The sequence below is a fragment of the Pseudomonas sp. PS01301 genome, from assembly GCF_029960215.1.
Lineage (GTDB): Bacteria > Pseudomonadota > Gammaproteobacteria > Pseudomonadales > Pseudomonadaceae > Aquipseudomonas > Aquipseudomonas coleopterorum.
The window spans coordinates 1-57,671 of sequence record NZ_JASCPM010000027.1 but is presented as its reverse complement, the minus strand read 5'-3'; the positions used below and the strand labels follow the sequence as shown (position 1 = coordinate 57,671).

Here is a 57,671-nt window from a genome sequence, read left to right as displayed (position 1 = left end):
TGCGCCGGGCACCTGGCGCCCAGCGCAGGGACCGAAGCGTTTCTGCTGATCCGGCCCGAAGCCGCGCGCCTCACCGACCCCGCCGCAGGCCTGCTGCAAGGCACCGTGGATGAATGCGTGTTCCTGGGCAGTGACACCCGCGCCTTGGTCCGACTGCCCTCGGGCAACCGCTTCAGCGTGCGCTGTTCGCGCGACCTCAGCCCCCGCATCGGCGACCCGGTGGGCATCGCCTGGGACCCGACCCGGGCTACCCTGCTGCCTGCGCAGGCCGTGTCATGAGCTGGCGCAAGGGCCTGATTCCGGCCATCCCCGCCCTGCTGTTCCTGGCGCTGTTCTTTCTGTTGCCGGTTGCGGAAATGCTCATGGGCAGTTTTCAGAACGCCAGCGGCGAGCTGAGCCTGGGCAACTTCGAACGAATCGCATCGACCCCAGTGTATGCACGCGTTTTAGGTATCACCTTCTGGATCTCGGCGCTGACGGCATTGTTGTCGGTACTGCTGGCCTACCCGGTGGCGTACCTGCTGACCCGCCTCTCGCCCATGGGCCGCGAGCGCTGGTTGCTGTGGATCATGCTGCCGTTCTGGACCAGCTACCTGGTCAAGACCTACGCATGGATGCTGCTGCTGTCGCGCAAAGGACTGCTGACCACTCTGGCCGCCGATGTGCTGGACAATCCATCCGGATTGGTCCCGGCACTTTCCGGGGTGCTGATCGGCATGGTGCATTCGATGCTGCCGCTGGCCGTGATCACCCTGCTGCCGATCATGCGCAGCATCGATCAACGCCTCGCACCCGCCGCGCAAACCTTGGGCGCCAGCGGGTCGATGAGTTTCTTCAGTATTTTCCTGCCGCTGTCGGCGCCGGGCATTGCCGCCGCCGGGCTGTTGGTGTTCATCACCAGCCTGGGCTTCTTCATCGTGCCTGCGCTGCTGGGTTCGCCACGGGAAATGATGGTGGCGCAACTGGTGATTTCCTCGGTGCTCGACCTGTTCGACATGAACTTTGCCGGCGCCCTCTCGGTGGTGCTGCTGGCCTGCTCGCTGGTGGTGTTCGTGATCTACGATCGCATCGCCGGGCTGTCGTCGCTGGGCGGCGAGGCGCCCAAGGAGCGCCAGTCCGGACGCGGCCTGCAGATGCTGATCTGGCTCGGGCATCTGTTTTCGGGCAAGGGCAACGCTCCCCGGCGCAGTGGCGACGGTGTGCTGCTCACGGGCTACAGCGTGTTGTTGGTCATGCTGTTGATCCTGCCAGTGCTGGTGGTCGTCCCGCTGGCCTTCACCAGCAGCCCGTTCATTGCCTTTCCACCCAAGCTGTTCAGCCTGAAGTGGTTCGAAGAATTCTTCACGTCCGCGGTATGGCAGGCGGCGCTGTTGCGTTCGCTGTGCGTCGGTGTGGCCACGGCCTTGTTGGCCCTGGTGCTGGGCTTTGGCGCGACCCTGGCACTGACACGGGTCAGCGCAGGTTGGCGCAAGGGCCTGTTCGCCCTGTTCATCGCACCACTTATCGTGCCGCGCATCGTCATCGCCCTCGGCCTGCTCTACCTGTTTTCCCGACTGGGACTGGCGGGCAAGGACATCGGCCTGGTACTGGGCCATACCGTGCTGGCCCTGCCCTATGTGGTGGTGACCCTGTCCGCGGCCTTCAAGCAATACGACTGGCGTCTGGACGATGCTGCGCGGATCCTCGGTGCCGGCGCATTCACTCGCCTGCGCACGGTGACCCTGCCGCTGATGTCGGCGAGCCTGGTCTCGGCCTTCCTGCTGGCCTTCATCACTTCGTTCGACGACCTGACCATCGCCATCTTCGTCAGTGGCGGCATCAATACCACCTTGCCCAAGCAGATGTGGGACAGCATCCAACTGGCGCTGACGCCGACCCTGGCTGCGGTTTCCACCACCTTGCTGGTGTTCATCGTGCTGTTTGCCGTGATCGCCCAGTGGGTCTCGCGGCGCTCCAACTCCAAACGTCAAGGGCTCTGAACGATGCATCCATACACTCGATTCTTCCCGCATCGCATCAGTCAGGATCAACTGACCACCGCACCGCTTATCCATACTGGCCTGGTGATCGATGACGACGCTGTACGCGTCACGTTCGAAGGTCGTTCCCTGACTACACGGGAATTGCGCCAGCGGGTCGCCGCGCTGCAACAGGTACTGGCCGAACGTGGCCTGCGGGCCGGACACCGGGTCGCGGTCATGCTGGGCAACAGCGACGACCAGATCGTATTGATCTATGCACTGATCCTCAGCGGCCTGGTGTGGATTCCCATCAACACCAAGCTGCGCGGGCCGGGCCTGGACTACCCGTTCGAACATGCCCGCCCGGACCTCGTGGTGGGCGACGCCGAGTTCGCCGAGCGCCTGGCGAGCAGTGCCGCAGGCCACCTTGACTGTGTCGACATCAACACGCTGCACGAACAGGCGCTGGCCTGCCCGGCCGCGACCCTGCGCCTGGAAGACAGTGCGACCGATGCCACGCTCTGTGTGATCTACACCTCTGGCACCACCGGGGCGCCCAAGGGCGTGGTGTTCACTCACCGCATGTTGCGCATTGCCAGTGAGGCGGTATTGCAGGTCGCCGACGTCAAGGCCGGCGATCGTCTGCTGTTGTGGGAACCGCTGTGCCACATCGGCGGTGCGCAGATGCTGCTGATGCCCTTTCTGGCCGAGGTCAGCCTGAACGTGGTGCAGCGGTTTTCCGCGAGCAAGTTCTGGGCGCAGTGCGTGCAAGTGCAGGCCACGCAATTGCATTATCTGGGCGGGATCATCGATATCCTCATGCAGCAGCCCGAAGAGCAGTGGCCTGCCCACCATGCTCTACGCACCTTGTGGGGCGCAGGTGTCAGCCTGGCCAACTGGGCGGCGATCGAGCAGCGTTTCGGCTGCCCGCTGCGCGAATGCTATGGCATGACCGAATGTTCCAGCTTCGCCACCTTGAACCGCACCGGCAAGCCCGGCTCGATCGGCCGCGCCTTGCCATGGCTGAGCCTGGAACTGCTGGACCCCTACGGCAAGCCCGTCGAAGTCGGGCAATTGGGGGAAATCGTACTTGCCAGCGAGGTCGACGGCGTCTTTCTGCCCGGCTACCTCGACAACCCGGAAGCGACGGCCAGCGCCTTGCGCGACGGCCGCCTGTTCACCGGAGACATGGCTCGCATGGATGCCGAGGGCGACCTGTTCTTCGTCGGCCGTCGCACCGACAGCATGCGCGTGCGGGGCGAGAACGTGTCCGCCTGGGAGGTGGAGCGGGTGTTCAGTGGGCATCCAGCGGTGCAGGCCTGCGCCGCGATCGGGGTCGAGTCGACGGTCGGCGAGCAGGAAATCCTGCTGTACGTGCAACTGCAGACCGATACCCCCCCGGACTGGCCAGCCATGCTCGAATGGGCCGCTCGCCGGTGCGCCTCCTATCAATTGCCACGCTACTACCAGCAAGTGGAGGGGTTCGAGTTGACCCCCAGCGAACGCATCAAGAAACACCTGCTGCCCAAGGACGCCAGCCTGGCCTGGGACAGCCGCAGTTGAATGCAGGACCAGGCCCGAACTGCGCAGTAACGTTCTAGTGAATAGCGATAGAAAGTGCCAGGCATCTGCCGGATAATCGGTTTTTTTCACCACTGTGTTGCGTTCATGGCCCGTACCCCGAAGACCCCACCTGCCGATCCCACGGCCTCCTCGCTCTACGTGCAGTCCGTCGACAAGGCCATGAAAGTGCTCATGGCCTTCGACGGCAGCCAGCGCCAGTTGTCGCTGTCAGACATCGCCGCACTGACCGGCATGGACCTCAGCGCTGCCCAGCGCTTCACCCACACCCTGGCGACCCTGGGCTATCTGAACAAGGACAGCAGCAAGAAGTACGAGCTGTCGCCGCGGCTGCTGGACTTCACCTATCACTACCTGACGTCCAGCGAACTGGTGACCCGCGCCGCACCCTATCTGCAACAGTTGAGCGCGGACACTGAAGAGGCGACCAACCTGACGGTGCTCGACGGCACCGACATCGTCTACGTGCAACGCATCGTCAGCCGGCATGTGTTCAACGCCAGCGTCATCATCGGCACTCGTCTGCCGGCCTGGTGCACGGCGCCCGGTCAGGCGTTGCTGGCGACCTACAGTGACGATGAAGTGAACGACATCTTCGACCGCAGCCAGTTCGTCCAGCACACGCCGGCCACCATCACCGATCGCGGGCAGATCTGGGCCAGCATCGAGCAGATCCGCCAGCGTCGCTATGCGCACACCGAAGACCAGTTCTTCTACGGCGATGTTTCCACCGCGGCGGCCATCGTCGATGGCAACGGCCGCGGTATCGGCGCTGTGAACCTGGCGGTCTCTCGCTCGCGCTGGGTCCCGGAGCGCGATACCAAGCGCTATGCCGATCTGGTGATCAGCGCGGCATCGTCGATTTCGGTCAAGCGCAAGGTGTGAGTCAGATGCTTCTGTAGGAGCGGTCATCGGCCGCGAACGACGAGCGCAGCAATAACTGCCGTCATCGCTCTGCAACATGACTGACTTAATCTGCGAGGCTTCCCGACCCGGTAATTCGCCATGCACCGTCTGTTTTTCATGCTGTGCATCCTGAGCCTGTGCAGCGGCGCCCTCGCCGGCCCGGACACATTGCGCATCCAGGGCTCCAATACCCTCGGTGCGGCGCTGCTCCCAGCCCTGGTGCGCGGCCTGCTCGAAGCCCGCGGCCTGCAGGATATCCAGACGTTCACCCCGGCTCCAGGCGAGCAACTCATCACCGCGCACGAGCCGAACGGTTCACCGCTGCGCTTTGCCATCGCCGCCCACGGTTCCAGCACCGGCTTCGACGGCCTGCTGAGCGGCCAGGCAGACCTGGCCGCTTCATCCAGACCGATCAGTGACCTGGAGCGTGCCAGACTGGCGCCTCTGGGTGACCTGACCAGTTTCGCCGCCGAACACGTGATCGCCATCGATGGCGTGGCGGTCATCGTTCATCCGGACAACCCCCTTCGACAACTGACAACGCAGCAGCTTGCCCAGGTGTTCAGTGGCGAGATCGACGACTGGCGCGTGCTCGGTGGCCGTGGACCGATCCATGTACTGGCCCGGGACGATCGCTCGGGTACGTGGGAGACTTTCCGCGACCAGGTGTTGAGCCCTTATGGCAGCCGACTGAGCAGCCACGCGCTGAGGCTGGAATCCAGCGAGCAATTGTCGGATAGGGTCAGTGCCGATCGCCAAGCCATCGGTTTCATCGGCCTGGCCTCGGTGCGCAAGGCCCGAGCCCTGGCGATCGTCGATGGTGCCAGCCAGCCCATGGCGCCTACGGTCAGCTTGATCGCAACCCAGGACTATCCGCTGAGCCGACGGCTCTACCTGTACAGCGCGCCTACACGCCCTTCGCCCTGGGCCGACGCGCTGATCGCCTTCGCCCAGAGCGAAGTGGGCCAGGGCATCGTCGCCAGCCAGGGCTTCGTGGCGCAAACGGTAAAGGCCATGAGCGTCCCGACTTCGCCCGACATGCCCCTGCTCTACCGGCAACTGGCCCGTGACGGCCTGCGCCTGTCGGTCAGCTTTCGCTTCGCCGAGGGCAGCGCCACGCTGGATAACAAGGCGTTGGCCGATGTGGTTCGGGTGCAGGACTACCTTGGCCGTCATGGTTTGCTGCAGAAAAAAACCACGCTGGTGGGTTTTGGCGATGCGAAGGACGATCCCGCCCGCGCCGTGTTGCTGTCTCGGCTCAGAGCCATGGCCGTGCGCCGGGAGCTGGTCAAGGCCGGCGTGGTGCTGCGCGACATCCAGGGCCTTGGTGCGCAACTGCCGGTGGCGACCAATGAGGTCGATGAGGGGCGAATCAAGAATCGTCGGGTGGAAGTGTGGATCAACCCATAGCCGTCGGGGTGTCACCTGTGCGGCACCCGGACACAAAGTGTTACCGGTCCTGCCGATGGGGAACGCGAAGCGGGTAACATGGGAACAAATCTGCGTCACTCTGTCGCACTACGTTTGCGCAGAAACCCTAAGCCATTGATTATAAAGAGGTTGCAAAAGTTGGCACGCACCCTGCTATAGCTTACGTACAACAATAACAACAACGCGACAAACCAATAACAACAAGACGAAACGACTCTGACATAACAAGAACAAACGCGACAGAGACGTAGCTAACAGATTTTTTTGGAGAAGATGGGCTTTTCAGGGGCTTGCCCCGCAGCCAGGTAGAGAACAATAAAACTACGTTCAGTAGCTACCCACTGGTTGGATCGATGATGAAAGCAGATCAGCGCTCAAAAAAATACGTTTGCTCTTGATCCCGCATGGGGATCGCACAACACGCGGTACGGGTCACGACCGACAACTACAACAACAGGTCGCCCCTCAATAATAAAAACAGAGCATGCAGAAAAACCTTGAGGGGAGCCTAGGCTCCCCTCAGTGCTTTCCGGGTTTTGCTTTCCAGGCGCCGATGCGAGGTCCGCATCGGCGCCAGCAACCGATCAGATCGGCGAAGCACTCACCACACGCAGGGCCAGGCCCTCATACGGGTCCAGAGTGATGGTGAATTCACCGTCTTCGGTCAGATCGCCCTCGACCCGCTCGTTGATGATGTCCACCACCGGACCTGCCGCGATGCCTGGCAGATGCAGGGTCTCCACGATCGGCTCATTGCTGAAGTTCAGCGCAGTGATCTGCGTGCCTTTGCCCGCTGGCAGTTCATGGACCATCAGCAACAGCCCGGGATGCTGCACGTCCGGGATCAGAATCTGCTTGCTGGCCGCAATGTCGTAGGCACGCCGCACCGCCAGAATCTTCTTCAGCTGCGAAGCGAAGCTGTCTGGACGCTGCAGTTGATCGACCAGGTTGCCGTACAGGGTCTTGGGACGCGGCATGTTCCCGGCGGAGAACTCTGCGGTTGGATCAAGGCCCACCAGGTCGTATGCGCCACGGTGGATCCAGCGCGTGTCACCGTCTTCCATCAGATGCGCCACTTCTTCGGCCGGCAGAGTCAGTGCGCCGACCAGGTCCCAGCCCGACAGCGCGAACACGCCAGGCTGCATGGCGTTGTACATCACCAGCAGCAAGTGAATGTGCTGGATCTGCTTGATGTCCTGCTCGGTGATCGCTTCCAGATCACGAATGCCCAGCGCCGCCGTGATGATGCTGGCGGTGGTGCAGGAAACCCCGTTGGTCACGAACTTCAGGTTGTAGGGCGCGTGCTCACCGGCCAGGCGCTCGTACATCTCTTCGCGAATGTGCTCGCGCAGAATGTTGCCGGGGAAGGTCTGGCCTTGGTACAGGTAGGTATCGTGAGCGTGCAGGGTCCAGAAGTGCACCAGCTCCAGGGTCAACTCGTCGTGATTCTGCAAGGCGTGAATCAGCGAAGCCGGGTCGATGCCGAAAGCATGCACTTGCCGCAGCATCAGCCGCAGGAACTCGGTGTTGCCCAGCAGCAGCGCATGTTGATAGGCCGGACGAGTGATGAAGTCGTAGGACAGGTCCGCGCCGCCGTGGGACATGGAGGCGATATCGTCGATGGTCAGGTTCAGCTCCTGGAAGCTGAAACCGCCGGCCTTGCGAATGGCACCGCCGAGCAATTGGTTGCCGTTGACCGACAGCGGATGGCTTTCGGACCAGGCCGGGCCTTCGGCACGCCGCTCGACTCCCAGGAAACCGTTGGCGTCCAGGCGCAGGATGCGCGCGCCCATCACGTCGATGGAATGCAGGGCATCGCCAATGATCATCTGCTGCGCGGCGAAGGTCGGGTCCAGCCAGTTGAGTGAAGGCTGACCTTCCTTGAAGTAGTGCAGGTACACCCAACGCCGCGGCTTGCCGTCCACGCCGACCACCACCGGGGTGGCGCTCCAGTCGGTTTCCTTGACGCCCGGCTCGAAGAAGATCACCCGCTGCAACTGGCCAACGATGTAGTGCTTGTCCTTGAGGATGTCGCAGACTTCCGGGGTCAGGTTGACCGCATCGCGACCGGCCGGCACTTCAGGCAACAGGCCCCAGTCCTCCTCCTTGATCTCGACCATGTGGTAGAGGCCTGGATAGTCCGCATGGGCCATTTCGGCCAGACGGAAATCCGCGCCTTTACCGGTGTGCGAGGGGATCGCATCGTCGATGACCACGGCGTTGTGCGCGGCGGCCATGCGGCTGAGCTGGATCATGTCGGCTTCGGTGCCCAGTTCAGGGTCGATGTCGAAGCTCATGCGGTCGAAGTTGCCGTCCACGCTGGGCGTGCGTTCACGTCCGCGCAGGCCACCGGAGAGCTTCAACGGGCCGTTGTGAATGCCCCGAATGCCAATCTCGGACAGCGCATGCCACAAGGTTTCGTCACCCAGGGCCTGCAACACCGAGCCCTCTTCGCGGGTGACGATGGAAGCTGGGTAGGCAGTGAACCACACCGAAGCAATGGCGGAGGCGTCCCGAGGTCTGGCCTGGGCGTAGGGTCGCTGCCACAGCCGTGCCTGTCCGGCGTACAGCTTGGCGCGCTGTTTGGCCGTGTGCAGCATGGACTGGTCGACCAGCCATTGGATGTAGTCCTTGTCCGGCGTCGTCATCGTTACTTGCCCTCGAAAAGTGTCCTACATTGAGAGTACGACGGAAGGTTATCGTTGCATCCGTCGCGGATTTCCCTGAAGGCGCCCGCTGACCTGATCCGACATTCGGTATAAAGCATTGTGCCATCAGGCCGATACAGCATTGGCAGGGGATTCTCCCTGCGCGGGCGATCAACAGGAGAGACCCATGATTACCTTTCTGCTGGGCTGGTGCGCACTGTCCGTTCTTGCGGCTATCGTCTTTGTCGGACTGATACGCGCGGACAAGCGACGCGAAGTACAGGCCATGGAAAAAGCGCGTACATCGTACGATCGCGTTTTCTTTCAGACACGCCTGTTGGGGTGAGCTAGCCGGATTTCGACCGTAGCGATGCGGCTGGAAAAAGAGGCGGTTGCCGCTCGAGCGAGCGGCGGCGGGATACAGGGCAAGCCGAGCGCCAGCTGCCGGCCTGCCCTGAAGCATCAGACCTTGACGATCCAACCCTCGGGTGCTTCCACGTCGCCGGCCTGAATACCGGTCAATTCCTTGTACAGGCGCTGGGTGAACGGCCCCACTTCTTCCTGGCTGTAGAACACGTGCAGCTTGTCCTTGTATTCGATACCCCCGATCGGGGTGATCACCGCCGCGGTGCCGCAAGCACCGGCTTCCTTGAACTGGTCGAGCTGATCGATCAGAACGTCACCTTCGATGACTTTCAGACCCAGGCGCGATTGCGCCAGTTCGATCAGCGACAGACGGGTGATGCCGGGCAATACCGACGGCGATTTCGGGGTCACGAACTCGTCGTTCTGGGTAATCGCGAAGAAGTTGGCCGAGCCCACCTCCTCGATCTTGGTGTGGGTCTGTGGATCCAGGTAGATGCAGTCGGCGAAGTTGGCCTTCTTGGCGTTGGAGCCTGGCATCAGGCTGGCAGCGTAGTTGCCACCGACCTTGGCGGCACCGGTGCCGTTGGGCGCAGCGCGATCGTAGCCGGAGATGACGAAATCGTGCGGTTTCATGCCGCCCTTGAAGTAAGGGCCGACCGGAATGCAGAAGATCGAGAAGATGAACTCGGGTGCGGTGCGCACGCCGATGTTGTCACCCACGCCGATCACGAAAGGACGCAGGTACAGGGCGCCGCCGGAACCATAGGGCGGAATGAAGCGCTCGTTGGCCGCGACCACTTTGCGGCAGGCTTCGATGAACACCTCGGTGGGGACTTGCGGCATCAACAGGCGACCACAGCTGCGCTGCATGCGCAGAGCGTTCTGGTCGGGGCGGAACAGGTTGATCGAACCATCCTTGCAACGGTAGGCCTTGAGGCCCTCGAAGCACTGCTGCCCATAGTGAAGTGCGGTAGAGCCTTCGCTGATGTGCAGCACATTGTCTTCGGTCAGGTTGCCCTGATCCCATTCACCGTCGCGCCAGTGCGACAGGTAGCGCAGATCGGTCTTGATGTAGTCGAAACCCAGTTTGTCCCAGTTGATGCTTTCGTGACCCATGACACCCTCTACCCTTTGGCGATCGCCTGAACAGCACAGGCTTTTACGAATGGACACAACAATACTGCATTTGCCTGCCCCGCGCAGCCTGGCTAGCGGAAATCTCGGCCGCGGATATCCAGCCCGTGGAGCATGGTGCTGACATCGGCCATGTGCCCGGCAATGACATGGCGCACGCCGTCCTTGTGCTCGAAGCGACCCTTGACCTGCATCATCTGCGACCCCACCAGCACGCGCCGCTGACGCTCGGCCAGGTCACGCCAGACCACCACGTTGATCATGCCGAACTCGTCTTCCAGGGTGACGAAGGTCACCCCGGTGGCGGTCGACGGTCGCTGGCGGCCCGTGACCAACCCCGCCACGGTGACCGGACGACCGTGGGCCAGGCTCTGCAGATCCTGGGAGCTGCGGCAGCGTAACGCCTGCAGGCGCTCGCGGAGCATGGCCAGCGGGTGAGGCCCCAGGGTGGTGCCGAGGCTGGCGTAGTCGGCATACAGGTCCTCGCCGACACTGGGTACCGGCAAGGCCACGCTCGCCTCGCGAGCAGTCGGTACATCGGCAAACAGGGGCAACTGCTGCTCGACACTGGCCACGTCCCAGCGCGCCTGGTGGCGGTGACCCACCAGGCCAAGCAAGGCGTTGGCGTCGGCCAGCTGTTCCAGCGCGCGGTTGTCCAGCCCACAGCGGCGGGCCAGATCGGTCACGTCCAGAAACGGCCCGGCCAGGCGAGCCTGCTGCACCGCACGCCCGGCCTCTTCGCGCAGCCCCTTGACCATGCGCAACCCCAGGCGCACAGCGGGTTGCCCGGTGGTGCGGGATTCGAGGCTGCAGTCCCAGTCGCTGTGGCAGACATCCACGGCCAGGATCTGCAGATGATGGCGACGTGCATCCTGCAGGATCTGGTCGGGACTGTAGAAGCCCATGGGCCAGCTGTTGATCAAGGCGCAGGCAAAGGCCGCAGGTTCATGGCACTTGAGCCAGCAACTGGCATAGGTCAACAGGGCGAAGCTGGCGGCATGGGATTCGGGAAAGCCGTAGCTGCCAAAGCCCTTGATCTGCTCGAAGATGCGTTCGGCGAACTCGCGGGTGTAACCGTTTTTCAGCATGCCTTCGGTGAGCCTGATCTGGTGGGGTTCCAACCCGCCATGGCGCTTCCAGGCGGCCATGGAGCGCCGCAGTTGGTCGGCCTCGCCGGGGGTGTAGCCAGCGGCGACGATGGCCAGTTCCATCACCTGTTCCTGGAACAGGGGCACGCCCAATGTCCGCTCGAAAACCTTTTTGAGGGCTTCAGAGGGGTAACTGACCTTCTCCTGACCATTGCGCCGACGCAGGTACGGGTGAACCATGTCGCCAACGATGGGGCCCGGTCGGACGATGGCCACTTCGATGACCAGATCGTAGAACGTGCGAGGTTGCAGGCGCGGAAGCATCGCCATCTGAGCTCGGGATTCGATCTGGAAGACACCGATGGTGTCGGCCCGGCTGATCATCGCGTAGGTCTGCGGGCACTCCTTGGGCAAGGTCGAAAGGGTCAGATCAAGGCCCCGGTAGCCGCGCACCAGGTCGAAACAGCGACGAATCGCGCTGAGCATGCCCAGCGCCAGAATGTCGACCTTCAACAGGCCCACGGCATCCAGGTCATCCTTGTCCCACTGGATCACCGTACGCTCCGCCATGGCGGCGTTCTCGACCGGTACCAGGGTGTGCAAAGGATGCTCGGAAATCACGAAGCCGCCGGGATGCTGGGACAGGTGACGAGGGAAACCGATCAGTTGCTCGGTCAGTGCCATGACGCGCTTGAGCACCGGGCTTTCGATGTCGAATCCGGCCTCGACCAATCGCTCGACCGGGGGCAGGTGGTCGCTCCAGCGGCCGAAGCAATCGGCCAATGCGGTGATCTGGTCCGGTGGCAGGCCCAGCGCCCGGGCAACGTCGCGTACCGCGCCGGGGCCCCGGTAGCTGCTGGCGACGGCGGTCAGCGCGGCGCGGTCGCGACCGTAGCGACGAAAAACGTACTGCAGGACTTCCTCGCGCCGCTCGTGCTCGAAATCGACGTCGATGTCCGGCGGCTCGTTGCGTTCCTTGGAGATGAAGCGCTCGAACAGCATGTGCGTGTCGCGCGGGTCCAGCTCGGTGATGCCCAGGGCGAAACAGACCACCGAGTTGGCCGCCGAACCGCGCCCTTGGCAAAGGATGTGCTGCTCGCGAGCAAACCGCACGATGTCATGGACAGTCAGAAAGTAGCTTTCATAGCCCAGCTCGATGATCAGTTGCAGTTCCTTGTCGAGCAAGGCCTGAACCTCGGCGGTCACCCCCGATGGCCAACGCCAGCGCGCACCCTCGGCGCTCAGATGGCGCAGCCAGGAGCCTGCGTCATGGCCCTGGGGCACCAACTCATGGGGATACTGATAGCGCAGCTGGCCCAGGTCGAAATGGCAGCGCCGGGCTATGTGCAGGGTTTCCTCGAGGAGCGCGGCCGGATAGAGGTCGATCAGTTGCGGCAACCCGCGCAGATGCCGCTCGCCGTTGGCGAACAACACATGCCCGGCCTCGGCCACGGGTACGTGATGGCGGATCGCGGTCATCGTGTCCTGCAAGGCGCGCCGCCCACGGGCGTGCATGTGCACGTCGCCGCAGGCCACCGCTGGCAGGCCCAGCGTCGCTGCCAGATGGAGCAAGCCGCGCAGGCGTCGCTGATCATCCGCGCCGCAGTGCAATTGCACGGCCAGCCACAGGCGGCCGGCAAAACGTCCTTTGAGCCAATGACCGTGGGCCAGTTCATGAGGCTCATCGGCTATCCACAACGCCAGCAGTCCTTCGCGTTCGATCTCGTCGAGGTCCTCGCGCAGCAGACGATACCGGCCTTTGTCGGCACGTCGGCGGGCCAGGGTAATCAAGCGACACAGGGCTTGATAACCGCCCAGATCCTGCGCCAGCAACACCAGCTTGGGCCCGTTTTCGATGCGCATCTCACTGCCCACGATCAGCGTCATCCCGTGAGCCTGGGCCGCTTGCCAGGCACGCACGATACCGGCCAGGGTGCACTCGTCGGTGATCGCCAATGCTTCATAACCCAAGGCCGCCGCCTTGGCGAACAGCTCCTGGGCGCTGGAAGCGCCGCGCTGGAAGCTGAAGTTGGAGAGGCAGTGCAACTCGGCATAGCCCTGGCTCATGCGAACCAGCCTTGCAACAGCAACGCCGTGTCATCGCCCACCGAGCGGTAGGCCCAACCGCGCCGGCCTGTCGAGGTTTCGACCAGATAGTAATCACGGCGCACATCGCCACCGTCCCACCAGCCCGATTCGATGCGCTCAGGCCCGGCCAGCACGCGCAAGCCATGGGCGGGCAAGGGTTCGGCCTGCTCCAGCAACCATCCCGGTCGCTGTGCGCCGAGATCCAGGGTAGCCGGCATCCACGGGCCGTCGTTGCGCCAGGCCCGCTCCGGGCGATGGTCGGCATGGGCGCGCAGATCCTGCAGGGCATCGTCGCCCAGGCGTGCGCGCAAGCGTTCGCGCAACTGCTCCCAAGGCTGGGTCTGTTGCGGCCGCTGATCGAACAACTCCTTGCAGGCGGGCACGAAGCGCGGCAGGTCGAGCGCGCTCAAACGTACGACCTGCACGGGCCGTGGCACCTGCAGATGCTCGAAGCGACCGCGGGCCAGCTCGAACAGCAGGGCCGCGTCCCGCTCGGCCGCGAGCAGGCCCACCTCGACCCGCGTGTCTTCGCCGTCAGCATGCTTGAGGTGCAGGGTAAAACGCTGCACCCCCACGTCCCGCCCCGCCAGGTACACCGCCAGGTCGTTGATCAGGCGTCGCAGGGGAAACAGCAGGGCCTGGTTCGACTCCACATCGAAATTGAGCTCGATGCGTTGGTCGAATACGTCCGCAGGAATGAAGAATTCCAGCGCCAGGGGGCGATGCCCCAGAAGTGTGTCGAGATGGCTGAGCACCTGGGCTGGGAAGCGCCTGGCCAGTTGTGCCCTGGGCAAGGACAAGACCTCACCCAGGTGACGCATGCCCATGCGCTTGAGCGCCGTGGCGTCATCGGCAGCCAGCCCCACCCGTTCCACCGGCAGGCGCTGAAGGGCATCGACCAGGGCATCCGGGTCTTCGACGCCGAAACCGTCATAAGCATTGGCCAGCATCCGCGCCGCAGCCGGATTGGGTGCCAAGGTAATTCGATGGCGGAAACCCAGTGCGTTCAGTTCATCGCGCAAGCGCGCTTCGAATTGCGGCCATGGCCCGAACAGGCCCATGGTCGATTGCACCTCCAGTAGCAACACACGTGGATAGTGCACGCTGACCTGGGAGCTGAACCGATAGGCCCACGCCGCCAGAAAGCCTTGCCAGTGCTCGATCTGCGCCGGATCGTAGGGCGCGGTGGCAAAATCGCGGCTGAGCATGTAGGCGGCGGTGAGCGACTGCCCCGGTTTGAGACCCAAGGCCCGCGCCGCCGGGTTCACCGCCTGCAGCACTCGCCGCTGCACCGGGCCGGTGACCAGGACTAGCGGCTGCTGCGGATCGTCGCGCTGGCGCAGCACGGCATCGAGGGCCAGTTGCGGCAGCAGAATGCAGGCCCACAGCATGGCAATCTCAAGCGTAACTGACGAAGGTGACGGGCATCGCAGGGGGTATCCCGCCGCGACATTTGAGAATCTGCACTTGCCCGGCAGGCCCCTGCAGCGACAGCCGCAGGGCAGCAGGCGACGGGTTGTGCGCCGCCTGCTGCCCGCGCAAGGCGAAGGCCAGGGTTTCGCCGGTTTCGGCGGCTACCTGCAGGCGTCGCAAGGCCTTGTCGTCGGGGTTCTGCGGCCAGCAGAGCACGGCTGCGCAACTGCCGGAACGCAAACACTGCTCGGCAGCCCACAAGGCATCCCGGCCTTGCGCTTGCAGCACGCTCAGGTGTTGCAGGCGCACACCGGCCGCCATCCAGGCATGGGGGTAGGGAATGAACGGGGGTGCTATCAACACGATTCGTTCACCGGCCTGGCTCAAACGCGCCAAGGTCGGCCAGAGCAACTGCAATTCGCCACAGCCGTTGGCGGCCAGCAGGATTTCACTGAGCGCTGCCGGTGGCCAACCCCCGCTGGGCAGCACGGCGTCGAGGGCGGCATGCCCGGTCGGCTGCGCGCCGCTGGGGCTGGACTCCTGGCGACCGCGCCAGACGCGACGTTGGTCGATCAGCCCTTCCAGGCTGACCACGGCGCCCATCACTGCCCTGCCCTCAGGGTCAGGCAGCGTGGGAAAAAAACTTCGGTGAGTGGGAGTGATCTGTTCATGGGTGCATTTTTACTACTGTATGCATGAACAGTAAAGCGTCTATTTTCACTTCATGCCATCGGGGGGGCGAACGGTCCCGATCACTCCGGCGTGGGCACCAGCAATTTGCGCAATGGAAAGCGCGAAGCGCCGCTCCAGCCCAGGAATTCCTGTTCGACCATGGGCCGTGCGAAATAGAAGCCCTGGGCCTCATCGCAGCCCAAGGCGCGGATCACCTGCATGCACTTGAAGGTTTCGACGCCTTCGGCAACCGTTCGGTAGCCCAGTTTGCGGGCCAGTTCCAGCACCGCCTGGACGATCAACTGATGCCGCGGGCTGTGTTCCAGGCCAGTGATCATCGACTTGTCCAGCTTCACCACGTTGGCCGGGATCTCGTGCAGGTAGGAAAAATTGCTGTAGCCGGTGCCGAAATCATCGATCGCCACATCCACCCCCAGGTCACGAATGGCCGCCAGCTGGCTGAGCACTTGTGGATTGGAGCGCAACCACTCCCCTTCGGTGATCTCCACTTCCAGGCGTTCTGGGTCGATACCATGGGTACGGCAGGCATTGCTGATGACCTGAGGGATGTCGTGGCCGTCGAAATCCAGCGCCGAGAGGTTCACCGAAAGCCGGGTCAGAAGCGTGGCCGGCCATTGGGCGAGCTTGGCCAATGCCGCGTCGATCACCCAGCGCGTTACGCTGTGGATCAGCGCGTTTCTTTCCAGCACCGGAATGAATTCGTCGGGCAAGACCAGGCCCAGGCGTGGGTGCTCCCAGCGCAGCAAGGCTTCGGCGCTGACCTGGTCACCCTCGCGCAGCGCGAAGCGTGGCTGGAACACCAGGCGCAGCTGGCCCTCACGCATGGCCTGGGTAACGTCGGAAGCCAACTTGAAAGACCGGCGGTAAGCGTTGTCCCGCACCGGGTCGTACCATGCCCACGGCTGGCCTGCGAGCAGGGCCAGTTCAGCGGCGTACATGGCCTTGCGCAGGGCATCGCGGACCGCTTCGAAGTTGATCACGAAGGGCGCAACACCCGCGCGGACGCTGGGACGAACCGGCATGCCTTCGATCTGGGTGGTGCAGCGCAGGGCGTGTACCAGAATGTCGAGGTAGCCGCTGACATCGCCTTGCTGCGCATTCAGTACGAAGGCAAAGCGCTTGCGGCCGATGTGATACACCCTCCCCTGGCCTGCCCGCAGACGCACCAGACGGCGTGCAATGCAGCACAGCAGGTTCTCGAACGGGACCATGCCCAAGGCCAGGGTCATGTCGTGGGCCCAGGCGGTGTCCATGGCATCGATCAGCACCAGGTAGCGCGACTCATCCGGGTGCTGGAGCAACAGGTGCCCCAGGTCAGTCAGGAACTGCCGGCGATCAGGCAACGAGGTAAGCCGATCGCTCGAGACGAACGCCTGAGCAGCGGCATGGACACTATCCGACATCACACTTTCCCGCGAATGACAGGCTCGAGCTTCCTGCGAGAGACTGGCCAGTTGTTCAGAGGGTATTTACTGAGGGAGTAGCCATCAAAGAGCGGCTCTTTAGGTGGTGGCAAAATAACATCGCACTAAATAATTGCCAAGCCCCATCCGCCCAGTAGCACGCGGTTGACATAGGAATGCCGGACGAGGCTGCTACACTGCGGCAAACCCTGGGATGGAATGGACGATTCATGCTTGAAGCCTTGCTGTTCGACCTCGATGGCACTCTGACCGAAACCGACGCCTTGCACCTGCTCGCCGTCCAGCAATTGCTGGGCGAGGAAGGCCGCGACTTCACCCATGAAGAGTTCCAGTTGCACGCCAGTGGCCGGGCCAACGCCGACATGTGCCAGTACCTGTTTCCGGATCGCTCGGTGGCCGAGCATGAAGCCTTTGCCGATCGCAAGGAAGCACGCTTTCGCGACCTCGCCCCGCAATTGACGCCTATCGCCGGGCTGCTGCGCCTGCTCGACCATGCCGAGCGCGAAGGCTTGGGCATGGTCGTGGTGACCAACGCTCCGCGCGCCAATGCCGAGCACATGCTCGACGCCCTGGGCCTGGCCGAGCGCCTGCCGCAGGTGGTGGTCGCCGAAGAGCTGGAGCGCGCCAAACCCGATCCACTGCCCTACCTGACCGGTTTGCAACGTTTGGGTGCCCGGGCCGATGCTGGCATCGCTTTCGAGGACTCGGTGCCAGGCGTGACGGCCGCAGTCGCGGCCGGTCTGTTCACCGTCGCGCTGTCGACCAGCCAATCCCCGCAGACCCTCAGATCCGCCGGCGCCAATCTGGTGATCGAATCCTACGAGGATGAAAACCTCTGGATTCATATCGACAAAATGCGCCAAGGCCAATAACCAGCTGCGCCCCGCCTGTAGCAGCGGCGCAAGCCGCGTCGGCGATCTATGCGGTATTCCCGATACAACCCGGTCATGTCCATCCACCGCGCCGAACCATTCGCGGGTAGAACCCGCTCCCACAGGATCCCCTGTAGCAGCGGCGCGAGCCGCGTCGGCGATCTATGCGGTATTCCTGATACAACCCAGTCATGTCCATATACCGCGCCGAACCATTCGCGGGTAGAACCCGCTCCCACAGGATCCCCTGTAGCAGCGGCGCAAGCCGCGTCGGCGGTCTATGCGGTATTCCTGATACAACCCGGTCATGTCCATGTACCGCGCCGAACCATTCGCGGGTAGAACCCGCTCCCACAGGGGGTGCTGCTACGCGGGATCGTGGAGCAGGAAATTGCCGGGGCGTTGGGGGGTGTCATTGTCGATCTCGGGTACCAGCGCTTCATCCTTCAGGTGTACACCCGACAGCTGCCGCTTGTGCGCTTCGCGCATCAGGTACTGCAGCTTGTGCGCGGCCGTGGCGTAGCTCAGCCCTTGCAGGCGCACATTGGAAATGCAATTGCGCGCAGCATCGTTCAACCCCACCCGCGGTGCATAGGTGAAATACAGCCCCAGGCTGTCGGGCGAGCTCAGGCCGGGCCGTTCGCCAATCAGCAGCACCACCATGCGCGCGCCCAACGCCTGAGCGACTTCATCGGCCACCGCCACCCGGCCCTGCTCCACCAGGCAGATCGGCGCCAGGCTCCAGCCCTCGTCAGCGGCAATCTGCTCGATGCGCTCGAGCATGGGCAGCGCATGCCGATGCACCGCCAACGCGGAGAGACCATCGGCGATCACCAGCGCCAGGTCGAAACCGGTCGCATGCTTGTTGGCATAAGTACGCAAGGTCTGCAGCGACGCATCGTCCAGGCGCCGCCCCAGATCCGGACGTTGCAGATAGACATGCCGATCACCCGCCGCGCTGTGCAGGCTCAGGCTCTCGGGACGGGCCTGTACCAGCGCAGCCTGGTCGAACGGCAGGTGAACCGCATCGCGGGCTTGCGCATGGGCGTACTGAAAGTCCAATTGGGCACTGCTGGGCAAACTGGTGCCGGCTCGTCCCAAGGCAATGCGCGCCGGTGTCAGTGCACGCAACGCATGCCAGGGATCACCTTGTGTCAGCGTCTTATCGTTCATGAGTTACTTTCCACCCCATCGCTATGACCAGACGAAACCGGCGCTTCAACCCAGCCGCCCCAGTGCTTTGCCGAACAACGGTGGCACGCCGCTGCCCAGACGCAGCTGGCCATCCTTCTGCTGCAGAATGTCCATGCGCGCCAGCCATTCCTCGAATTCGGGCGCCGGGCGCAGGCCCAGGGTCTTGCGCGCGTACAAGGCGTCGTGAAAGGACGTGGTCTGGTAGTTCAGCATGACGTCATCGGAGCCCGGAATGCCCATGATGAAATTGATCCCCGCAACACCCAGCAGGGTCAGCAACATGTCCATGTCATCCTGATCGGCCTCGGCATGATTGGTGTAGCAGATGTCGCAGCCCATCGGCACACCCATCAGCTTGCCGCAGAAATGATCCTCGAGACCGGCGCGGATGATCTGCTTGCCGTTGTACAAATACTCCGGCCCGATGAACCCCACCACCGTATTGACCAGAAAAGGGTCGAACCGACGCGCCACGGCATAGGCCCGCGCTTCACAGGTCTGCTGGTCCACGCCATGGTGGGCATTGGCCGACAATGCACTGCCCTGGCCTGTCTCGAAGTACATCAGGTTGTTACCGACTGTCCCGCGGCGCAAGCTGAGACCCGCTTCGTAGCCTTCCTGCAACACCGCCAGGCTGACGCCGAAACTGCTGTTCGCCGCCTGCGTACCGGCGATGGACTGGAACACCAGGTCCAGAGGCACGCCACGTTCGATCGCCGCGATCGAGGACGTGACATGGGTCAGTACGCACGACTGGGTCGGGATTCCGTAGTGCTCGATAACGCCATCGAGCATCTTCAACAGCTCGCTGATGGCGCTCAAGCTGTCGCTGGCCGGATTGATGCCGATCATGGCATCGCCGTTGCCGTACAGCAGGCCATCCAGCACGCTGGCGGCAATGCCAGCCGGATCGTCGGTGGGGTGGTTGGGCTGCAACCGTGTCGACATGCGCCCACGCAGCCCGACCGTGTTGCGAAAGCGCGTGACCACGCGGATCTTCTGCGCCACCAGGACCAGGTCCTGCACGCGCATGATCTTCGAGACCGCCGCGGCCATCTCCGGCGTGATGCCTGGCGCCAACGCACGCAGGCTGGTTTCGCTGGCCGCATCGCCCAGCAGCCAATCGCGGAAGCCGCCCACGGTCAAATGGCTGACCGCAGCGAAAGCCTGCGCATCATGGGTGTCGACGATCAGCCGAGTGACTTCGTCTTCTTCATAAGGTATCAGCGCCTCGTCCAGAAAGCGTTTGAGCGGCACCTCGGCCAGCGCCATCTGCGCCGCCGCCCGCTCGGCATCGCTGCCGGCGGCGATCTCGGCCAGGTAATCGCCGGAGCGTGCCGGACTGGCCTTGGCCATCAACTGCCGGAGGCTGTCGAAACGCCAGGTCTGCCCGCCGATGCTGTGCACGAAACTCATGCTGCCCTCCTCACTCGCTGGCCAGTACGGGATGACGATCGCCGCGGCTGCGCACGAAGACGCAGAACAGCGAGCCAAGGGCCATCAGGCCGATGAAGATCCCGCAGATCATGGCATTGAACCACACCATCGCCACCAGACACACCAGCGCCAGCAGCAGAGCAATGGCCGGCACCAGCGGATAGCCGGGGGCGCGGAAGGAACGCTCCAGCTGGGGCTCGCTGCGACGCAGTTTGAACAGGCTGAGCATGCTCATGATGTACATGACGATGGCGCCGAACACGGCCATGGTGATCATCGCTGCGGTCAGCGTCAGGCCTTGGAGATTGACCAAGCCATCGCTGAAGATCGCCGCGATGCCCACTACGCCACCGGCGAGGATGGCGCGATGCGGCGTCTGGAAACGCGACAGCTTGGCCAGGCTTGCGGGCAAAAAGCCGGCCCGTGCCAGCGCGAAGAACTGCCGCGAATAGCCCAGGATGATGCCGTGGAAACTGGCGACCAGTCCGAACAGGCCGATCCACACCAGCATGTGCATCCAGTTGGAGTTCTCGCCCACTACCCCTTTCATGGCCTGCGGCAGCGGGTCGTTGATGTTGGCCAGAGCGCGCCAGTCACCCACGCCACCGGCGAAGATCATCACGCTGATGGCCAGGGTCACCAGGGTCAGGATGCCGGCGATGTAGGCCCGGGGAATGGTGCGCTTGGGATCCTTGGCCTCCTCGGCGGCCATGGCCGCACCTTCGATGGCCAGGAAGAACCAGATGGCGAAGGGAATCGCCGCAAACATGCCGCTCAAGGCACCCAGGCTGAACGTGTCCGCCCCGGCCCACCCGCCCAGGGCGAAATTGCTGAAACTAAACGCTGGCGCCACCACGCCCATGAACACCAACAGTTCGAACACGGCGAGGATGGTCACCACCAGCTCGAATGTCGCGGCGATGCTCACGCCGACGATGTTCAGGCTCATGAACACACAATAGGCCCCCACTGCCGCCCACTTGGGGTCGAGCCCTGGAAACTGCACATTGAGGTAGGCGCCGATGGCCATGGCGATGGCAGGCGGGGCGAACACGAATTCGATCAGCGTGGCCAGCCCGGCGATCATTCCACCGGTGGGACCGAACGCACGCAGGCTATAGGCAAAGGGCCCGCCCGCGTTGGGGATGGCGGTGGTCAGTTCGGTGAAGCTGAAAATGAAGCAGGTGTACATCACGGCGACCATCAGCGTCGTGCAGAGGAAACCCAAGGTGCCGGCACTGCCCCAGCCATAGCTCCAGCCAAAGTACTCACCGGAGATCACCAGGCCAACGGCGATGCCCCACAGGTGCAGGGTGCCCAGCGTGGGTTTGAGTTGCGAAACGGTCATGGGTGTGCCCTCGAAGGTGGAGATGAGCAAAGGAGCGTTCCTGCAGGTAACCATAGGCGCCCAATGGCGATCTGGCGCCGTGAATATGAAAGCTGCCTTGCCATCGACTTCATCGATAGCGCGCCAAGTTGAAGCACACCTTTTTGTCCGATGCCTCAATCGCGGGCACTCAATGGCAGCACTTTTTCACGGCATGTGGCTGAACACACAGGAACGCCGTTTCCTTGAACCCTGTGTTTGAACGATTCTCGGAAACAGTTCTTTGAAACATCTGCACACATCAAGCCAGCTCATGGCAGAGGTGTGTTCAACGCTGCCCCGCATTGCGCGTGAGCGGCGAACCGATAGCCACGATGATGGTCGCAGACAGGGAGCGACGTGCTCGGCCGGCGAGTTGCAGAACCATGTTTCGCTTATTGCGCAGTTGTTTGACCGTAGCGTTGCTGGCCAGCGTGGTGGGCTGTTCGCTGTTGCCCCAGCGTGATCCGGTGTCGATCAGCGTGGTGGGTATCGAGCCTTTGCCGGCGCAGGAGCTGGAACTGCGCTTCGCCATCAAGCTGCGACTGCAGAACCCCAACGAAACGCCGATCGAGTACGACGGCGTGGCAGTGAATCTGGACGTCAACGGCCGTCCGCTGGCCAGCGGCGTCAGCAGTCAGCACGGCCGTATCGAGCGGTATTCGGAGGACGTGCTGGTGGTGCCGGTCAGCGTGTCCGCACTGACCGCATTGCGCCAGGCGGTGGGCCTGAACCCGGCGCAGAGCTTGAACGGCTTGCCCTACCGCCTGCACGGCAAGCTTGCCGGGGGGCTGTTCGGGACGGTGCGCTTCAGCGACAGCGGTACCTTGAGTCTACCGTCCGCAACGGGCTACTGAGTGCGGATGCGGTCGCGGACCGAGCAATCCTTGGGATGCACCACGCTGGGTGAATCAGCGTGCCGCCGCCATCAGCTTGTTCACTTCGGCGCGGACCATGTTGGCGTATTCGGGGGGGGACATGCCGTCCAGCTCGCCCCGCACCCATTCGGCCCAGCGCCCTTTGCGCTTGGCCTTTTCGCCGATGAGACGCGCGGCCTCGGCTTTGGCCTTGCCTAGGTTGGCTTGCCACAGCTCATAGAGACGGGCTTTTTCATCCTCGATCATGGCGCGCTCGGCCAGCGAGCGATTGGCGAGATTGAAGCTCATTGCAGGTACCTGTCAGCAGAAAAAACAGGCGACATCTTACACGCCTATACATGAAAATCTGTAGGAACAGACGCCGTGCCCAAGCCCTTCATGCAACTTTCCAGGGCGCTGGGACTCCATCTTGCACTGCCTTAATAAACACTAGGAGTTAGTGAAATGGCCCGTAAATCAGGTGCTCAATCGGCCGAGGATCAAATCAAGGATCAAGTCTTCAGCGAACTGTTGGCGCTGATCGAAGAGTCAGAAAAAATGCTTAGGGACAGCGCCTCTCTGGGAAGCAACGAGGCCGACACCGTGCGCGCGCAGGTCAACTCCAAACTCGAACATGTGTCCTATTCCCTTGCCGGGCTGCGTGAACGCGCCAAACCGGTGGTCGAGGCCACGCAGACCTACATCGGTGGCCATCCGTGGCAGACCGTGGCCGCATCGGCGACCTGTGGCTTGCTGCTCGGCCTGTTGCTGGGCCGTCGTAACTGATTCACCTCCGCTCCGGGCCGCCGATCGCTGCGGCCCTCTTGTGCCCTGGCTTCACTCCCCCGCCAACGCCCGCAGTCTTTCCAGTTCTTGCACCGGCATCGAAATACCTTGTGTGTGCGATAACGCCCGCTGACGATAGCGTCTGTCACCCGACAACCGTGTCTGCCCTGCCTCGTGCATGCGCTCGACCAGCTCGCGGCTACGCACGGCAAAATCCCGACCAGCGCTCTTGCTGGGGTCGATGACAATGATCAGTTGCCCGGTCCAGGGCGTTTGTGCGCCGGGGTGTCGCTTCCAGTCGAACTCGAAGGAAAAATTCCCGCCAGTGAGCGCTGCCGCCAGCAGCTCGACCATCATCGACAAGGCCGAGCCCTTGTGTCCGCCAAACGGCAGCAGCGCGCCACCCTCGAGGATCGCCGCCGGATCGGTCGTGGGCTGCCCGTGCTTGTCGACACCGGTACCCACGGGCACCGAATGGCCGGCCCGCGCCGCGATCTGCACGTCCCCGTGGGCCAGCGCACTGGTGGCCATGTCGAAGACCAGGGGGTCCTTGCCCGCACAAGGCGCCGCGAACGCTATGGGATTGGTGCCGAACAACGGCTTGTTACCGCCGTGGGGGACGACGCAGGTCATGCTGTTGACCACGCTCAGAGCGACCAGGCCTTCGGCGGCGAAGGGTTCGACATCCGGCCAGAGCGCAGCGAAGTGGTGCGAGTTGCGGATGGCCAGGACAGCGATGCCCGCCTCGCGCGCCTTGGTCACCAATAGCCCTCGCGCAGCGGCCAACGCCGGCTGCGCAAAGCCCCCAGCGGCATCCACCGCGACATAACCGCTTGCCACATCCTCGACCACCGGGCGCGCCTTGCCGTCCACCCAGCCGCTGGCCAAGGTAGAGAGGTAACCGGGTATGCGGAATGTGCCATGACTGTGGGCACCGTCGCGTTGGGCGGTTGCACAGTTGCGGGCGAGAATGTCGGCGACCTCGACCGAGGTGCCATGACGCAGGAAGATCTGACGCAGCAGCTGCGTCAGATCGGAGAAGGACAACGATTGCGAGGCGTCGCTAGCAGGCATCATGAGCTTCCTGGCGTGAACGGAACAGAGTCCTAGTACGCCATACCCACCTGCTTCAGGACAAGCCCGCTCGAATCAGTCCTTCTGGTCGCGCAGCACGTTGCCCGATACGCCGTCGATGCGGAACTCGTAAGTCACGCCATCAGCTTTGAGACCTTCGCCTTCCCAGTAGCCATCATTGTCGGCTTCGATCTTGGTGACCTGGGTATAGCCTTTGGACTTTGCGGTTTCGATGGCTTTCTCGATGGTGATCCAACCCGCACCCGGCTTGTCGGCCAGCGCCAGGCCGGCAGTCATCAAGGCGGAAGTTGCAACTACGGCAGTCAAAGTCTTCTTGAACATGGGGCACTCCATAACAGTGATTGGTGTGTGCTGCACTGTATTGGAGCGTCACGCTGAAAAATTAGTTCACGGCCGCTTGACCTTGCGACGCATCACGCCGTTGATCACAACCACGAGCACGGCAATGCCCATGGCAATGTATTGAAAGACTTTTTCAGTGATCACCCCCTGGGTCTGCAGGTAGGACAGGCCGAGCATTGCCAGCAGCACCAGCAGGGCAATCAGCAAGGAATACTTGATACGTTGAGCTTGGGTCATCTAAAGGTCCTGACAGGGGTGTTGGCCGACCTGGGTATCCGGCCTCACACCTTTGCGTGGATTGCACATGAACCGAAGTCAGCTCTGTGCGTGGAAAATCGCATTTTACAACGCCTGGACGCAACAGGGGATGGCGTTCAAGAACCGGATCACGGGCCATGGCGATGCGGCCTCGTAGTCAACGTTTCCGACGTAGCTGTCGGAACCTACCTACACCCAGAGACCCCTTGACTCCTAGAGCCCCAAAGGCGCCTGGACAAGAATGGCTGCCGGCCGGATGGGCCATTTGCTGCCACAAGGAAGTCACCATGAACACCCAACAGCTTCAGCAGATCGACGTCGAGCAACTCCCCCACTCATTACAGGTACTGATCGACTGCATCGGCGTCGAGCAAGCTTATCGACTGACGCAACTGTATGGCGGGCGCCCGCGCTACATTCCCAAGCACCCGCAACGCACCAGCCTGAGCGAACAGCTCGAAGCCGAAACGGTGGCCGCGTTGATCCAGCGCTTCGCCGGCATGGCGTTGGAAATCCCCAAGTCCGATCATTTTCTGCGGCAGTGGCGCAACCAGCAGATTCACCACGAAACGCTCAACGGCACCTCACGCAGTGTGCTGGCGCATAAATATGGCCTGAGCCAGCGCCAGATCGGCAACATTCGCCGCACCCTTGGCTAGTCGAGTATTCCCCAGGCCGATTCACGGGCCTGGGTTCACCCCTCAGAAATCGCGCTTGTAGAACAGATCCAGTGAGCTGGCCACGCCACTGGCCACTTCCAGATACAGACGTTTGCTGAGCAAATAGCGCAAGGCAATGGTATTGGCTGGCTCGAATACCCCCACGCCATAGCGCAGACTGAGTTTCTCCGACAGATTACCGCTGGCGACCACACTGGTTGCATCGCCACTGCCTTGGGTGTCGAGCTGGAAGTCCTCGATACCCAGATCGGTCGCCAGTTTGCTGGTCACCCCCGAACTGCCCATCAGGCCCAAGCCGAGCGCCGCCTGGGCGAGCATGTTGTTGTCCTCGCCGCTGTTGCCCAACGGGCGACCCAGCACCAGGTACGACAGCGCTTGCTCCTGGCTCATGGTCGGCTCCGAAAACACCTCGCTGGTAGGCTGCTCGGCGTTGCCGGTCAGGCGGATGCCGGCAATCACATCGCCGGTGGTACGGATCGCTTCGATGTCCAGGTACGGCTGGCTGATGGGCCCGGCAAACAACAGTCGTGCGCGACGTATGGTGAGGCGCTGGCCATAGGCGTTGTAGCGACCGTCGTTGAGCGCCAGTTCACCCCGAGTGTCGAGGTTGTCGCCGATGTGCACGTGACCGGCCAGATTGGCACTCAGGCCGAAGCCGTTGAAGGTGAGTTTTTCCTGGCCCACTTCCACATCGATATCGATCGCCATGGGCAAGGGTGCCTTGCCCTGCTCGGTCTGATTGCCGACGATCACCACGTCCTCGGAGAGTTTGACGGTGGACGGTGGCAGCTGGCGGACGACGATGGCCCCTTTGGGAATGAACACCTTGCCGGCCACGGCGAGCCTTTCGCCATTCATCTGGATACTCAGATCCGGTGCCGCTTCGAGCGTCGCATAGGGTTCGACGTTGATCGGCAGGCGCGTGCCCTTGAGCTGCACGTCAACGTCCAGAGCGTTGGCCCAGGCGACCGTACCGCCCAACGTTCCCTGACCCGTCTTGCCGCTTTTCCAACTGCCCTGCAGGCGCACGCTTTCACCTGCGATCAATGCCTGCAGTTGCAAGTCCTCGAGGGTGGTGGGCAGTTCCGGGCCGGCGATCTGACCGCCGCTGAGGGTGACATTGCCGTTCACTTGGGGCGCCACCAGGGAACCGGAGATCTGCCCGCTGCCATCGAGTTGGCCCTTGAGGGTTTCCACCATGGGCACGAATGGCCGGGCGATGGAAAGGTCGAGCCCGGACAGGCGGAAGCTGCCGCTGATCGGCTTGCTCTGCGCAATGGGATCGATCTGGGTGATGACCTGCAATTGTCCCAGGCGATCGCCCCGGAAGTTGAGTTCGGTATCGATCCGCTTGGGGTTCAAGCGACTGGTCAGGCGCAGTGTCTGGTAAGGAAAATCGACCCATTGGTCCTTGTTGCGCACGCGCAGGGTGCCGTTGCCAGCGTCGATCATGACCTCACCGGCCGGGCCGCTGGCAGGGACGTCAACCGCGACATCGGCGTTGAGCATGCCCTTCCAGGCGAAATCCTTCGGCAGCCACTGGGCCAGGCTGTCCAGCGGAAACTGCTTGAGGTGGTAACGCAGTCGCGGCTGCGGCGCCAGACGCTGGTCGTCGCCGCACAGGCTGGCAGATCCCGAGCGCCAGCAGTGGGCGCCGAAATTGACCTGGCCACCGGCCAGGTATTCAAGACGTGCCGGCGCCTGCAGACGCCAATCCTGGCCACCGGCCTGGACCGAACCGCTGGCCAGCCGCCCGCGCCAACTGCTTTGCGCGGTGAAGCCCTTATCGAGCGTGCCGTCCAGCGCGGTGGCCAAAGCCAGTTGCGGCCCCATGAGCGCCAATTGCAGCTGCTGCCGTTTGATATCGCCCGAGGCCTTACCGGTCAGGGTGCCCAGGTCGGTGTCACCGGCGCGGATACCGGCGGCGGTCAAATCAAGGGTGCCACGCTGGGCTTTGTCGAGGACGGCGTCCAGTGTCAGGTTCTGCAGACGGTTGCTGTCCAGTGCCAACTGACGCCCCTGCAGCGAGAGCTTGCCCTGGGGCGCCTGCAAGGTACCGGCCGCGTCGAGCTGGCCCTTGAGTTGCCCTTGCAGCCCGGGCCACAACTGGCCCAGACGGGCCAGATCGATGTTGAGTCGCGCCTGAATCTGCTGCTGCAGACTGCCTTGACCCTGGATAAGGTTGTCGCCCAGACGTACGTCGAGATTGCCCAGCGTCCAGCGCTCCCCGGCGCCCTGCGCCTTGGCCTGGAGCACCGCAGGCTGCCCGCGCAGGCGTCCCTTGAGGTCCAGGTCGGCATCCAGCTTGAGCTGTTCATTCTTGAATTCGCCGGTGCTGCGCAGCGGACCGGCGAGGCTGCCTGGCATCTGCGCGACCCAGTAGGCAGGATCGATGGCGCTCAGGTCCAGAGCCGTGTCCCAGGCAACGCCATCGGCGAACTTGACGTTCAGGTGCCCTGCTGCCTTGCCCTGCCCCGCGACCAGTTCCAGTTGCGGCAGGAACACTTGCTGCAGATCGCCGCTGAACGGCGTCACCAGGGTAAACGCACCGGCTGGGCCATCGAAGGCACCGTTGAGGTTGCCCAGGTACTTGCCGTCTCGATAGTCGATCTCGCCTTTGAAACGCCGGACTTTCACGTCCGGCTCGGCAATGACGGGGTACAGGCGGTGCCACGGGAAGTCCTGCCAATCGATAGTGGCCTTGGCCGCCAGACCTTCGTGCCAATCCACGCTGCCAGCCAGCCGCACCTGTTCCTGTGCCGTGGAGGAAATATCCAGGGTCTGAACCACTGCACCCTTGGCGTCGACCCGCGCGCCCAGCACCAACGTCATTGGTGATTGTTCCGCTGGCAGACTGGCGTGGCCATCGATGGCATAGCCAGCCTGCAGGTCGCCTTTGGCGAGCAGTTCCAGTTGATTGAATGCCAAGGTGTCGGGCAGCCCGGCGCTGGGTTTGAACGCCTCGCTGACAATGCGCAGCTGGGCCGGCAAGTGTTCGGCCAGCGGCTTCAGGGTGCCCGTTATGGCGGCCGGCAGGTAGCCGGAGCTTTGCCCGTTCAGGGTCAGCGTGTCGAGCAGATCACCTGTGGCGTTCAGGGTGACTTGCCAAGGCTTGTCGTCAACCTTGGGCAACTGTATTTGGGCATTGAGGTTCAGCGGCCATTGGCCGCCGGGGCGCAGGGTGCCGTCCAGATCCAGCACCAGGTCATCGCGTTGCAGGTGCCCGCGATCGATCTTCAGGCCATCGGCGGTCCAGTGTGCCGCCAGCTCGAAACCACTGAGCTGCTGCACGCCATCGAGTTGCAGGCTGCCGATACGCACATCGCCCAATTCTATGGCGACGGGCAACTGCAGGTTAGGCAGTGTGATGGGCCCGTCGCTGGCCGGTTCCTGGCTGGCAGGCAGTTGCACAAGAATGGCGTCGGTGTGCAGGGTGTCGATGCACAGCGTCATACGCCACAGGCAACTGGGTGACCAGGCCAGCTCGGGCGCCCGCACTTCGACACGGGTCGCGCCTTGCTGCCATATCAGCGAGTCTGCCTGCCAGTGGCTGCCCAATGTGCCCTTGAAGTTTTCCAGGGTCAGTCCGGGCACACGGGCCAGCGCCCAACGGCTGCCGGCCTGGGTTCCCAGCACTAGCGAAAGGGTCACCAGAACGATCAGCAACAGGCCAACGAGCGCAGCCAGGGTGATCAGCGCACCGCGTTTCACCGCCGGCCTCACAGTTCCGGCCCCATGGAAAAGTGCAGCCGCACGCCGCCATCGTCATCCATCGCGTGAGCTAGGTCGAGCCGGATCGGACCCACCGGCGACACCCAGCGCACGCCGACGCCGATGCCTGTCTTGAGGTCGGCGAATTTCAGGTCGTTGAACGAGTTGCCCTTGTCGATGAAGGTTGCCACGCGCCACTTTTCGGCAATCGAATATTGGTACTCGACACTGCCGGCGACCATGTAGCGTCCGCCGATGCGATCGCCATCGGAGTTCTCCGGCGACAGGGTCTGGTAGTCGTAGCCACGCACGCTCTGGTCGCCACCGGCGAAGAAACGCAACGAAGGCGGAACGGATTTGTAACCGTTGGTGGCATTGCCGCCCAACTGCACCCGGCCAAGCAAGCGGTGATTCTGTGCCACAGTGGTCAAGCCCTTGAGCATTACGTTGCCATGCAACAGGTTGGTGTCCGACAGCACCCCTTCCTTGGCCACCTGGGCATCGAACTGCACGCGGTAGCCGTTATGGGGGTCGACCTTGTTGTCGCTCTTGAGGTAGGTGTAGCTGATGCCGGGCATCAGCAAGGTACTCAGGCCGGTGTCGTCGCCGAGCCGGTATTCTTCGCGTTGCCACTTCAACGAGATGACCCGCTGCCAGCCGCTCGGCAGTTTGCTGTGCCATTCCGGGCCGAACGTGAGCAGTTTGCTCAGGCTGTCGGTGTCGGCCAGCTCTTCGTATTGATAACCGCCCGCCCATCGCAGCTTGTCGGTCAGAGGGGGATCCAGGGGAATGTCGTACCAAAGCCCAACGTTCTGCCGAGGCGCCGAAAGTTCCAGTTCCGCACCATAGCTGTGGCCTTGGGGATTGACCCAATGGCGGGTCCAGTTGGCTTTGCCGCGCGGGCCGACGTCGGTCGAATACCCCAGACCCAAGCCCATGGTCCGAGGCTTGCGGGTCGTCAGCTGGACATCGACGGGAATCACTCGCTCGCTGGCGGCAGTGGGCGCAGCATCGACCCGCACGCCTTCGAAGTAGCCACTCGATTGCAAGGCTTGATTGAGTTCGGCGATCAGTTCGGAATCGTAGGCCGTGTCTTCCTTGAACGGCACCATGCGTTGCAGGAGTTCTTCGTCGAACGGCGTGTCGCCCTGGAAGCTGACTTTACCCAGCTTGAAACGCGGGCCGCTGTTGTAGACCAACTCGACATCCGCGACGCCGGCCCGTGGGTCGACCGCCAGACGCTGCTTGCTGAAAGTGCCGCTGAAGAACCCATAGCGCGAGGCCTGGTTCTGGATCAGCTGCTTGGCATTTTCGTACTGACCGTGGTTGAGCACGGCACCCGGCGCCAGCTCGCTGCTGCGCGGGACGCGAAAGGCCTTCAAGTCGGCCGCCGGGCCTTCGACGCGCACCGTGACGTTGCGCAGATGCACAGGCTCACCCGGTTCGATGCGCAGCAGCAGGCGCGGGCTCTCGCCCGACTGCACTTCGCTGGTCACGCGTGCCTGATAATAGCCCAGTGCCTGGGCCGCCTTTTGCGCCTGCTCCTCGGCTCCCCGACTGAAGCGCAGCAGCGCCTCACCGTCACGATCACCCAAGCTGCCGATGTAGCCTTCGACGTTGCTCTTGAGTGCCGGGTTGGCAGGGTTGACGCGTACGTCGAGTACGCTTTGGGCCTGGGCCGCCATGCTTGCGACCAGCAGCGCCAGGCTGCCGGCCAATCGTCCTGAATAATTCATAGGCGAATGCTATCACGACCCGTACGTCGACTTGGACCCTGCCAGGCGTTGCCAAGGACTCTGGATCAGCCCTGTGCGTAACCGACTGTTTCAGGACTGGGGTGGAAGAACACATGCTCGACCACGGGCCCCAGGTTCACTTCCCCAATCTGGGTATAGCCCTGGCGCTGGAAGAACGCCAGGTAGCGCGGGTTGCCGGTATCCAGTACTACGCCTTCGGACGTCGGGTCCTGGGCGCACCAGTTATGCACCGCCGTCAGCAGTTGCTCCCCGAGTTCAGGGCCCTGGAAGTCCGGGTGCAGTCCCATCAGCGGCAGCACATGGACGGCATCCGAGGGGATGCATTCCTGGACGGCGTGATGGTATTCGAGATAGCGGCGCGTGCCTTCCACGCCCGTGCCCAGCATCATTCGCCACTGCCAGGCCCAGCTTTCGGTGATGCCCAGGCGACGCTGTGGTGGCGCTACCAGCGCAACACCCGCCAGGCGGTCGTCGAAGAACAAGCCCAAGGCCGGCAGGTCCTGGAGAAAATGCTGATTGACCAATTGCCGCACGGTGGAACGCACACGCCGTTCGAAGCCTGGGCGATCGGCTTCGAACAGGTAGGCGAAGGTCGGGTCGACGAGATAGGTCTGGTACAGCAGCGCACGGGTTTCACGGGCATAACCACCATCGAGCTGACGTACTTCTGCAGCGGTGGTCGAAGTCTGGGGCATCGGGTCTGTCCTTGAGGAGTGCAACGAGTAGTCAATGGACGGTCCGCGACCCCAGGGGTTCCGTACCCTGGCCAGGCAAATCGTGCGCCGATGCCGGACGCCGTACTGGTGAGCTGCGCCGCAGTCCGTTAGCATCGCCGATTTGCCAGGATTCGCGACCATGAAAATCGTCTCGTTCAACATCAACGGCTTGCGTGCCCGCCCCCATCAGCTGGCCGCCTTGATCGACAAGCACCAGCCGGATGTGATCGGTCTGCAGGAAACCAAGGTGTCGGATGAACAGTTCCCCCAGGCCGAGATCGAGGCGCTGGGGTATCACGTGCACTTCCACGGGCAGAAAGGCCATTACGGGGTGGCACTTCTGTCGCGCGCCGCGCCGTTGAGTATCGACAAAGGATTTGCCAGCGACGAGGAGGACGCACAGCGCCGCTTCATCCGCGGTACCTTCGCCGATGCCCAAGGCCAGGTCGTGACGATCATGAACGGTTATTTTCCACAGGGTGAAAGTCGCGACCACCCCACCAAATTCCCTGCCAAGCGCCGTTTCTACAGCGACCTGCAAACCCTGCTAGATACAGGGTTCAGTAACGATCAAGCGCTGGTGGTGATGGGGGACGTGAACATCTCTCCACAGGATTGCGATATCGGTATCGGGGCGGACAACGCCAAGCGCTGGCTGAAGACCGGCAAGTGCAGTTTCCTGCCCGAAGAGCGCGAATGGATCCAGCGATTGCAACAGTGGGGGCTGGTGGACAGTTTCCGTCATTTGCATCCTGAAGTGGCGGACCGGTTCAGCTGGTTCGACTACCGCAGCCGCGGCTTCGAGGACGAGCCCAAGCGGGGGTTGCGGATCGACGTGATCCTGGCGTCCCACGGGTTGCTGCCCAGGGTTCGGGCAGCGGGTATCGATTACGATTTGCGGGCGATGGAAAAACCGTCCGACCACGCGCCAATATGGTTGGAGCTGGGGCCTTTGTGACCATCCTGTAGGGATCGGCGGTGCGGCAGGACGCGGCTTGCGCCGCTGCTACAGGGGTTGTGGGGTGTTTTTCGGGTTGCGATGGTGCAGCCTGGGCCGGGCGCGGAGATTTTCTGTAGCAGCGGCGCGAGCCGCGTCGGCGGTGCGTGAGGTTGGCCTGCAGCATCGCCGTACGGCTTTTGCGGCGGGCTTATTGCGCCTGAGCCTGCTGATCGAGCTGGGCGCGCAATTCCGGCGCCAGGTTGAGGGCAGCGGCCAATTGGTCGAGCCACGCGCGCTCGCCGGCATCCTGCTGGCCCATCAACATCACACTGGCCAGGTACATCTCCGCCGCCATTGCCGGGCCATCAGCCGCGCTGGCCAACTCCTGTGCGTCCAGCGGCCGTGCCAGCTCCGCATCCAGCCACTGTTGCAACTGCGCATCCTCGGCATGCTCGGTCAACTCGGCGCGGATCGCCGCTTCCTCCTGCGCATCCACCCGGCCATCGGCCTTGGCGGCGGCAATCAGAGCACGCAGGATCGCATGACTATGCCCTTCCGCTTCCGGCTCGGACAACTGATCGACGGTGCGCAACGCCTGCTGTGGGGCATTGGCCTGTTGTTGCTGCCAGGCCTGATAGGCCTTGAAGGCCATCATCCCCAACGATGCGAGCGCGGCGTACTTGCCGGAACCGGATCGATTCCCGCCACGCCCGCCCAGCAGGCCGCCCAGCAATCCACCCAGACCGCCGAGGCCACCGGCACCTGATGCACCCCGGCCACCGCCGAGCAAACTTCCCAGCAGATCCCCAAGACCACCCTGCCCGCTCGGGGCGCCAGGCCGGTTGTTCGAGGATTGGCTGCCGCGACCGCGCAGCAGTTGTTCAAGAAGGTCACTGGTGTTCATGGCAAAGCTCTCTATGTAGTGATATGGAGTGCAACACCATAGATCATCGAGCGGCCTGGCAGGTTCAGCACAAACTGTAGGCGTAACCCTCAGAACCAGCGGTCGTTACGCTTGCGGCCACGGGTCATCATCGGCAGGATCAGGCCGGCCAGCAAACCGGCACCAGCGATACTGCCGCCGTAGACCATGTAGCTCATCATCACGTGCTTGTTTTCGTCGCCCAGCTTCGCCTGGGTGCTGCGCAGCTCGGACTGGGCATCGCTGAGCTCGGCATTGAGTGCCTTGCTGCGCGCTTCCAGCTCGTCGATCAGCGCCTTGCGCGCGTCCAGGGTTTCCTGCATGCCCTGTACGCGGTTCTTCCAGCTGTCGTCGATGGTTTGCAGCTTGCCGCTCAGATCGGCGACCTGCTGGGTCAACAAGGGAACGTGCTCGGCGGGACCTGGCGTCTGTTGCAGGTCACTGCTGGGGATCCAGACACTGGAACCACCTTCACCGCGCACTTGGCTGTAGTCACCCTGGGTAGACAGCAACTCGACCTTCTGGCCGGACTTCAAACTGCCGACGATGCGATAGCCGTCGGTAGGACCACTGCGAACGAAGGTGCTCAGGTTGTCACTGACCCAGCGGCTGTTGCCAGGAGCCTCGTCGCCATGCGCCGGGCCGACAGTGAAGAGCAGGCCAGTGAATACGCCGGTGGCCACCAGGCGGGTGCGGCTGAATACGGTAGAGAAACGTTGAAATGAGGGCATGGCGATCTTCACATGAATAAGAAAAAAGGCCCCGATGAACGGACCATTCGATAGCGGGACAACAATGTCCCAAGAGGCTGGGCCTGCACCGGAGGGCCTGTCGCTACTACCGCTACGGGTGGCTACTACTTGCGAAGGGAAGCGATGAAAAGCTCCCAAAGGGCCTATTGCCCGGCATGCCGTCGGTTCAAGCCGCCAGCTGAAAGACCACGAAATCGTGTCAAGGTTCACAAAAAAAGAGTGACTGGCCGCACGCTATGGGTGAGTGGAAGCTAGGCATCGCCCAGCTTCACACTGAAAAGACAGCCGTGGGGTTCACGGCTGCTCAGGCTGACGCTCCAGCCCTGGTTGACGCAGATGCGCTGCACCAGCGACAAGCCCAGCCCCAGGCCTTCGCCCCGCTGCTCGTCACCTCGAACAAAGGGCTGAAACATCGCGTTGCGTTTTTCCTCGGGAATGCCGATGCCGCTGTCTTCGACATGGAAGCCGGTTTGCGTCAGGGTCAGGCGCACGAAGCCGGTGTCGGTGTAGTGCCAGGCATTGCGCAGCAGGTTGCCCATCACCGAGTGCAGGAAGGCCTGGTTGTAGACTTCGCTCGAATGGTTATCCACGACATAGATGAATTCCAGACCCTTGGCTTCGATCTGCCGTCCCCAGATCTCCACCAGTTCATCGGCAGTACGTCTGAGCGTCGCGGTGGGGTTGCCATGACTGGCCGCCTCGCGATCCCGAGCGAGCAGCAGGAAGGTCTCGACCAACTGGCTCATGCCATCCGTGGCCCGGGCGATGCGGGTCACCTGCCGTTGCGAGCGCTCATCCAGCTCACTGCCGAGCAGCAGATCGCAGGAGCTCGCCAGGATCATCAACGGCGTACGCAGCTCGTGACTGACATCGCTGGTGAACATCTGCTCGCGGTTGAGTGCGGCGCGCAATTTGCTCAGGGTTTCATCGAACGAGCGCGCCAGTTCGCCGACCTCGTCGTCGGTGTAGTCCGGCGACAACGGCGGCGCCAGGCCGAGCATCTTGTCGCGGTGACGCACCTGCCGCGCCAGACGCACCACCGGCGCCATCACGCGGCGTGCCAGCAACCCGCCCAGCAGGATCGCCAGGGCGATGCTCAACAGAAAGCCGGCGCCCACCACGATGAACAGCACATGGGCGCGCTGCTCCATGCCCTCCTGATCGCGCAACAGGACATATTGGCGCCCGTCGACCTGGGCAACCATGGCGTAGTAGGTGCGTGGACCGAGGGTGAGCTCCTGGAACCCGACCGGCAGGGTCTTGAGTTCATCGGGCATGCTCAGGTCGCCGTCGCCGCCATCGATGTAGAAAAGCTCGTCTTTCTCGGGGCGATGACGCCAGTCGTCCGCATTGTCCACCAGCAACAGGCGGTGCATGTTGCCGCTCAGGCTCATGGTCGTCAGCTTGCGCTCCACCAGATGCACGGTGGCCACGATACCCACCGCGAACACCCCAGCGACGAACGCGCTCATCAGGGCAAACACGATGACGATGCGGCGACTCAGACTCTGCTTGAACTCCATACTGCTCCAGTGGGTGCTTGCACGGGACGGCCCGACCGTGCCCGGGCCGAGCATGATTATAGGAGCGCTCGGAACAATCAACCCTTGCCGTGACTTTCTCGAGGTGAGGGGTCGCTATCAGGGATTTCCCATTCCACAGCAGCGTGACCGGGAGGTCATAATTAAAATATGTAGTGCTGCTATAAAAGCACTACATATCCATTGACGCGCCTCTCCCGGCCTTGCATGATGAGGCCGTCTCCCTGATCGGGAACAGAGCGGAGCCCGAATGGGCCCTGCTCGATGAGCCATCGAGCCACTCCGATGACCTCCGCGTACCAGGCGGGCCGCTGGAACCTGAATCGCATGAGTTTAATGTAGTCAGGATCGTCGGCACTACACATCGAGCTCGAGCCAGTACTGACCTAGACGGACAACACCTGAAGCGTATCGGCGGACGCGTGTTGAAGACGACAACCTGACAGATCACACAGAGCTCAAGGAGCGTAATCATGAACCTGAATCAGCAACCTACCGTTGACCAACTTGCCCGTATCCTGGCAGCCGGCCGTGACACGCTGGACGATCACATTCTTTGGGTGTGCAAGCGTGGCGACGTGCATATAGATGCCTTGGCCAACGACGCCGACGGCGAAGCATTCGAGCGCAATCACCCAGAACTGCGTGCACGCATGCCTATCTACCGGCGTGGCAAAGGCTACGTTGGCAAGAAAGCTGCGGCTGACCGACAGTTCGTCAACGATGTATTCCAGACACTCAACCGGGAATGGAGCCTGAGCCAGGGCCAAGGCCAGGTTCGACGGATCGCGAGCTATTGCTGAACTCGATCGGGGTGAACCTGAACCACTGCGTCAACCCGGACGCGGCTCGCGCCGCTGCTACAGAGAGTGATGCCATCCTGTAGCAGCGGCGCAAGCCGCATCGGCGGACACTGCGGTATGCCTGGACCACCGCATCAATCAAAACGCGGATTGCAACCTCCTGTAGCAGCGGCGCAAGCCGCGTCGGCGGACACCGCGGTATGCCTGGACCACCGCATCAATCAAAACGCGGATTGCAACCTCCTGTAGCAGCGGCGCAAGCCGCGTCGGCGGACACCGCGGTATGCCCGGACCACCGCATCAATCACAACGCGGATTGCAACCCCCTGTAGCAGCGGCGCAAGCCGCGTCGGCGGACACCGCGGTGTGTCTGGATCACCGCATCGATTTGACGTCGGGTGTGGGTTTATCCAAAGTAGCCGCCTCTCCCCGCTATCAGGATGCGTTGCGTGACCCATTTCCGTTTTCCCTGGCGGCGCCTGCTCATCGGCGTCGTGCCCGCGCTGGCGCTGTTGTCCGCCTGCGACAGCGACAACAAGCCTGTCGAAACCACCCACCCCGTCGCCACTTACGCACCCGCCACATGGGATGACCTGCCCAAGGTCAGCGACAGCGACCTGCAGGCCGGTTTTGCGGCCTGGCGCTCGGCCTGCCAGCGTCTGGCCAAGGACCCGATCTGGGGCGCTACCTGCGCCGGCGCGCAATCGGTGGACACCTCCCCTGCCGCGATCCGCGCTTTCCTCCAGGCGCAATTGCAGGTCTATGGCCTGCGCTCAGCCGAAAAAGGCGAACACGGCCTGATCACCGGCTACTACGAACCCGTCTATTCGGGCAGCCTCAAGGCCGACGCGCAACATCCGGTACCCGTCTACGGCGTGCCAACCGACATGATCAGCGTGCAATTGGACAGCCTTTACCCCGAGCTCAAGGGCAAGCGCCTGCGCGGTCGGCTCGATGGTCAGGTACTGCGCCCTTATGACGACGCCGCCACGATCCAGCGCCAAGGCATCAATGCCCCCGTGGTCGCCTGGATGCGCGACCCCATGGACCTGCAGTTCCTGCAGATCCAGGGCTCGGGCCGCCTGCAACTGGACAGCGGCCGGCAGCTGCGCGTTGGCTACGCCGACCAGAACGGCCATCCGTATCGCCCAGTCGGCCGCTGGCTGGTCGAGCAAGGCCTGCTCAAGAAGGAAGAAGTCAGCATGGGCCGTATCCGCGAGTGGGCTGTGGCCAATCCGCAGCGGGTACCGGAACTGCTCGCCAGCAACCCCAGCTACGTGTTCTTCAGCCTGCGCCCGGACAGCAACGAAGGCCCCCGCGGTTCACTCAACGTGCCGCTGACCGCTGGCTACAGTGTGGCAATCGATCGCAAAGTGATACCGCTGGGCAGTCTGTTGTGGCTGTCCACTACACGCCCTGACGGCAGCCCCGTGGTGCGCCCGGTCGCGGCTCAGGACACCGGTGGCGCCATTGCCGGCGAAGTGCGTGCGGATCTGTTCTGGGGGACGGGGAACGAAGCCGGGGAACTGGCCGGCAACATGAAGCAGGAAGGTCAGGTGTGGCTGCTCTGGCCCAAAGGTGCAGCGCTGCCGACGCCCTGAAGCAGATAGCGCCTCGATAAGCAGGGTGCCTGACCGTCAGGCACCCCGCTCTCTCACGCCAGCAATTTCTCGATCTGTTGGTGCAGCGTGTCCAGGTCGAATGGCTTGGCCAGGATCGGCGCCTTGCGCGCGATCGGGCTGTTGGTCTCTTCGATCTCTGCCGGATAGCCACTGATGAAGATGACTTTGAGGTCTGGTCGCAACAGCACTGCCGGTTCGGCGATCTTCACCCCGGAAATCCCGCCAGGCAAACGGTAGTCCGTCACCATCAGGTCAAGGTGCGGCTTGGTCGAAAGGATCTCCAGCGCCTGCTCGCCGTTTTCGGCTTTCAGGACGCGATAACCCTGACCCTCCAGGTAATCCGCCAGTACCATCAATATCAGCGGTTCGTCCTCGACGATGAGAACGACATCTTGTGCATCTTCACTCATGGGGAAGCCTATGTACGTGTGTGTTTCGCTGCCATTACGACCATGACCTTCGACAGAGGTTGCGTGTGATTGCGCTTATTCCTACAGCGGCAGGCTGACTCGGAACGTCGCGCCGTCGCCCAGCGCACTCTCGACCTCGATACGTCCACCATGAGCGGCCACGATCTGCTCGGAAATGAACAACCCCAGGCCCAGCCCGGCCACCACGTTGCTACCGGAAACGCGCTCGAACTGCTGAAAGATACGCAGCTGGTTTTCCTTGCTGATGCCGATGCCATGGTCGCGCACTTCCACGCGCGCCCAACCGTTGTGTCCATACACGGTGACCTCCACCGGGCCTTTGCCACCGTAGCGCAAGGCATTGGAAATCAGGTTGCTGACCACCTGCTCAATGCGGAACTCGTCCCAGATACCCAGCACCGGCTCATCGGCCTGCAGGCTGATCGTGCAATCGGCGGCATCCACCTGGGGTGCGAAACTGTCGACCAGGTTGCGCACCAATTGCGCGAGGTCGAACTGGGCAGGTCGGATGGACAGCTTGCCGGTACGGATCCGCGACACATCGAGCATGTCTTCGATCAGACGAATCAGGCTCTGGATCTGGCGCTCGTCGCGCTCGACCATGGCGCGCATCTTGTCGAGGGTGAAGGCGTCGGCGTTATCGCGTGCCAGGTGCAACTTGCGCAGTTGGGTTTCCAGGATCAGACCGTTGAGCGGCGTGCGCACCTCGTGGGAGACGATCGACATGAAGTCGTCACGCATGCGCACCGCATGTTCCAGCTCGCTTTGGGTCACCTGCAGACGCTTGAGCAGGACCTCCTGCTCCTGGCGCGAGCGCTCGAGCGCATCGAGCTGCTCCTTGAGGGTCTTGCGCTGACGGTACAGGTCGACGAACACGCTGACCTTGCTCTTCACCGCCTGCATGTCCAGCGGCTTGTGCAGAAAGTCGACCGCGCCGCTCTCGTAGCCCTTGAAGGCATAGTTGAGCTCGCGCCCGGCGGCGCTGACGAAGACGATCGGAATGTTCTTGGTCTTCTCGGTGCTGCGCATCAGCTCTGCCAGCTCGAAGCCGTTCATGCCCGGCATCTGCACGTCGAGAATGGCCATGGCGAATTCGTGCTGCAGCAACAATGAAAGGGCTTCATCGGCCGACAACGCCTTGTGCACCTCACGGCCGGGACTGGCGATCAACGCCTCCAGCGCCAGCAGGTTTTCCGGCAGGTCATCGACGATCAACAATTTTGCTTGGACGTTGCTTAGCATGTGCTTCGTTCCAGCTCGGCAAGCAAACAGCCAATGCCGTGGAGTGAAAGAATATGGTCAGGCGTCTGCAGGCGGATGGCCGCCTGCGGCATGACCGCAACCCGCGCCTCGGCGGGGTCTTGGACGATGGTCAAGCCACCCTTGCGTTTGATGCTGGCCAGGCCGCGCGCACCGTCTTCGTTGGCACCGGTCAGCAGAACGCCGATCAGGCCGGCGCCATAGGCATCGGCTGCCGAATCGAAGAGGAAGTCGATGGCGGGACGGGAATAATGCACCCGTTCCTCCTGGCTCAACGAGAGGCTGAAATCGCGCTCCACCGACAGGTGGTAGCTGGGCCCGGCGAAATAGAACATACCCGCCTCGATCGGCTCCTTGTCCCGGGCCTGGCGCACCGGCCGATTCAAGCGCCGCTCGAACACTTCCGCCAGCTGGCTGTGACGCTCGTCGGGCAGGTGCAGTACCGTCAGCACCGGCAGCTTGAAATTCGTCGGCAACTGGCCGTAGATGCCCAGCAACGCTTCCACGCCGCCGGCCGAAGCCCCCACCACCACCGCTTGAAAACGACTCATGACTTGCGATAGATCCGTTCCGGGCGCGTCAGGGTTTCGAAACGCGAACTGTAGGCCGAGAAATCCAGGGTTTCCTTGCTGCCCAGCATGAGAAAGCCACGCCGGCTCAGGGACTCGTGAAACAGCCCGAAGGCACGGTCCTGCAAGCCCTTGTTGAAATAGATGAGCACATTGCGACACGACACCAGTTGCGTCTCGGAAAACACGCTGTCGGTGGCCAGGCTGTGGTCGGCGAAAGTCACGTTGGCGCGCAGGCTGCTGTCGAAGATCGCGTTGCCGTAGGCCGCCGTATAATAGTCGGAGAACGAACGAGTGCCACCGGCGCGCTGGTAGTTCTGCGTGTAGGCGCGCACGCTTTCCATGGAATAGATGCCTTGCTTGGCCTTTTCCAGGGAGGTGGGGTTGATGTCGGTGGCGTAGATGATGGTGCGTTCGAGGAGACCCTCCTCGCGCAGCAGGATGGCCATCGAGTAGACCTCCTCGCCGGTGCTGCAGCCGGCGATCCAGACCTTCACCGACGGATAGGTCTTGAGCAGCGGCACCACTTCGCGGCGCAAGGCCAGGAAGTGCTCGGGATCGCGGAACATCTCGCTGACCGGAATCGTCAGGTACTGCAGCAGCTCCATGAACGCCGTGGGCTCGTGCAGCACCCGCGCCTGCAGCGACGAGACGCTGCCGCACTCCATCTGCCGCAGGGCGTGCAGAATGCGGCGCTTCACCGAAGCGCCGGAATAGTCACGGAAATCGTAGCTGTAGGTGAGGTAGATCGCCTCGATCAACAGCCGGATCTCGATATCGATATGGCGTTCGGCAGCCGGTTGCAACGACTGATCGGCCGGGGAATTACTCACTACATGCGCTCCAGTTGCGGCAACCAGACGCGGATCAGGGAGAAAAGGCGGTCCAGGTCGATGGGCTTGGCCAGGTAATCATTGGAGCCGGCCTGCAGGCAGCGCTCCTGATCGTCCTTCATGGCCTTGGCGGTCACCGCAATGATCGGCAGCTTGCGCCAGCGTGGATCCTTGCGGATCTCGCGGGTCGCTTCGTAGCCGTCCATCTCGGGCATCATCACATCCATCAACACCAGATCGATGTCCTCGACCTGATTCAACTTGTCGATCGCCTCACGGCCGTTACGGCCCACTTCAACGATGGCGCCCTTGTGTTCCAGGGCGCTGGTCAAGGCGAAGATATTGCGCACGTCGTCGTCGACCACGAGGATCTTGCGGCCCTCGAAGACCTTGTCGCGACTGCGGGCGGTTTTCAACATCTTCTGCCGCTCATGGGACAACTGCGATTCGACTTTGTGCAGAAACAGGGTCACTTCGTCGAGCAGACGTTCGGGCGAGCGCGCGCCCTTGATGATGATCGAGCGCGAGTACTTGAGCAGCTCGGTTTCTTCGTCGCGGGTCAGGTTGCGTCCGGTGTAGACGATCACCGGCGGGAACGAGCGGATCTCCTCGTTGGACATGCGCTTGAGCAGGTCGCCGCCGAGCATGTCGGGCAACTTGAGGTCGATGATCATGCAGTCGTAGACGTTGTCGCGCAGCAGGTCGAGCGCTTCCTGGGCAAAGCCCACGGCGGTGATCTCGACGTCGTCGTCGCCGATCAGCAGGGAAATGCTTTCGCGCTGCAGGTCGTCGTCTTCCACCAGCAGAATGCGCTTGAGCTTTTGGGTGAGCTTGGCTTCCAGGCGGCCGAAGACTTCCTTGAGCTCATCACGCGTGGCCGGCTTGACCGCATAGCCGATGGCGCCCATGTGCATGGCCGCCTCGACCCGGTCCTCGACCGAGATCACGTGCACCGGGATGTGCCGGGTGGTGGCCAGTTCCTTCAGGCGCTGCAGTACGGTCAGCCCGGAATGGTCGGGCAGGCGCATGTCGAGCAGCACCGCATCGGGCACAAAGGTCGCTGCCAGATCGAAGCCCTCGTCGGCACCGTGTGCGACCAGACAGTGGTAGCCCAGCTCGTGGGCGAGGTCGTAGAGAATGCGGGCGAAATTGGGTTCGTCTTCGACGACCAGAATGCAGCGCTTGGTGAACGGCCCCTTGTCACGGTCGTCGGCGAAGCGAGCCACGGTCAGCGGTGCTTCGATCACCGCCGGGGTGTTGGATACCGGCTGCGGCGCGATGACCATGGGCTGCGGTGCGTGTCGCGGTGCCTCGATGATCTCTTCGTAACGCTGCGGCAGGACCAGGGTGAAGGTGCTGCCCTTGCCCAGCTCGCTGGTGACGGTGATGTAGCCACCGAGCATGTTGGCCAGGTCGCGGGAAATCGACAGGCCTAGGCCGGTGCCACCGTAGCGCCGGTTGGTGGTGCCGTCGGCCTGGCGGAACGCTTCGAAAATGGCTTGCTGCTGGTCGACGGCAATGCCGATGCCAGTGTCGCGAATCTGGAAGGCGATGCCGTCATTGGCGTGGCCGGAGACCAGCAGCTCGACCATGCCGTGTTCGGTGAACTTGAGGGCGTTGGCCAACAGGTTCTTGAGAATCTGCTCGACGCGCTGGCGATCGGTGTAGAGCATTGCCGGGGCATCGGGAAGAATCTGTACCGAGAGCTCGAGGTGCTTCTGCCCGGCCAGCGGCTCGAAGGTCATGCGCAGACTGTCCACCAGCCGCGGCACGCTGCTGTTTTCCGGACGCAGGTCGAGCTTGCCGGCCTCGACCTTGGAAATGTCCAGAATGTCGTTGATCAGGTTGAGCAGATCGTTGCCCGCCGAATAGATCGACTCGGCGAACTTGACCTGATCGGCCGTGAGGTTCTCCTGGGGGTTTTCCGCCAGCAACTTGGCCAGGATCAGCGAGCTGTTGAGCGGCGTGCGCAGCTCGTGGGACATGTTGGCGAGGAACTCGGACTTGTAGCGGCTTGAACGCTGCAGCTCGTCGGCGCGCTCTTCGAGCTGCACCTGGGCCTGGTTCAACTCCAGGTTCTTGCGATCCAGCGCATCGCGCTGCTCGCCCAGGGCTTCGGTCCGTTCGGCCAGCTGCTCGTTGGTCTGCTCCAGCTCGGCCTGCTGGGTTTCCAGGTACGCCTGGGACTCCTTGAGCACCCGTGACTGCTCTTCGAGCTCTTCGTTGGCGGTCTTGAGCTCTTCCTGCTGCACTTGCAGTTCTTCATTGAGCTGTTGGGTTTCGGCGAGCACTTCCTGCAGACGCTGGCGATAGCGCGCCGCTTCGATGGCGGTGCCGATGTTGTCGGCCAGCAATTCGACGATTTCAAGGTCGCGGTCGGTCAAGGGGCGCAGGAAGCCCAGCTCGACCACGGCATTGATGTGGTCGTTGTCGCTGGTCGGTATGACCAGTACGCTGCGCGCCGCGCCCTCGCCCAGGCCGGAGCTCAGGCGCAGGTAATCGGCCGGCACGTCGTCCAGACGAATGACCCGGTTGCGCTGCACGGCCTGGCCGGCGATGCCCTCGCCATTGATCAGTACCTGATCCATCACCTCACGCTCGCGGGAGAACCCGTACGAAGCGATGCGGCGCAGGTTGCCTTGTTCTTCGCGGATGTACACCGCGGCGACTACCGTGCCCAGGTATTGGGCGAAGAATTGCAGCATGTTGCGGCCCAGCATCTGCAACGTCTGCTGGCCCAGCAACTGCTCGGCCAGTTGCGTCTGACCGGTGCGCAGCCAAGCCTGGTCCTGCAGGCGCTTGGCACCCTTCTGCAAGGCGGCCAGGTTGCCACCATAGGAGGTCGACAGCTCGGTCATGTCGCGTCGGCCGAAATAGGCGAGCAAGGCGCTGACCACGAAAACGAACAGCACATAGAGGCTGACCGAGGTCCAGATGGTGCGCGACACGTTCTCGCTGCGCTCCACCCGCAGTTGCTGCTCCATGGCGATGAAGCCTTCATATTCCTTGCGGATCGCATCGGTCAGGCGCTTGCCGCGGCCGGTCTGGACCACGCTGGAATAGTCGCCGGTGGAGCGTTTGAGCGCGATCAACTGCTCGCCGTAGTCGAGCCAGTCCTTTTGCAGCGCCATAATCCGCGTCAGCCGATCGACCTGGCGCGGGTTGTCGCTGACCAACGCCTGCAACGCCGGCAGCTCGGCAGCCAGACGCGGCTTGGCCAGCTCATAGGGATCCAGGTAGCCTTCGGCGCCCGACAACAGGTAACCGCGCATGCCGGTTTCCATGTCGATGGACAGCTTGGTCGCCTCGTTGGCGTTGTTGATCACGCGGTCGGTGTGCTCGACCCAGTCGATCACGGACAGCAGGTAGACGATGATGCCGATGAACACGGCGGCGCTGAGCACGCCGACGCCCAGCGGCAGGCCGACGTTGCGACTGAGCAGCCGACGGAAGCTTTGTTCGTCGATCGAAGAGGGTTTGTTCATGTCCTTGGACCCGGATCCTGTAATCGAGGCGGGGGATTTTGCCGCAATTCGATCAAAGAGTTAGGTTTTTTCCGTACGTCTTGTAAGAATTTTCATATCTAAACGTGGGAACAGTCTCGTTTAATGGCTCCGCAGGCATGGTCTGGCCCCGACCCATGCTTTATGATGGCGCCCTGCCTCCCAGGTGCTCGTTGCCCCGAGGCGCATCGATATCTGCGAAATGACGGCTCGGCGCCGTCAGCGCCCTTTGCCGACCAGGATCCGAACGATGTCCGATACCGCCAAAACCATTCTTGTCGTCGAAGACGACGCGATCGTCCGTATGCTGATCGTGGACGTGCTGGAGGAATTCGAATTCGAGGTACTGGAAGCCGAGGATGGACCGGGCGCCCTGAAATTTCTCGAAGATGCCGCCAAGACCATCGACCTGATGATGACCGACATGGGCTTGCCCGGCATGGATGGCAAGGAATTGGCCCAAAAGGCGCGCGTTCTGCGCCCGGTACTGCCAGTACTGTTTGCCAGCGGCTACGCCGAAGCCCTCGACGTGCCGGCGGGCATGAGCAGTATCGGCAAGCCGTTTTCCATCGACCAGTTGCGCGACAAGGTCAAGAGCATGCTGGCGGCCTGAAGCCTGCCTGCCGCTACACCGGGGCGCGTAATCATGGCCTAATACGCGCCCGGTTTTTCCCCGAGTCTCGTTCATGCCCTTTCAACGCGTTCTGGTCATCGGCTATGTCTGGCCCGAGCCCACCTCATCGGCGGCCGGCGGGCACATGATGCAGCTGCTGCACTGCTTCGTGGCCCAGGGCTGGGAGGTCACCTTCGCCAGCCCCGCCAAGGTCGGCGAACACAAGGCCGATCTGGCGACGCTGGGCATCGCCGAGCAGACCATCGAACTCAACAACGACAGCTTCGACCGTTTCGTCGGCGTCTTGCAGCCGGACATGGTGCTGTTCGACCGTTTCATGATGGAAGAACAGTTCGGCTGGCGCGTGGAGCTGCACTGTCCGCAAGCCGTGCGTGTGCTTGAAACCTGTGACCTGCAAAGCCTGCGCGACGCCCGCCAGGGCCTGCTCAAGGAACGTCTGCAAGCCAGTGGCGATGAAAACAACTTCACTGCGTTGTTCGACATATCGCCCGACATCCTCTACCAGCACATGAGCGAGGCCGACGTCACCCAGCGCGAAGTCGCCGCTATCTTCCGCTGTGACCTGAGCCTGATGATCTCGCCCTTCGAATCGCAGTTGCTGGTGGAGCGTTTCGGCGTGCCGCCCGATCTGCTCCACGACTGTCCTTTGATGGTCGAGCCATTGCCCACGCCTCCTCTGGATTTCGAGCAGCGCGCGAACTTCGTGTGCATCGGCAACTTTCGTCACGCGCCCAATTGGGACGCCGTGCTGTGGCTGAAAAATCAAGTGTGGCCACGCATCCGCAAGCGACTGCCGCGGGCCGAGCTGCATGTGTACGGCGCCTACACACCGCCCAAGGCCACGGCCCTGCACAACCCTACACACGGTTTTCTGGTCAAGGGCTGGGCAGCGGACGCCCTGCAGGTGGTCGGTCAGGCGCGGGTGGCCCTGGCACCCCTGCGCTTTGGCGCCGGCATCAAGGGCAAGCTGCTAGATGCCATGCTTTGCGGTACCCCCAGCGTGACCACCCCGTGGGGTGCAGAAGGCATGCGCACGGGTGACCGCTGGCCAGGCGAAATCGGCCGCAGCGCCGACGAATTGGCGGAGGCCGCGGTGCTGTTGTACGACCACAAAGAGCGATGGCACGCGGCCCAGATACAGTGCCGGGAGCATCTGCTTGCCGCCTATGCAATGGAGCACCATGCACAAGCACTGGCCCGGCGTCTGCAGCAGCTTCACGCGAACCTCCCGCAGCATCGGCGTGCCAATTTCATCGGCGCCATGCTTCGCCATCACCTGCACAAGAGCACGAAATATTTTTCGCAGTGGATCCAATCCAAGAACCAATCGATCTAAGCATGTACTGGACGCAAGTAGTCGGACAACTAAACTCTAGTCCTCAAGCAGCGTTTCCATGCTCATTCAGGAGGAACGACAATGGCGCCCATGACCAGCACCAAGGTGTACGACTCCGATCTGATGCGTAAGCTACGCATCCAACATGCCGACCTCCGCCCGGCGCTGAAGAAAGTCTCGACGTTTCTGCAAGCCAATCCCTACCGCAGCGCAACGCTCAACATAGAAGAACTGGCTGCTGCGACCGGCACTTCCACCGCTGCCGTCAACCGTCTGGCCAATGCGATAGGGTTCAACGGCTTCACCGGATTGCGCTTCGCCCTGATGGAAAATCTGCTCGCCGTGGTCTCTTCGGCCGATGTCATCGAGGACAGGCTGAAGCAATCACCCGATACCGGCTTTCATCTGGGCCAGCAGATCGACCTGAGCAAGCACCACCTGGAAAACGTCGCACGCATGAACGACAGCCAGACCTTCGAGGACATGGCCCGGCAGTTGGCACGCTCGCAAAATGTCTTCGTGGTCGGTTTGGGCAACAGTTTTCATATCGCCCAGATCGCAGCGGCCGGGCTCAATCCGTTCTGTGTCGGGGCGCACTGCGTGACACTGGATGGGGGTATGGAAGGCTCGGCCTACCGACTGAGCAACATCACCAGCAACGATGCACTGCTGGCGATCGCCCTGCCCGCCTACACCGGTGAAACCATACGCATGGCCGAGTTCGCTCAATCGCGCAACGCCTGCGTCATGAGCATCACCGACTGCCCGGCATCGCCCTTGGCAGAACTGTCCCACATGAGCCTGTTCATCCCCGCCACACATCCGGTATTGCCTAACTCCAAAGTCGGACTGATGGCCGCCGTCGAGGCGCTGTTGGCGCAGCTACAGCTCCTGAAACCAACGCTCAGCGAGGCCCAGCCGTCGCTGGCCGACTGGAAACCGCAGCGCAGCAGCGTGCGTCCTACGTGGCCAGACCTGATGCGCCCCTCAACACCCCGCAAGCACGACGACTCCTGCTGAGCCTGGTCATCTCAGCCTTGGACGCGCAGCACCGAACGCCGTTATGCTTGAGTGCGCATTCCCGATCGGCACAATCATAAAAGCAGCCACGGCATGACTCGACCCACGCGAATCACCGACCCTTCCTATGAATTGATGGACGACCACGAAGGTCGCTCGATCATCTACCGCCAGCACGGCTTCCCGTGTCCGCTGGTGCGCTGGCATTTCCACAAGGAATACGAACTGCACCTGCTGGTCGCGACGTCGGGCAAAGTGTTCGTGGGTGACTACATCGGCAATTTCAATCCGGGCAGCCTGTTTCTGACCGGACCCAACCTGCCGCACAACTGGATCAGCCAGATGCAAAGCGGCCAATCGGTGAACAAGCGCGACATGCTGGTCAATTTCACCGACGAGCTGTTCGACCAGGGCCATCAGGTGTTCAGCGAACTGCGCAGCCTCGCCCCGCTGCTGGAGCGGGCACGCTATGGCATCGAATTTCGCTGCCCGCAGACCATCGCTCAAGCCAGCGTGTCGATGCAGCGTATTGCCGACAGCCAGGGCATCAGTCGCCTCGGCCATTTCCTGATTCTCATGGAATCGCTGGCCGCCTGTGACGATTACCAACTGCTGTCAGGCACCGCCGCCGTCCAGGACGCCGACGAGCACGCGGTCGAACGGACCAACCGCGCCGTCGACTACATCTTCGCCCACTACGCCCGTGAGTTGTCCCTGGAAGAAGTCGCAGCCTACCTGGGCATGAAACCCACCTACTTCTCCAGGGTGTTCAAGCAAGCCACCGGCCGCTGCTTCGTCGAATTCGTCAACCGGCTACGCATCAGCAAGTCCTGCGAGCTGCTGGCCGATGGCGATCGCCCAGTGACGGACGTGTGCTTCGAATCGGGCTTCAACAATATCTCCAATTTCAACCGTCGCTTTCAGCAGCTCAAGGGCATGACGCCGTCGCACTATCGTCGTCTGGCCATGCAACGGCTGAGCTCCTGAAACCTGTACGAAACCTCACAGCGCCTGCCTGTATCCCTCTGGCACGCCGCGCGCATGGCGCGGCCAGTGCAAATTAGTATCAGTGCAGGTGCACCCAGGGATTTGTCAGAACGGCTGCGGGGGTCTGTAATCACAGCCAGTGCTTCACCTCGACGAAGACACAAGAATAATAACCAAGGCCGCCTCCCGGCGTGCCGAAGAGGAATGCGAGATGACCATCGACCGCAAACATCTACTCGTTGCCGGCGCCCTGTGCGGTGCACTGTCCCTCAGCGGCTACAGCTACGCTGACACCACCCTGACCATCGCTACCGTCAACAACAGCGACATGATTCGCATGCAGCGCCTGGCCAAGACCTTCGAGACCGAGCATCCCGACATCAAGCTCAGCTGGGTGGTACTGGAAGAAAACGTGCTGCGCCAGCGCCTGACCACCGATATCGCGACCCAGGGCGGCCAGTTCGACGTGCTGACCATCGGCATGTACGAAGCCTCGCTGTGGGGCGCCAAGGGCTGGCTGTCACCGATGAAGGACCTGCCCGCCAGCTACGACATCGACGATGTCTTCCCTTCGGTACGCGAAGGCCTGTCGGTGAAGGGTCAGTTGTACGCCCTGCCGTTCTACGCCGAAAGCTCGATGACCTACTACCGCACCGACCTGTTCAAGGCGGCCGGGCTGGAAATGCCGGAGAAACCCACCTGGACACAGATCGCCGACTTCGCCGGCAAACTCACCGACAAGAGCAAGGACCAATACGGCCTGTGCCTGCGCGGCAAGGCCGGCTGGGGCGAGAACATGGCCTTGATCACCACCGTGGCCAACAGCTTCGGCGGCAGCTGGTTCAACAATGAGTGGAAGCCGCAGTTCGACAGCGAGGCGTGGAAGAAGGCGCTCAACTTCTACGTCGACAACATGAAGAAATCCGGCCCGCCGGGCGCATCGAGCAACGGCTTCAACGAGAACCTGGCCCTGTTCAACAGCGGCAAGTGCGCCATCTGGGTCGACGCCAGCGTGGCCGGCTCCTTCACCATGGACAAGACCCAGAGCAAGGTCGCCGACAGCGTGGGCTTCACCTTCGCCCCCCACGAAACCACCGACAAGGGCTCCGCCTGGTTGTACTCCTGGGCCCTGGCCATTCCGACCAGCTCGAAGAACCAGCAAGCCGCGCAGCAATTCTCGGCCTGGGCGACCTCCAAGGAGTACGCCGCGCTGGTGGCCAAGACCGACGGCGTGGCCAACGTGCCGCCGGGTACGCGCAAATCCACCTACACCGATGAGTACCTGAAGGCGGCGCCGTTCGCGCACATCACCCTCGAATCGCTGAAAGTGGCCGATCCCAAGCAGACCGATACCAAGCCGTATGTGGGTATCCAACTGGTGACGATCCCCGAGTTCCAGGCCATCGGTACCGAGGTCGGCAAGGCATTTTCTGCCGCGCTGACCGGCCAGAGCACGGCCGATCAGGCTTTGGTCGTCGCGCAGACAGCCACCGAGCGGGCCATGAAGCGCGCCGGCTACCCCAAGCAGTAACACGTCTGCCCTGCTGCCCGCCGATTGCGGCGGGCAGCGCTGCTCACCAGGTGCGCACTCATGAATACTACGACTGCCAAGCCCCAGCCAGACACGGCTGAGGTGACGGGCAAGCGCCGCTTGTCCAACCCCGGCTGGTTTCTGGTCACCCCTTCGGTCGCCTTGCTGCTGCTGTGGATGATCGTGCCGCTGGGCATGACCGTGTACTTCTCGCTGATCCGCTACAACCTGCTGTACCCCGGCGAAAACGAATTCGTGGGGCTCGAGAATTTCAGCTTCTTTCTCACCGACGCAGGCTTCATGCCGGGCGCCACCAACACCTTGCTGCTGGTGGGCAGCGTGCTGCTGATCAGCGTGGTGTTCGGCGTATTGATCGCCGCGCTGCTGGAAGCCAGCGAGTTTCTCGGCCGCGGGATCGTGCGGGTGATGCTGATCTCGCCGTTCTTCATCATGCCCACGGTGGGCGCGCTGATCTTCAAGAACCTGATCTTCCACCCGGTCTCGGGCATTCTCGCCGCGGTGTGGAAGTTCTTCGGCGCCGAACCGGTCGACTGGCTCGCTCATTACCCATTGTTCTCGATCATCGTCATCGTCAGTTGGCAATGGCTGCCGTTCGCCATCCTCTTGCTGATGACCGCCATGCAGTCCTTGGACCAGGAGCAGAAGGAAGCGGCGCGGCTGGACGGTGCCGGTGCCCTGGCGATCTTCTGGCACCTGACGCTGCCGCACCTGGCGCGACCCATCGCGGTGGTGGTCATGATCGAAACGATCTTCCTGCTCTCGGTGTTCGCTGAAATCTTCACCACGACCAACGGCGGACCGGGCTTTGCGTCCACCAACCTCGCCTACCTGATCTACAACCAGGCGCTGGTGCAGTTCGACGTGGGCATGGCCTCGGCCGGTGGCTTGATCGCCGTGGTCATCGCCAACATCGCCGCGATCATCCTGGTGCGGATGATCGGCAAAAACCTCACCGACAAGAACTGAAGGCCTGCGCCATGACACTTCAACAATCGCGTCGCCTGCAAAGTCTGGTCCTGGGCTGCCTGGCCTGGGCTATAGCCATCGTGGTGTTCTTTCCGATCTTCTGGATGGTGCTGACCAGCTTCAAGACCGAGATCGACGCTTTCGCCACGCCACCGCAGTTCATTTTCACGCCCACGCTGGAAAACTACCTGCACATCCAGGAACGCAGCGACTACCTGCACTTCGCCTGGAACTCGGTGCTGATTTCGTTCAGCGCCACGGCTCTGTGCATGTTGATCGCCGTGCCGGCCGCCTACTCGATGGCGTTCTACGAGACCAAGCGCACCAAGCAGACCCTGCTGTGGATGCTCTCCACCAAGATGCTGCCACCGGTGGGCGTGCTGATGCCCATCTACCTGCTGGCCAAGGGTGCCGGCCTGCTCGATTCGCGCATCGCCTTGATCGTCATCTACACCCTGATCAACCTGCCGATCGTGGTCTGGATGGTGTACACCTACTTCAAGGACATTCCCCGGGAAATACTCGAAGCGGCACGCCTGGACGGTGCCACGCTGGGTCAGGAAATGCTCCGGGTGCTGTTGCCGATCAGCAAGGGCGGACTGGCTTCGACCGTGCTGCTGTCACTGATTCTGTGCTGGAACGAAGCGTTCTGGTCGCTGAACCTGACCAGTTCCGGCGCCGCTCCGTTGACTGCGCTGATCGCCTCCTACTCCAGCCCCGAAGGGCTGTTCTGGGCCAAGCTGTCGGCCGTCTCGACCCTGGCCTGCGCACCGATCCTGATCTTCGGCTGGATCAGCCAGAAGCAGCTGGTGCGCGGCCTGTCCTTCGGGGCAGTCAAGTGAGCCAGTCACGTTTGCTTCACGCAACCCTGTGGGAGCGGGTTCTACCCGCGAAGACGCCCGCCCGAACACCACCTCCTTCCAAAGGACCACACCCATGGCCACTCTGAAAATAAAAAACCTGAAAAAGGGCTTCGAAGGTCTGCAGATCATCAAGGGCATCGACCTGGAAGTGCACGACCGCGAATTCGTGGTGTTCGTCGGCCCGTCGGGCTGCGGCAAGTCGACCCTGCTGCGCCTGATCGCCGGGCTCGAAGAAGTGAGCAGCGGCACCATCGAACTGGACGGCCGCGACATCACCGAAGTGACGCCTGCCAAGCGCGACCTGGCCATGGTGTTCCAGACCTACGCCCTGTATCCGCACATGACCGTGCGCAAGAACCTGTCGTTCGCCCTGGACCTGGCCGGCAAACCCAAGGCCGAGGTCGAAAGCAAGGTGGCGGAAGCGGCGCGCATCCTCGAACTCGGTGCCCTGCTCGACCGCAAGCCCAAGCAATTGTCCGGTGGCCAGCGCCAGCGTGTGGCGATCGGGCGGGCCATCGTGCGCCATCCGAAAATCTTCCTGTTCGACGAACCGCTGTCCAACCTCGACGCCGCCCTGCGCGTGCAGACCCGCCTGGAACTGTCGCGCCTGCACAAGGAGCTGCAGGCCACCATGATCTACGTGACCCATGACCAGGTCGAGGCCATGACCCTGGCCGACAAGGTGGTGGTACTCAACGGCGGCCGTGTCGAACAGGTCGGTTCACCTCTCGAGCTTTATCACCACCCGGCCAACCTGTTCGTCGCCGGTTTTCTCGGCACGCCCAAGATGGGTTTCCTCAAGGGCAAGCTCAGCCGCGTCGACGGCCAGGGCTGCGAAGTCGCTCTGGACGCCGGCACCCATATCTACCTGCCACGTGTCAGCCAGACGTTGAGCGTGGGCGACTCGGTGACCCTGGGCATCCGCCCCGAGCACCTCGACCTTGCCCAACCGGGGCAATGCCAACTGGCGGTGACCGCCGACGTCAGCGAGCGCCTGGGCAGCGACACTTTCTGCCATGTGATCACCGACTCCCAGGAGCCGCTCACCCTGCGCATTCGCGGTGATCTGCGCAGCCAGTATGGCGAACGCCTGAGCCTGCTGCTGGACCCCCAGTACTGCCACCTTTTCGACGCCCAGGGCATTGCCGTGGCCAAACCGCTCCAGGCCGCTGCCTGATACAGGACCGATGATGAAACTCAATCGACAGAATCTGCACCAGCTCGCCGAACACATCCAGTTGCCGACCTACGATCCTGCGACCCGTGCACATGGCATCGTCCACATCGGTGTGGGCGGTTTTCATCGCGCACACCAGGCCTTCTATACCGATGCGTTGATGAACACAGGAGAGGCCGAACAGTGGGCGATCTGTGGCGCCGGACTGCGCAGCGAAGACCGCAAGGTCCGCGACGCCCTGGCCGAGCAGGACTTCTATTACACCCTGTTCGAGCTGGGCGATACCCCGGACACCGAAGTGCGCGTGATCGGCGCGATCACCGACATGCTCCTGGCCGAAGACGGCGCTCAGGCGTTGATCGATAAACTGGCCGAGCCTTCCGTGCGCATCGTCTCGCTGACCATTACCGAAGGCGGCTATTGCATCGATGACAGCAACGGCGAGTTCATGGCCCACCTGCCACAGATCCAGCACGACCTGGCTCATCCGCAGTCACCCGGCACGGTGTTCGGCTTTCTCTGCGCGGCGTTGAGGCAACGTCGCGATGCCGGTATCGAAGCATTCACCGTGATGTCTTGTGACAACCTTCCGCACAACGGCGCGGTCGCCCGCAAGGCCCTGCTGGCGTTCGCCGCGCTGCATGATCCAGCACTGCACGACTGGATCGCCAGCCATGTACAGTTCCCCAATGCCATGGTCGACCGCATCACGCCCATGACCAGCGATGCCCACCGCGCGCAGCTGCACGAGCGCCATGGTGTCGACGACAGCTGGCCGGTGGTCTGCGAGCCATTCGTGCAATGGGTGCTCGAAGACAAGTTCGGCGCCGGTCGGCCCGCGTGGGAAAAGGTCGGCGTGCAGTTCACCGACGACGTCACGCCCTATGAAGAAATGAAGATCAAGCTGCTCAACGGCAGTCACCTGGCCCTGACCTACCTAGGCTTCCTCAAGGGCTACCGTTTCGTTCACGAAACCATGAACGATCCACTGTTCGTGCGCTATATCCGCGCCTATATGGACCTTGACGTCACCCCGCAACTGGCGTCCGTTCCCGGTATCGACCTGGAGGGCTACAAGGACACCCTGATCGAGCGTTTCTCCAACGAGGCCATCGCCGATCAACTGGAGCGCGTCTGTTCGGATGGTTCCTCGAAGTTTCCCAAGTTCACCGTACCGACCATCAACCGGCTGATCGCCGACGGGCAGAGCACCGAGCGCGCGGCACTGGTGGTGGCGGCCTGGGCGCTCTACCTGGGCGGCGTCGACGAAAACGGCACCCACTACAGCATTCCCGACCCGCGCGCTGCGTTCTGCCAGGCACTGGTTGCCGACCCGGCCTCGCTCACCGAGCGGCTGCTGGGCGTCGAGGAAATTTTCGGCACTCGGATTCCCCAGTCGGCGGAGTTCGTGGCAGCGTTCGAACGCAATCTGCACAGCCTGCGTACCCAGGGCGTGCAGGCCACCCTGGAACATATGCTGGACGGCAAGGAGTAAGCGGCCATGTTTCTCGGGATCGACTGCGGCACCCAAGGGACCAAGGCGCTGATCCTTGACGCGGACAGCGGCCAGGTCATGGGCCAGGGCTCGGCCTCCCATCACATGATCAGCGGCGAAAACGGCCGTCGCGAACAGGAGACGGGCGACTGGCTCACCGCTTTCGAGCAGGCCACTGCCCAGGCGCTGGCCCAGGCCGGCATCGATGGTCAGCAGATTCTGGGTATCGGTGTGTCCGGGCAGCAGCACGGGCTGGTGTTGCTCGACGCCGATGGTCAGGCGCTGCGGCCGGCGAAGCTGTGGTGCGACACCGAAAGCACGCCGCAGAACGAGCGCCTGCTGGCCGAGCTGGGCGGTGAGCAGGGCTCGCTCGACCGCCTGGGGCTGGTGATCGCGCCGGGCTATACCGTGTCCAAGCTGCTCTGGACGCGGGAGCACCATCCGGAGATCTTCGAACGGATCGCCCATGTGCTGCTGCCCCATGACTACCTGAATTTCTGGCTCACCGGGCAGGCCCGCGCCGAGTACGGGGATGCCTCGGGCACCGGTTATTTCAACGTGCGCGAACGCCAGTGGGACCTCCCCCTGCTGCGGCAGATCGACCCTAGCGGCCGTCTGGAAGCCGCGTTGCCGCGGTTGATCGAGGCGCACCAGCCGGTGGGCACCATTCGCCCGGGCATTGCTGCGCGCCTGGGCATCAATCCACTGGCAGTGGTCGCCAGTGGTGGTGGCGACAACATGATGGGCGCCATCGGCACGGACAACATTCACCCTGGGATCATCACCATGAGCCTGGGGTCTTCAGGCACGGTGTACGCCTACAGTGACCGTCCCACCGTGCTGGAAGAACCGGCGGTGGCAAGCTTCTGCTCGTCGTCGGGAGGGTGGTTGCCGCTGATCTGCACCATGAACCTGACCAACGTCACCACGGCGGTACGTGAGCTGCTGCAGCTCGACATCAGCGGATTCAACCAGGCGGTGGCGCAGGCGCCGATCGGGGCGGAAGGCATCGTGATGCTGCCGTTCCTGAACGGTGAACGGGTGCCTGCCCTGCCCCACGCCACCGGGTCCGTGCTGGGCTTGACCACCAACAACCTGAACGCTGCGAACCTGTGTCGCGCGGCAGTGGAAGGCACGACCTTCGGCCTGCGCTATGGCCTGGATCTGCTGCGGGCCGGGGGCCTGCAGACTCATGCCATACGCTTGATCGGCGGCGGTTCGAAGAGCCCGGTGTGGCGCCAGTTGGTGGCCGACGTCATGGACGCGCCCGTCGTGTGTACCGAACAACCGGAAGCGGCGGCCCTGGGCGCAGCCATTCAGGCCGCCTGGTGTGCCGGTCAGGATCCGGACGGACTGGCCGCGTTATGCAAACGCTGTGTGCGGCTGGACGACACCAGCCACACCCAACCCATCCCTGCCAATGTCCTCGCCTACCACGGTGCCTATCAGCGTTACCGCCAGCACATTCCGGTATAACCCGCCCCGCCGCTACACGGTCTTGCGTCACCCCTGTAGCAGCGGCGCGAGCCGCGTCTGAGACACCGCGGTGGGTCATGTTCACCACGCCGTCCCTGACGCGGCTTGCGCCGCTGCTACAGAGGGAGTGGTTACAGGTCGGGCTGGATGATTTCGACCCAGTAACCGTCCGGGTCCTTGATGAAGGCGATGCTCTTCATCCGGCCATCGGTCAGACGCTTCTGGAAATCCACGCCCAATGTTTCGAAGCGCTCACAGGCAGCGTGGATATCTGGCACCGACACACAGATGTGCCCGAAGCCACGAGGATCGCTGTTGCCGTCATGGTAGGCGAAATCGGCGTCATTCTCGGTGCCATGGTTATGGGTCAGTTCCAGAATGCCCGGCATGGATTTCATCCAGGTGGTACGCGCCTTGTCATCCACGGGGATAGTCGACTTGTCCACCAGCGCCAGGAAATACAGGCTGAACTGCGCCTCGGCGAAGTCACGCTTTTCAACCAGACTGAAACCCAGTACGCGAGTATAGAAGTCCAGCGACTTCTCGATGTTCTTGACCCGCAACATAGTGTGGTTGAAGACGAACTGGGATGTGGCGGCTTCAGGTTGCGCGGTAACACCGGGCACATTGTTCAAATGATCGAGGCTCATGAAAGCTCCCTTGAATGAATGGGCAGTAGCTGCGGTTGATGATACGGAACGGTGCGGATGATGCCAAACCAGATACGGCATCGAACGCGCGACACGGAGACGCGGGGGGATTGAAAAATGGAGGAAAACGTAAAACGCGGGCAATAAGAAGCCCGCCGAAGCGGGCATTTGGGGCGCTGTTCCATCAGCGGATTTCATAGTGGAACAGTGGCTGTGAAAAGGATGTGAAAACTTCGAAGAGCATCCGCTGTTTTTTGTGGCGCTGCCGAACGGTCACATCCGACTGTATAAAAGCATGCAACTCCAGTGCGATATAACTGTGGCAACCGTAGTTGCGTAAGTGCTATCCAGGAAGTGTATAAGTCAAAATCGACGCAGCTCGCGCCGCTGCTACAGAGCCCGCGATCCCCCGTAGCAGCGGCGCAAGCCGCGTCAGCGGTACACGCAATCCCCCTGTAGCAGCGGCGCAAGCCGCGTCGGCGGTAGACGCGGTGCGCCTGGGTGAACGCGTTGAAGGCTGACGCGGCTTGCGCCG

Annotated in this window: 48 protein-coding genes (1 of these 48 running past the window's edge); 23 read left to right on the top strand and 25 right to left on the bottom strand. The window is 62.6% G+C overall.

The genetic code is table 11. The features are described from left to right. From QMX89_RS15080 to QMX89_RS15060, 5 genes are all read left to right on the top strand, one after another. Positions 1–279, top strand: the end of a protein-coding gene (locus QMX89_RS15080; protein WP_282348807.1) for an ABC transporter ATP-binding protein. 786 nt of this gene lie to the left of the window's left edge; the window shows 279 of its 1,065 coding nt (coding positions 787–1,065); its start codon lies beyond the left edge, outside the window; its stop codon occupies positions 277–279. After that, positions 276–1,979, top strand: coding sequence for an ABC transporter permease subunit (locus tag QMX89_RS15075; RefSeq protein WP_282348806.1), 1,704 nt, complete (start codon positions 276–278; stop codon positions 1,977–1,979). Before QMX89_RS15080 ends, QMX89_RS15075 begins: the two co-directional genes overlap by 4 nt. Positions 1,980–1,982: 3 nt before the next feature. Then, complete coding sequence (locus QMX89_RS15070; RefSeq protein ID WP_282348805.1) at positions 1,983–3,524, top strand: AMP-binding protein; 1,542 nt, start codon at positions 1,983–1,985, stop codon at positions 3,522–3,524. Positions 3,525–3,629: 105 nt separating this feature from the next. Further along, positions 3,630–4,427, top strand: a complete 798-nt coding sequence (locus tag QMX89_RS15065; RefSeq protein ID WP_201782759.1) for an IclR family transcriptional regulator C-terminal domain-containing protein — start codon at positions 3,630–3,632, stop codon at positions 4,425–4,427. Between the two features lie 138 nt (positions 4,428–4,565). Further along, positions 4,566–5,858, top strand: a complete 1,293-nt coding sequence (locus QMX89_RS15060) for a substrate-binding domain-containing protein (RefSeq protein ID WP_282348811.1) — start codon at positions 4,566–4,568, stop codon at positions 5,856–5,858. Positions 5,859–6,463: 605 nt separating this feature from the next. On the opposite strand, the gene treS is transcribed toward QMX89_RS15060, so the two are convergent. Further along, the gene (treS, locus tag QMX89_RS15055) at positions 6,464–8,527 is read right to left on the bottom strand and encodes a maltose alpha-D-glucosyltransferase (RefSeq protein WP_282348803.1); all 2,064 of its coding nucleotides are present in this window, start codon (positions 8,525–8,527) and stop codon (positions 6,464–6,466) included. Positions 8,528–8,714: 187 nt separating this feature from the next. Between treS and QMX89_RS15050 the strand changes: the two genes are divergently transcribed. Then, positions 8,715–8,873: a hypothetical protein gene (locus tag QMX89_RS15050; protein WP_167649305.1), complete on the top strand. Its 159-nt coding sequence runs from the start codon at positions 8,715–8,717 to the stop codon at positions 8,871–8,873. A gap of 116 nt (positions 8,874–8,989) precedes the next feature. On the opposite strand, the gene QMX89_RS15045 is transcribed toward QMX89_RS15050, so the two are convergent. The 5 genes from QMX89_RS15045 to QMX89_RS15025 form a co-directional block, all read right to left on the bottom strand. Next, positions 8,990–10,009 carry a branched-chain amino acid aminotransferase gene (locus tag QMX89_RS15045; RefSeq protein ID WP_090358426.1) on the bottom strand — a complete coding sequence of 340 codons (1,020 nt, stop codon included), beginning with the start codon at positions 10,007–10,009 and terminating at the stop codon, positions 8,990–8,992. A gap of 92 nt (positions 10,010–10,101) precedes the next feature. Continuing rightward, positions 10,102–13,182, bottom strand: a complete 3,081-nt coding sequence (locus QMX89_RS15040; protein ID WP_282348801.1) for an error-prone DNA polymerase — start codon at positions 13,180–13,182, stop codon at positions 10,102–10,104. Beyond that, positions 13,179–14,594 (bottom strand): DNA polymerase Y family protein, encoded by a 1,416-nt coding sequence (locus tag QMX89_RS15035; RefSeq protein WP_282348799.1) that lies wholly within the window; start codon positions 14,592–14,594, stop codon positions 13,179–13,181. The genes QMX89_RS15040 and QMX89_RS15035 overlap by 4 nt, the downstream gene beginning before the upstream one ends. 7 nt (positions 14,595–14,601) lie before the next feature. Beyond that, entirely contained in the window at positions 14,602–15,219 is a 618-nt protein-coding gene (imuA, locus tag QMX89_RS15030; protein WP_090358432.1) for a translesion DNA synthesis-associated protein ImuA, read from the bottom strand. 149 nt (positions 15,220–15,368) lie between these two features. Next, the gene (locus QMX89_RS15025; RefSeq protein ID WP_282348797.1) at positions 15,369–16,712 is read right to left on the bottom strand and encodes a GGDEF domain-containing phosphodiesterase; all 1,344 of its coding nucleotides are present in this window, start codon (positions 16,710–16,712) and stop codon (positions 15,369–15,371) included. Positions 16,713–16,942: 230 nt separating this feature from the next. On the opposite strand from QMX89_RS15025, the gene QMX89_RS15020 reads away from it, so the two are divergent. Then, positions 16,943–17,605 (top strand): HAD-IA family hydrolase, encoded by a 663-nt coding sequence (locus QMX89_RS15020; RefSeq protein WP_282348795.1) that lies wholly within the window; start codon positions 16,943–16,945, stop codon positions 17,603–17,605. Between the two features lie 366 nt (positions 17,606–17,971). Here the strand turns inward: QMX89_RS15020 and eutC are convergent, their stop codons facing one another. The 3 genes from eutC to eat are packed head-to-tail and all read right to left on the bottom strand — an operon-like array spanning position 17,972 to position 21,584. After that, complete coding sequence (gene eutC / locus QMX89_RS15015) at positions 17,972–18,778, bottom strand: ethanolamine ammonia-lyase subunit EutC (protein ID WP_282348793.1); 807 nt, start codon at positions 18,776–18,778, stop codon at positions 17,972–17,974. 45 nt (positions 18,779–18,823) lie between these two features. Continuing rightward, positions 18,824–20,215 (bottom strand): ethanolamine ammonia-lyase subunit EutB, encoded by a 1,392-nt coding sequence (locus QMX89_RS15010; RefSeq protein ID WP_090358439.1) that lies wholly within the window; start codon positions 20,213–20,215, stop codon positions 18,824–18,826. Positions 20,216–20,225: 10 nt separating this feature from the next. Next, positions 20,226–21,584: an ethanolamine permease gene (eat, locus tag QMX89_RS15005; RefSeq protein WP_134722439.1), complete on the bottom strand. Its 1,359-nt coding sequence runs from the start codon at positions 21,582–21,584 to the stop codon at positions 20,226–20,228. A gap of 404 nt (positions 21,585–21,988) precedes the next feature. On the opposite strand from eat, the gene QMX89_RS15000 reads away from it, so the two are divergent. Beyond that, entirely contained in the window at positions 21,989–22,459 is a 471-nt protein-coding gene (locus QMX89_RS15000; RefSeq protein WP_192000596.1) for an LEA type 2 family protein, read from the top strand. Between the two features lie 54 nt (positions 22,460–22,513). On the opposite strand, the gene QMX89_RS14995 is transcribed toward QMX89_RS15000, so the two are convergent. Further along, complete coding sequence (locus tag QMX89_RS14995; protein WP_049859487.1) at positions 22,514–22,768, bottom strand: hypothetical protein; 255 nt, start codon at positions 22,766–22,768, stop codon at positions 22,514–22,516. 156 nt (positions 22,769–22,924) lie between these two features. Between QMX89_RS14995 and QMX89_RS14990 the strand changes: the two genes are divergently transcribed. Continuing rightward, positions 22,925–23,245, top strand: coding sequence for a DUF883 family protein (locus QMX89_RS14990; protein WP_049859486.1), 321 nt, complete (start codon positions 22,925–22,927; stop codon positions 23,243–23,245). Positions 23,246–23,296: 51 nt separating this feature from the next. Here QMX89_RS14990 and QMX89_RS14985 read toward each other — a convergent pair whose 3' ends face one another. From QMX89_RS14985 to QMX89_RS14975, 3 genes are all read right to left on the bottom strand, one after another. Continuing rightward, complete coding sequence (locus QMX89_RS14985; protein WP_282348788.1) at positions 23,297–24,322, bottom strand: Ldh family oxidoreductase; 1,026 nt, start codon at positions 24,320–24,322, stop codon at positions 23,297–23,299. Between the two features lie 72 nt (positions 24,323–24,394). Further along, a complete protein-coding gene (locus tag QMX89_RS14980) occupies positions 24,395–24,661 on the bottom strand; it encodes a PepSY domain-containing protein (protein WP_049859484.1) in 267 nt (88 codons plus the stop codon). A gap of 66 nt (positions 24,662–24,727) precedes the next feature. Beyond that, complete coding sequence (locus QMX89_RS14975; protein ID WP_122742817.1) at positions 24,728–24,919, bottom strand: hypothetical protein; 192 nt, start codon at positions 24,917–24,919, stop codon at positions 24,728–24,730. 308 nt (positions 24,920–25,227) lie between these two features. On the opposite strand from QMX89_RS14975, the gene QMX89_RS14970 reads away from it, so the two are divergent. Then, positions 25,228–25,599, top strand: coding sequence for a Mor transcription activator family protein (locus QMX89_RS14970; protein WP_282348787.1), 372 nt, complete (start codon positions 25,228–25,230; stop codon positions 25,597–25,599). A gap of 42 nt (positions 25,600–25,641) precedes the next feature. Here the strand turns inward: QMX89_RS14970 and QMX89_RS14965 are convergent, their stop codons facing one another. The 3 genes from QMX89_RS14965 to QMX89_RS14955 all read right to left on the bottom strand — a co-directional run bounded on the left by QMX89_RS14965 (position 25,642) and on the right by QMX89_RS14955 (position 31,783). After that, positions 25,642–29,331, bottom strand: a complete 3,690-nt coding sequence (locus QMX89_RS14965; protein WP_282348786.1) for a translocation/assembly module TamB domain-containing protein — start codon at positions 29,329–29,331, stop codon at positions 25,642–25,644. Between the two features lie 8 nt (positions 29,332–29,339). After that, positions 29,340–31,067 carry an autotransporter assembly complex family protein gene (locus QMX89_RS14960; protein WP_282348785.1) on the bottom strand — a complete coding sequence of 576 codons (1,728 nt, stop codon included), beginning with the start codon at positions 31,065–31,067 and terminating at the stop codon, positions 29,340–29,342. 65 nt (positions 31,068–31,132) lie between these two features. Continuing rightward, positions 31,133–31,783: a GNAT family N-acetyltransferase gene (locus tag QMX89_RS14955; protein ID WP_122742813.1), complete on the bottom strand. Its 651-nt coding sequence runs from the start codon at positions 31,781–31,783 to the stop codon at positions 31,133–31,135. Between the two features lie 160 nt (positions 31,784–31,943). Between QMX89_RS14955 and xthA the strand changes: the two genes are divergently transcribed. Beyond that, positions 31,944–32,762 carry an exodeoxyribonuclease III gene (gene xthA / locus QMX89_RS14950; protein WP_122742812.1) on the top strand — a complete coding sequence of 273 codons (819 nt, stop codon included), beginning with the start codon at positions 31,944–31,946 and terminating at the stop codon, positions 32,760–32,762. A gap of 190 nt (positions 32,763–32,952) precedes the next feature. Here xthA and QMX89_RS14945 read toward each other — a convergent pair whose 3' ends face one another. The 3 genes from QMX89_RS14945 to QMX89_RS14935 form a co-directional block, all read right to left on the bottom strand. After that, entirely contained in the window at positions 32,953–33,648 is a 696-nt protein-coding gene (locus QMX89_RS14945; protein ID WP_122742811.1) for a DUF533 domain-containing protein, read from the bottom strand. A gap of 89 nt (positions 33,649–33,737) precedes the next feature. After that, the gene (locus QMX89_RS14940; protein WP_282348810.1) at positions 33,738–34,403 is read right to left on the bottom strand and encodes a TIGR04211 family SH3 domain-containing protein; all 666 of its coding nucleotides are present in this window, start codon (positions 34,401–34,403) and stop codon (positions 33,738–33,740) included. 266 nt (positions 34,404–34,669) lie between these two features. Then, the gene (locus QMX89_RS14935) at positions 34,670–35,941 is read right to left on the bottom strand and encodes a HAMP domain-containing sensor histidine kinase (RefSeq protein WP_282348784.1); all 1,272 of its coding nucleotides are present in this window, start codon (positions 35,939–35,941) and stop codon (positions 34,670–34,672) included. Positions 35,942–36,432: 491 nt separating this feature from the next. Here QMX89_RS14935 and QMX89_RS14930 point away from each other — a divergent pair, with 491 nt between their 5' ends. After that, positions 36,433–36,762, top strand: coding sequence for a hypothetical protein (locus tag QMX89_RS14930; RefSeq protein ID WP_282348783.1), 330 nt, complete (start codon positions 36,433–36,435; stop codon positions 36,760–36,762). Between the two features lie 494 nt (positions 36,763–37,256). Next, complete coding sequence (locus tag QMX89_RS14925) at positions 37,257–38,363, top strand: MltA domain-containing protein (protein ID WP_282348809.1); 1,107 nt, start codon at positions 37,257–37,259, stop codon at positions 38,361–38,363. A 53-nt stretch (positions 38,364–38,416) separates the two neighbouring features. Here the strand turns inward: QMX89_RS14925 and QMX89_RS14920 are convergent, their stop codons facing one another. From QMX89_RS14920 to QMX89_RS14900, 5 genes are all read right to left on the bottom strand, one after another. Then, positions 38,417–38,794 carry a response regulator gene (locus QMX89_RS14920; RefSeq protein WP_122742806.1) on the bottom strand — a complete coding sequence of 126 codons (378 nt, stop codon included), beginning with the start codon at positions 38,792–38,794 and terminating at the stop codon, positions 38,417–38,419. An 81-nt stretch (positions 38,795–38,875) separates the two neighbouring features. Further along, complete coding sequence (locus QMX89_RS14915) at positions 38,876–40,057, bottom strand: hybrid sensor histidine kinase/response regulator (protein WP_122742805.1); 1,182 nt, start codon at positions 40,055–40,057, stop codon at positions 38,876–38,878. After that, entirely contained in the window at positions 40,051–40,626 is a 576-nt protein-coding gene (locus QMX89_RS14910; protein ID WP_122742804.1) for a chemotaxis protein CheB, read from the bottom strand. Before QMX89_RS14910 ends, QMX89_RS14915 begins: the two co-directional genes overlap by 7 nt. Then, entirely contained in the window at positions 40,623–41,450 is an 828-nt protein-coding gene (locus tag QMX89_RS14905) for a protein-glutamate O-methyltransferase CheR (RefSeq protein WP_122742830.1), read from the bottom strand. The genes QMX89_RS14910 and QMX89_RS14905 overlap by 4 nt, the downstream gene beginning before the upstream one ends. A 26-nt stretch (positions 41,451–41,476) precedes the next feature. Continuing rightward, complete coding sequence (locus QMX89_RS14900) at positions 41,477–44,962, bottom strand: response regulator (protein ID WP_192067323.1); 3,486 nt, start codon at positions 44,960–44,962, stop codon at positions 41,477–41,479. A gap of 268 nt (positions 44,963–45,230) precedes the next feature. Between QMX89_RS14900 and QMX89_RS14895 the strand changes: the two genes are divergently transcribed. From QMX89_RS14895 to xylB, 10 genes are all read left to right on the top strand, one after another. Next, positions 45,231–45,593: a response regulator gene (locus QMX89_RS14895; protein ID WP_134722451.1), complete on the top strand. Its 363-nt coding sequence runs from the start codon at positions 45,231–45,233 to the stop codon at positions 45,591–45,593. A 73-nt stretch (positions 45,594–45,666) separates the two neighbouring features. Further along, entirely contained in the window at positions 45,667–46,950 is a 1,284-nt protein-coding gene (locus QMX89_RS14890; protein ID WP_282348782.1) for a glycosyltransferase family 4 protein, read from the top strand. Between the two features lie 81 nt (positions 46,951–47,031). Next, complete coding sequence (locus QMX89_RS14885) at positions 47,032–47,970, top strand: MurR/RpiR family transcriptional regulator (protein WP_282348781.1); 939 nt, start codon at positions 47,032–47,034, stop codon at positions 47,968–47,970. Between the two features lie 93 nt (positions 47,971–48,063). Beyond that, on the top strand, positions 48,064–48,957 hold the full coding sequence (locus tag QMX89_RS14880) for an AraC family transcriptional regulator (protein WP_122742799.1): 894 nt from the start codon (positions 48,064–48,066) through the stop codon (positions 48,955–48,957). A 211-nt stretch (positions 48,958–49,168) separates the two neighbouring features. Next, complete coding sequence (locus QMX89_RS14875) at positions 49,169–50,488, top strand: sugar ABC transporter substrate-binding protein (RefSeq protein ID WP_282348780.1); 1,320 nt, start codon at positions 49,169–49,171, stop codon at positions 50,486–50,488. A 60-nt stretch (positions 50,489–50,548) separates the two neighbouring features. Continuing rightward, a complete protein-coding gene (locus tag QMX89_RS14870) occupies positions 50,549–51,475 on the top strand; it encodes a sugar ABC transporter permease (RefSeq protein WP_043189238.1) in 927 nt (308 codons plus the stop codon). A gap of 11 nt (positions 51,476–51,486) precedes the next feature. Further along, complete coding sequence (locus QMX89_RS14865) at positions 51,487–52,317, top strand: carbohydrate ABC transporter permease (RefSeq protein ID WP_049859462.1); 831 nt, start codon at positions 51,487–51,489, stop codon at positions 52,315–52,317. Positions 52,318–52,411: 94 nt separating this feature from the next. After that, entirely contained in the window at positions 52,412–53,515 is a 1,104-nt protein-coding gene (gene ugpC, locus QMX89_RS14860; RefSeq protein WP_282348779.1) for a sn-glycerol-3-phosphate ABC transporter ATP-binding protein UgpC, read from the top strand. Between the two features lie 13 nt (positions 53,516–53,528). Next, positions 53,529–55,010 carry a mannitol dehydrogenase family protein gene (locus QMX89_RS14855; RefSeq protein WP_282348778.1) on the top strand — a complete coding sequence of 494 codons (1,482 nt, stop codon included), beginning with the start codon at positions 53,529–53,531 and terminating at the stop codon, positions 55,008–55,010. A gap of 6 nt (positions 55,011–55,016) precedes the next feature. Continuing rightward, positions 55,017–56,486 carry a xylulokinase gene (gene xylB / locus QMX89_RS14850; protein ID WP_282348777.1) on the top strand — a complete coding sequence of 490 codons (1,470 nt, stop codon included), beginning with the start codon at positions 55,017–55,019 and terminating at the stop codon, positions 56,484–56,486. A 131-nt stretch (positions 56,487–56,617) separates the two neighbouring features. Here the strand turns inward: xylB and gloA are convergent, their stop codons facing one another. After that, the gene (gloA, locus tag QMX89_RS14845; protein WP_049859458.1) at positions 56,618–57,136 is read right to left on the bottom strand and encodes a lactoylglutathione lyase; all 519 of its coding nucleotides are present in this window, start codon (positions 57,134–57,136) and stop codon (positions 56,618–56,620) included. Positions 57,137–57,671: the final 535 nt, after the last annotated feature.

Excerpts from the sequence above, each read along its gene's own strand:
- QMX89_RS14935 (WP_282348784.1), bottom strand. The coding sequence starts at position 35,941 with ATGGAGTTCAAGCAGAGTCTGAGTCGCCGCATCGTCATCGTGTTTGCC.
- QMX89_RS14895 (WP_134722451.1), top strand. The coding sequence starts at position 45,231 with ATGTCCGATACCGCCAAAACCATTCTTGTCGTCGAAGACGACGCGATC.
- QMX89_RS14865 (WP_049859462.1), top strand. The coding sequence starts at position 51,487 with ATGACACTTCAACAATCGCGTCGCCTGCAAAGTCTGGTCCTGGGCTGC.
- treS (WP_282348803.1), bottom strand. The coding sequence starts at position 8,527 with ATGACGACGCCGGACAAGGACTACATCCAATGGCTGGTCGACCAGTCC.
- QMX89_RS15065 (WP_201782759.1), top strand. The coding sequence starts at position 3,630 with ATGGCCCGTACCCCGAAGACCCCACCTGCCGATCCCACGGCCTCCTCG.
- QMX89_RS14945 (WP_122742811.1), bottom strand. The coding sequence starts at position 33,648 with ATGAACACCAGTGACCTTCTTGAACAACTGCTGCGCGGTCGCGGCAGC.
- QMX89_RS14915 (WP_122742805.1), bottom strand. The coding sequence starts at position 40,057 with ATGCTAAGCAACGTCCAAGCAAAATTGTTGATCGTCGATGACCTGCCG.
- QMX89_RS14855 (WP_282348778.1), top strand. The coding sequence starts at position 53,529 with ATGAAACTCAATCGACAGAATCTGCACCAGCTCGCCGAACACATCCAG.
- QMX89_RS15050 (WP_167649305.1), top strand. The coding sequence starts at position 8,715 with ATGATTACCTTTCTGCTGGGCTGGTGCGCACTGTCCGTTCTTGCGGCT.
- QMX89_RS14930 (WP_282348783.1), top strand. The coding sequence starts at position 36,433 with ATGAACCTGAATCAGCAACCTACCGTTGACCAACTTGCCCGTATCCTG.
- QMX89_RS14870 (WP_043189238.1), top strand. The coding sequence starts at position 50,549 with ATGAATACTACGACTGCCAAGCCCCAGCCAGACACGGCTGAGGTGACG.
- QMX89_RS14985 (WP_282348788.1), bottom strand. The coding sequence starts at position 24,322 with ATGATGCCTGCTAGCGACGCCTCGCAATCGTTGTCCTTCTCCGATCTG.
- ugpC (WP_282348779.1), top strand. The coding sequence starts at position 52,412 with ATGGCCACTCTGAAAATAAAAAACCTGAAAAAGGGCTTCGAAGGTCTG.
- QMX89_RS15025 (WP_282348797.1), bottom strand. The coding sequence starts at position 16,712 with ATGTCGGATAGTGTCCATGCCGCTGCTCAGGCGTTCGTCTCGAGCGAT.
- QMX89_RS15020 (WP_282348795.1), top strand. The coding sequence starts at position 16,943 with ATGCTTGAAGCCTTGCTGTTCGACCTCGATGGCACTCTGACCGAAACC.
- QMX89_RS14960 (WP_282348785.1), bottom strand. The coding sequence starts at position 31,067 with ATGAATTATTCAGGACGATTGGCCGGCAGCCTGGCGCTGCTGGTCGCA.
- QMX89_RS14990 (WP_049859486.1), top strand. The coding sequence starts at position 22,925 with ATGGCCCGTAAATCAGGTGCTCAATCGGCCGAGGATCAAATCAAGGAT.
- QMX89_RS15035 (WP_282348799.1), bottom strand. The coding sequence starts at position 14,594 with ATGCTGTGGGCCTGCATTCTGCTGCCGCAACTGGCCCTCGATGCCGTG.
- QMX89_RS15060 (WP_282348811.1), top strand. The coding sequence starts at position 4,566 with ATGCTGTGCATCCTGAGCCTGTGCAGCGGCGCCCTCGCCGGCCCGGAC.
- QMX89_RS15075 (WP_282348806.1), top strand. The coding sequence starts at position 276 with ATGAGCTGGCGCAAGGGCCTGATTCCGGCCATCCCCGCCCTGCTGTTC.
- QMX89_RS14885 (WP_282348781.1), top strand. The coding sequence starts at position 47,032 with ATGGCGCCCATGACCAGCACCAAGGTGTACGACTCCGATCTGATGCGT.
- QMX89_RS14995 (WP_049859487.1), bottom strand. The coding sequence starts at position 22,768 with ATGAGCTTCAATCTCGCCAATCGCTCGCTGGCCGAGCGCGCCATGATC.
- QMX89_RS15010 (WP_090358439.1), bottom strand. The coding sequence starts at position 20,215 with ATGAGTTTCGTGCACAGCATCGGCGGGCAGACCTGGCGTTTCGACAGC.
- QMX89_RS14910 (WP_122742804.1), bottom strand. The coding sequence starts at position 40,626 with ATGAGTCGTTTTCAAGCGGTGGTGGTGGGGGCTTCGGCCGGCGGCGTG.
- QMX89_RS14875 (WP_282348780.1), top strand. The coding sequence starts at position 49,169 with ATGACCATCGACCGCAAACATCTACTCGTTGCCGGCGCCCTGTGCGGT.
- QMX89_RS15000 (WP_192000596.1), top strand. The coding sequence starts at position 21,989 with ATGTTTCGCTTATTGCGCAGTTGTTTGACCGTAGCGTTGCTGGCCAGC.
- xylB (WP_282348777.1), top strand. The coding sequence starts at position 55,017 with ATGTTTCTCGGGATCGACTGCGGCACCCAAGGGACCAAGGCGCTGATC.
- QMX89_RS14880 (WP_122742799.1), top strand. The coding sequence starts at position 48,064 with ATGACTCGACCCACGCGAATCACCGACCCTTCCTATGAATTGATGGAC.
- QMX89_RS14955 (WP_122742813.1), bottom strand. The coding sequence starts at position 31,783 with ATGCCCCAGACTTCGACCACCGCTGCAGAAGTACGTCAGCTCGATGGT.
- QMX89_RS14970 (WP_282348787.1), top strand. The coding sequence starts at position 25,228 with ATGAACACCCAACAGCTTCAGCAGATCGACGTCGAGCAACTCCCCCAC.
- QMX89_RS15040 (WP_282348801.1), bottom strand. The coding sequence starts at position 13,182 with ATGAGCCAGGGCTATGCCGAGTTGCACTGCCTCTCCAACTTCAGCTTC.
- eat (WP_134722439.1), bottom strand. The coding sequence starts at position 21,584 with ATGACCGTTTCGCAACTCAAACCCACGCTGGGCACCCTGCACCTGTGG.
- QMX89_RS14975 (WP_122742817.1), bottom strand. The coding sequence starts at position 24,919 with ATGACCCAAGCTCAACGTATCAAGTATTCCTTGCTGATTGCCCTGCTG.
- QMX89_RS14900 (WP_192067323.1), bottom strand. The coding sequence starts at position 44,962 with ATGAACAAACCCTCTTCGATCGACGAACAAAGCTTCCGTCGGCTGCTC.
- eutC (WP_282348793.1), bottom strand. The coding sequence starts at position 18,778 with ATGAACGATAAGACGCTGACACAAGGTGATCCCTGGCATGCGTTGCGT.
- QMX89_RS14920 (WP_122742806.1), bottom strand. The coding sequence starts at position 38,794 with ATGAGTGAAGATGCACAAGATGTCGTTCTCATCGTCGAGGACGAACCG.
- xthA (WP_122742812.1), top strand. The coding sequence starts at position 31,944 with ATGAAAATCGTCTCGTTCAACATCAACGGCTTGCGTGCCCGCCCCCAT.
- QMX89_RS15070 (WP_282348805.1), top strand. The coding sequence starts at position 1,983 with ATGCATCCATACACTCGATTCTTCCCGCATCGCATCAGTCAGGATCAA.
- gloA (WP_049859458.1), bottom strand. The coding sequence starts at position 57,136 with ATGAGCCTCGATCATTTGAACAATGTGCCCGGTGTTACCGCGCAACCT.
- QMX89_RS15045 (WP_090358426.1), bottom strand. The coding sequence starts at position 10,009 with ATGGGTCACGAAAGCATCAACTGGGACAAACTGGGTTTCGACTACATC.
- imuA (WP_090358432.1), bottom strand. The coding sequence starts at position 15,219 with ATGGGCGCCGTGGTCAGCCTGGAAGGGCTGATCGACCAACGTCGCGTC.
- QMX89_RS14980 (WP_049859484.1), bottom strand. The coding sequence starts at position 24,661 with ATGTTCAAGAAGACTTTGACTGCCGTAGTTGCAACTTCCGCCTTGATG.
- QMX89_RS14890 (WP_282348782.1), top strand. The coding sequence starts at position 45,667 with ATGCCCTTTCAACGCGTTCTGGTCATCGGCTATGTCTGGCCCGAGCCC.